Source organism: Paraflavitalea pollutisoli (assembly GCF_029360705.1).
Lineage (GTDB): Bacteria > Bacteroidota > Bacteroidia > Chitinophagales > Chitinophagaceae > Paraflavitalea > Paraflavitalea pollutisoli.
Genome location: NZ_JARKMX010000001.1, coordinates 980418 through 1038088, shown reverse-complemented (window position 1 = coordinate 1038088; position 57671 = coordinate 980418). Strand labels below are relative to the sequence as shown.

Annotated in this window: 37 protein-coding genes (2 of these 37 cut by a window edge); 11 read left to right on the top strand and 26 right to left on the bottom strand. The window is 51.1% G+C overall.

The window, feature by feature from the left end:
* The 4 genes from P2W70_RS04330 to mddA all read right to left on the bottom strand — a co-directional run.
* Positions 1-617 carry the 5' end (the start) of a glycoside hydrolase family 88/105 protein gene (locus P2W70_RS04330; RefSeq protein ID WP_276480194.1) on the bottom strand. Its footprint begins 733 nt before the window's first position, so the window shows 617 of its 1350 coding nt (coding positions 1-617); its start codon is at positions 615-617; its stop codon lies off the left edge, out of view.
* A 117-nt stretch (positions 618-734) separates the two neighbouring features.
* Positions 735-2729 (bottom strand): RagB/SusD family nutrient uptake outer membrane protein, encoded by a 1995-nt coding sequence (locus P2W70_RS04325; RefSeq protein WP_276480193.1) that lies wholly within the window; start codon positions 2727-2729, stop codon positions 735-737.
* Between the two features lie 33 nt (positions 2730-2762).
* Positions 2763-6068 carry a SusC/RagA family TonB-linked outer membrane protein gene (locus P2W70_RS04320; RefSeq protein ID WP_276480192.1) on the bottom strand — a complete coding sequence of 1102 codons (3306 nt, stop codon included), beginning with the start codon at positions 6066-6068 and terminating at the stop codon, positions 2763-2765.
* 196 nt (positions 6069-6264) lie between these two features.
* Positions 6265-7008 carry a methanethiol S-methyltransferase gene (gene mddA / locus P2W70_RS04315; protein WP_276480191.1) on the bottom strand — a complete coding sequence of 248 codons (744 nt, stop codon included), beginning with the start codon at positions 7006-7008 and terminating at the stop codon, positions 6265-6267.
* A 319-nt stretch (positions 7009-7327) separates the two neighbouring features.
* On the opposite strand from mddA, the gene P2W70_RS04310 reads away from it, so the two are divergent.
* From P2W70_RS04310 to P2W70_RS04300, 3 genes are all read left to right on the top strand, one after another.
* A complete protein-coding gene (locus tag P2W70_RS04310) occupies positions 7328-10483 on the top strand; it encodes a ligand-binding sensor domain-containing protein (protein WP_276480190.1) in 3156 nt (1051 codons plus the stop codon).
* A 68-nt stretch (positions 10484-10551) separates the two neighbouring features.
* On the top strand, positions 10552-11301 hold the full coding sequence (locus tag P2W70_RS04305; protein WP_276480189.1) for a LytR/AlgR family response regulator transcription factor: 750 nt from the start codon (positions 10552-10554) through the stop codon (positions 11299-11301).
* Between the two features lie 124 nt (positions 11302-11425).
* Positions 11426-12262 (top strand): alpha/beta hydrolase family protein, encoded by an 837-nt coding sequence (locus P2W70_RS04300; RefSeq protein ID WP_276480188.1) that lies wholly within the window; start codon positions 11426-11428, stop codon positions 12260-12262.
* Here P2W70_RS04300 and P2W70_RS04295 read toward each other — a convergent pair.
* The 5 genes from P2W70_RS04295 to rhaT form a co-directional block, all read right to left on the bottom strand.
* Complete coding sequence (locus P2W70_RS04295; protein ID WP_276480187.1) at positions 12252-13643, bottom strand: FGGY-family carbohydrate kinase; 1392 nt, start codon at positions 13641-13643, stop codon at positions 12252-12254. The genes P2W70_RS04300 and P2W70_RS04295 overlap by 11 nt on opposite strands.
* Before the next feature lie 61 nt (positions 13644-13704).
* Positions 13705-14979: a sugar isomerase gene (locus P2W70_RS04290; RefSeq protein ID WP_276480186.1), complete on the bottom strand. Its 1275-nt coding sequence runs from the start codon at positions 14977-14979 to the stop codon at positions 13705-13707.
* 11 nt (positions 14980-14990) lie between these two features.
* The gene (gene rhaM / locus P2W70_RS04285; RefSeq protein WP_276480185.1) at positions 14991-15305 is read right to left on the bottom strand and encodes an L-rhamnose mutarotase; all 315 of its coding nucleotides are present in this window, start codon (positions 15303-15305) and stop codon (positions 14991-14993) included.
* A gap of 142 nt (positions 15306-15447) precedes the next feature.
* Positions 15448-17565 (bottom strand): bifunctional aldolase/short-chain dehydrogenase, encoded by a 2118-nt coding sequence (locus P2W70_RS04280; RefSeq protein ID WP_276480184.1) that lies wholly within the window; start codon positions 17563-17565, stop codon positions 15448-15450.
* Positions 17566-17575: 10 nt separating this feature from the next.
* Positions 17576-18700, bottom strand: coding sequence for an L-rhamnose/proton symporter RhaT (rhaT, locus tag P2W70_RS04275; protein WP_276480183.1), 1125 nt, complete (start codon positions 18698-18700; stop codon positions 17576-17578).
* A 287-nt stretch (positions 18701-18987) separates the two neighbouring features.
* Between rhaT and P2W70_RS04270 the strand changes: the two genes are divergently transcribed.
* Positions 18988-20019 carry a GntR family transcriptional regulator gene (locus P2W70_RS04270; RefSeq protein WP_276480182.1) on the top strand — a complete coding sequence of 344 codons (1032 nt, stop codon included), beginning with the start codon at positions 18988-18990 and terminating at the stop codon, positions 20017-20019.
* A 19-nt stretch (positions 20020-20038) separates the two neighbouring features.
* Here P2W70_RS04270 and P2W70_RS04265 read toward each other — a convergent pair whose 3' ends face one another.
* On the bottom strand, positions 20039-21250 hold the full coding sequence (locus P2W70_RS04265) for an ROK family protein (protein ID WP_276480181.1): 1212 nt from the start codon (positions 21248-21250) through the stop codon (positions 20039-20041).
* A gap of 325 nt (positions 21251-21575) precedes the next feature.
* Here P2W70_RS04265 and P2W70_RS04260 point away from each other — a divergent pair, with 325 nt between their 5' ends.
* The 3 genes from P2W70_RS04260 to P2W70_RS04250 all read left to right on the top strand — a co-directional run bounded on the left by P2W70_RS04260 (position 21576) and on the right by P2W70_RS04250 (position 27847).
* Entirely contained in the window at positions 21576-22790 is a 1215-nt protein-coding gene (locus tag P2W70_RS04260; protein WP_276480180.1) for an ROK family protein, read from the top strand.
* A 102-nt stretch (positions 22791-22892) separates the two neighbouring features.
* Positions 22893-26225 (top strand): SusC/RagA family TonB-linked outer membrane protein, encoded by a 3333-nt coding sequence (locus P2W70_RS04255; protein WP_276480179.1) that lies wholly within the window; start codon positions 22893-22895, stop codon positions 26223-26225.
* A 35-nt stretch (positions 26226-26260) separates the two neighbouring features.
* Positions 26261-27847, top strand: coding sequence for a SusD/RagB family nutrient-binding outer membrane lipoprotein (locus tag P2W70_RS04250; RefSeq protein ID WP_276480178.1), 1587 nt, complete (start codon positions 26261-26263; stop codon positions 27845-27847).
* Between the two features lie 58 nt (positions 27848-27905).
* On the opposite strand, the gene P2W70_RS04245 is transcribed toward P2W70_RS04250, so the two are convergent.
* The 6 genes from P2W70_RS04245 to P2W70_RS04220 form a co-directional block, all read right to left on the bottom strand.
* Positions 27906-28916, bottom strand: a complete 1011-nt coding sequence (locus P2W70_RS04245; RefSeq protein WP_276480177.1) for a hypothetical protein — start codon at positions 28914-28916, stop codon at positions 27906-27908.
* 142 nt (positions 28917-29058) lie between these two features.
* A complete protein-coding gene (locus P2W70_RS04240; protein ID WP_276480176.1) occupies positions 29059-29592 on the bottom strand; it encodes a hypothetical protein in 534 nt (177 codons plus the stop codon).
* A 422-nt stretch (positions 29593-30014) separates the two neighbouring features.
* The gene (locus P2W70_RS04235; RefSeq protein WP_276480175.1) at positions 30015-30692 is read right to left on the bottom strand and encodes a DUF2306 domain-containing protein; all 678 of its coding nucleotides are present in this window, start codon (positions 30690-30692) and stop codon (positions 30015-30017) included.
* 149 nt (positions 30693-30841) lie between these two features.
* Positions 30842-31417, bottom strand: a complete 576-nt coding sequence (locus tag P2W70_RS04230; RefSeq protein WP_276480174.1) for a porin family protein — start codon at positions 31415-31417, stop codon at positions 30842-30844.
* A 318-nt stretch (positions 31418-31735) separates the two neighbouring features.
* Complete coding sequence (locus P2W70_RS04225; protein WP_276480173.1) at positions 31736-33133, bottom strand: putative oxidoreductase C-terminal domain-containing protein; 1398 nt, start codon at positions 33131-33133, stop codon at positions 31736-31738.
* Between the two features lie 95 nt (positions 33134-33228).
* Positions 33229-34947, bottom strand: coding sequence for a S41 family peptidase (locus P2W70_RS04220; RefSeq protein ID WP_276480172.1), 1719 nt, complete (start codon positions 34945-34947; stop codon positions 33229-33231).
* A gap of 180 nt (positions 34948-35127) precedes the next feature.
* Here P2W70_RS04220 and P2W70_RS04215 point away from each other — a divergent pair, with 180 nt between their 5' ends.
* Complete coding sequence (locus tag P2W70_RS04215; protein ID WP_276480171.1) at positions 35128-35811, top strand: ABC transporter permease; 684 nt, start codon at positions 35128-35130, stop codon at positions 35809-35811.
* Between the two features lie 15 nt (positions 35812-35826).
* Positions 35827-36135, top strand: a complete 309-nt coding sequence (locus P2W70_RS04210) for an ABC transporter permease (RefSeq protein WP_338119805.1) — start codon at positions 35827-35829, stop codon at positions 36133-36135.
* Between the two features lie 173 nt (positions 36136-36308).
* Here P2W70_RS04210 and P2W70_RS04205 read toward each other — a convergent pair whose 3' ends face one another.
* From P2W70_RS04205 to P2W70_RS04190, 4 genes are all read right to left on the bottom strand, one after another.
* Positions 36309-38711 carry a glycoside hydrolase family 127 protein gene (locus tag P2W70_RS04205; RefSeq protein ID WP_276480170.1) on the bottom strand — a complete coding sequence of 801 codons (2403 nt, stop codon included), beginning with the start codon at positions 38709-38711 and terminating at the stop codon, positions 36309-36311.
* 103 nt (positions 38712-38814) lie between these two features.
* Entirely contained in the window at positions 38815-41469 is a 2655-nt protein-coding gene (locus tag P2W70_RS04200; protein ID WP_276480169.1) for a DUF6055 domain-containing protein, read from the bottom strand.
* Between the two features lie 244 nt (positions 41470-41713).
* Positions 41714-42544: a helix-turn-helix domain-containing protein gene (locus P2W70_RS04195; RefSeq protein ID WP_276480168.1), complete on the bottom strand. Its 831-nt coding sequence runs from the start codon at positions 42542-42544 to the stop codon at positions 41714-41716.
* A 180-nt stretch (positions 42545-42724) separates the two neighbouring features.
* Complete coding sequence (locus tag P2W70_RS04190; RefSeq protein ID WP_276480167.1) at positions 42725-43063, bottom strand: cupin domain-containing protein; 339 nt, start codon at positions 43061-43063, stop codon at positions 42725-42727.
* A gap of 616 nt (positions 43064-43679) precedes the next feature.
* On the opposite strand from P2W70_RS04190, the gene P2W70_RS04185 reads away from it, so the two are divergent.
* Both P2W70_RS04185 and P2W70_RS04180 read left to right on the top strand, forming a co-directional pair.
* On the top strand, positions 43680-43943 hold the full coding sequence (locus P2W70_RS04185) for a hypothetical protein (RefSeq protein WP_276480166.1): 264 nt from the start codon (positions 43680-43682) through the stop codon (positions 43941-43943).
* A 91-nt stretch (positions 43944-44034) separates the two neighbouring features.
* Positions 44035-44754 (top strand): ATP-grasp domain-containing protein, encoded by a 720-nt coding sequence (locus P2W70_RS04180; RefSeq protein ID WP_276480165.1) that lies wholly within the window; start codon positions 44035-44037, stop codon positions 44752-44754.
* 231 nt (positions 44755-44985) lie between these two features.
* Here P2W70_RS04180 and P2W70_RS04175 read toward each other — a convergent pair whose 3' ends face one another.
* The 6 genes from P2W70_RS04175 to P2W70_RS04150 form a co-directional block, all read right to left on the bottom strand.
* Positions 44986-47145, bottom strand: coding sequence for a glycoside hydrolase family 97 protein (locus P2W70_RS04175; RefSeq protein ID WP_276480164.1), 2160 nt, complete (start codon positions 47143-47145; stop codon positions 44986-44988).
* Positions 47146-47169: 24 nt separating this feature from the next.
* On the bottom strand, positions 47170-48759 hold the full coding sequence (locus P2W70_RS04170) for an endo-1,3-alpha-glucanase family glycosylhydrolase (protein WP_276480163.1): 1590 nt from the start codon (positions 48757-48759) through the stop codon (positions 47170-47172).
* A gap of 93 nt (positions 48760-48852) precedes the next feature.
* Positions 48853-50679 carry a RagB/SusD family nutrient uptake outer membrane protein gene (locus tag P2W70_RS04165; RefSeq protein WP_276480162.1) on the bottom strand — a complete coding sequence of 609 codons (1827 nt, stop codon included), beginning with the start codon at positions 50677-50679 and terminating at the stop codon, positions 48853-48855.
* A gap of 20 nt (positions 50680-50699) precedes the next feature.
* Positions 50700-53837 carry a SusC/RagA family TonB-linked outer membrane protein gene (locus P2W70_RS04160; RefSeq protein WP_276480161.1) on the bottom strand — a complete coding sequence of 1046 codons (3138 nt, stop codon included), beginning with the start codon at positions 53835-53837 and terminating at the stop codon, positions 50700-50702.
* Positions 53838-54383: 546 nt separating this feature from the next.
* Positions 54384-55988, bottom strand: coding sequence for a DUF6377 domain-containing protein (locus P2W70_RS04155; protein WP_276480160.1), 1605 nt, complete (start codon positions 55986-55988; stop codon positions 54384-54386).
* Positions 55989-56098: 110 nt separating this feature from the next.
* On the bottom strand, positions 56099-57671 hold the 3' portion of the coding sequence (locus P2W70_RS04150) for a CehA/McbA family metallohydrolase domain-containing protein (protein WP_276480159.1). Its footprint extends 503 nt past the window's final position; 1573 of the gene's 2076 nt are visible here — the last part of the coding sequence; its start codon lies off the right edge, out of view — the gene reads right to left on this strand; its stop codon occupies positions 56099-56101.

Here is a 57671-nt window from a genome sequence, read left to right as displayed (position 1 = left end):
TCCGGCAACCTGAACTCTTTGGTGGAGATGTATTGAATAAAATTATCGATCAGCGGACGAAGGTTTTTCACCTGTCCGGTTCGCTCCGACTTGATCATGGCCGCACACATGGCACCGGCATCATCGAGCGCATGGGGCTCTATGACCGACCGCAATGGGTTACCGCGGTTATGGTATTGCTGCAGCATGGGTTTAAATATAGGATAGGCATCGGCCAGCAGCTGCATGCGTTTGGTTGCATAGTCAGCATATTGCTTATCACCCGTTGCAGCCGCCACCTGCAGCATGCCTGCATAGGTTATTCCCCATTCGTAGCTCGTTAACCGGAAATCGCCGGGTTTAAAGATCACGGTAGTATCTGCTAACTTCAGGTCTGTCAAGTCTGCACCGCTCCCTTTATGGATAAAGCTGGCCGGCGTTGCTCCATCGAGGTAATGGTATATCCGGTCGAGTACCTGCTTTACAGTAGCGGTAGACGGCGGATCGTAGGGTACGGGATAATCTACCTTGAGGGCATGGAGGGGTGCCGTCACATCATTGGCCTTTTGTGCCAGGGCTGGAAAAGCTGTTGCAGACAGGGCAGCAAACAGCACGGGTTTCATCGAACGTGTCATCATATGGTCAAATAAATAGTTTCGATTGTTTACAAGATACGCGATCAGTAAAAGAAAAGGACGGTCAATAAAAATTGACACGTCCGTGCTTGCTATTCTACTAACTAAGACTGCTTGACATTATTGATAGCCAGGGTTCTGATACGCTGCCACTTCATTATCACTCAACGGCTGTCCGTTTACCCTCAGCGCTATGATCTGCGGTAAAGGAATTGGCCGCAACTTATGGTACGGCGACAGGTTGGTCGCATCGGCATTGTACAGTTTGGTTCTATCATACAGCGCCTCTACACGTACCAGGTCTTCCCAACGATATAGCTCACCACACAACTCGCGGGTCCTTTCGTTGAGCATGAAATGAATGAACCTGCTTTCGGTCGAGGCAACAGTAGGCGGATACAATTCACTGGCGGCATTCGTGGTAAACAAGGTTTCTGTGGCCAGCATAGCGGCTTCTGTACTGCTGAGGTCCGATTCTGAACCGCCATAGAATAACCAGTTGTGCGGGTTCTTGACCTCGCCAGCCTTATAGGCCGCACGCCTGCGCACAATGTTTACATACTCCAGTGCCTTGGCATAGTCGCCTTTACGGCCATAGGCCTCCGCGACGATCAGGTAAGTCTCCGCCACCCTGGCGTAGGTACCATTTCGGATACCCCGCTCCTCCTGCAGATCGGCAGTCAGGCGAACGCCATCGAGAAATTTGATCAGTGTCAGGTATTTGTTGTCCGAAAAGTCGGAAGTGATGGGATCAGTCGGGCTGGCCCTTCTATAGCGCGCATAGACCTTCGCGCGGAACTTACCAATATCTGCCGGTAACAAAGGCTTGTCGGCCCGATTCACGACAAACAATCCCGCAGTATCACCCAGGCCCACCACCTTTTTGCCCACCAGGTCAGGACTAGGCGCATTGGCCGCCGTGAATACGGGGATGGCGGAAGAGTTACTATGACTGGTCGGCGCATTGCGATAGTATGCCGTTTGAAAGCTTTTGAAGAAGCGGGAATCATTGGCCCGGTCAAAGATATCCATGGTATAGTCGGTTGGCCGCAGACGGCGGAAGGGACGACCGTTGAAAGCATCACGGATCATGCCGGGAATAGGAATACCCGCATCGTATTGCGTACCGAAATACAAGTGCACCCGGTTACCATTACCGGCCAGGGCCAGGCTGTTACTATACTGCGCAGCAAAGATGACCTCCGTGCTAGCGTTGTTGGCAGCAATCTTGGATGCATCGCCCAATGGCAAGGCACCATCGAAGCCTGGCTTGGGAGGTGTTGTATTGGCATAGCTGGCACTGAACAGGTTGGCATAGTTGGCCTCGAGCGTATGTACACCCGACTTGATCACCGAATCGCCATACACAATAGCACTATCGAGATCGGTTGCTTTCTTGCCCCTGTTTTCCGTCACGGCACTCGCCCGCGTGAGGTAGGCTTTGGCCAGGAAGTGGTAAGCTACGGATTTTGAAATACGCCCGCGCTCGGAAGGGATGGCATAGGATAATACCGGACCGGCATTACGCAGGTCACCGATGATCTGGTCATAGATCGCTGCCACCGGCGTGCGGGGAAAATCGGAACGCAGGGTATCGGACGATTTGTTGACCAATGGGATCGCACCGAACTGCTGTACCAGCTGGAAGTAATAGAATGCCCGCAGGCCCATCAATTCTGCGATGCGCTGGTTGCGCTGCGCAGCGGTGCCCAGCAGTCGGGAGTTCACATCGTTGAAAGCCCCAATCATTTCAATACCCATATTACAACGGTTGATGCCCGCATAATTGTTGGTCCAAAAACCGTTCACAAATCCATCGGAGCCATTGGGGTTAAGCAGGTTGTTGTATTTATTCCAATGCTCGTTGTTGAACTGATCGCCCAGCCGGAATTCATCGGTCCCAAAATTCCACATGGCGTATGATTGCTCATTCTCGAATTTCCAACGCAGGGCCGAATAGGCTGATTTAACCAGATCTTCCAGGCCCTGGTCGGTTTTATAGTAATCCTGGGTGAGTGTGGTCACCAATTCTTCTTTGATAAATTTCTTACAGGAGGGCAGGCCAAATACCGCGATCAGGCAAGCTGCTACTGTTAATTTATAGATTGTTTTCATTGTCGTTCTTTTTAAGGCAATCATTTGGTTTACTTACAACCCCAGGCGTACGCCCACTACAAAACTTCGGAAGCTGTAGGAGTTGGGACCCGGGTTGTTGGTAGTGGAGGCAAACTGCTCTGTGTACTGAATCATCTCAGGATCATAGTCCGACTTGTTGTGAAACAGGAAGGGGTTGACCGCATTGACATAAACAGACATCGCATTGGCCTTGATCTTCGACAGGAACGACTGCGGAAGCCGGTAAGTCAGGGATATATTTCTGACGCGCACGAAGCTGCCATCCCGATAGCCCAACGCTTCCCAATAAGTGGGCACATCGGAAGTACGGGTAGGCTGCTGGTACTCATTGGAGGGATTGGTGGGCGTCCAGTAGTTGACACTGTTCGATTGGAACCTGCCTACCAGGCCCGGCCTTGGCACCCGGTACATACCCCCTTTGCGGATATAAATGAGGCAGCTCAACTCGAAGTTTTTGTAAGCGATGGTGTTGGTGATGCTGCCCGTCCAATCGGCATTGTCGTACCCCAGCACCGTTTTATCGTTGCCATCGATCAGACTATCGCCGTTGATATCCCGCACGCGGATCTTACCAGGTCGGAACAATGCATTGGCACCATTGGTCCCCTTCGGCCACAGGTAATCTGCCAGGTAACCACCACCTTTTACCGTATCACTGTATTGGTAAATGCCATCGGAGATATAGTTGTAATACACCCGGATCGGCTGACCCACCATCCAGAGGTTGAGCAGGTTATTGTTCTTCGAACCATCAATCGTCACGATGGCTTCTTTGTTCCGGCTGAACACAACATCGGTCGTCCACATGAAACCACCGCTGTTGACATTGACAGAACTGAGGGAGATATCGAAGCCCTTGTTGCTGACCTTACCCAGGTTGATGTACATGGTACTGACGCCATTGGCAGACGGGATTCGCATTTCCTGGAGTTGATCGGTCGTTGTGCTCTTGTATACATCGATGCTACCGGTGATGCGGTTGCCCAACAGTCCGAAGTCGAGACCCGCGTTGATCGTAGCCGTTTTCTCCCAGGTAAGACCCGGTGTCTTGAACGTGGTAGGTGCCAGCCCTACGGCGGCAGCTCCATTGGTCCAGTTATAGTTGGTGAAGTCGAGCGGGCCATTGGTACGATAGGGAGGAATGGAAGAGTTACCCACCAGGCCATACCCAACGCGCAGCTTGGCAGCGCTGGCCACATTTTGTTCTACAAAGAAAGGCTCATTGTCCAGGCGCCAGGCGACTGCTGCGGAGGGAAACCATTGCCCTTTGCTGCCTTCGGCCAGTACCGACGAGTTATCGTACCGGTTACTGAGCGTGAGGTAGTACTTACTTTTGTAGTTGTAATCGACCCGGCCCATATAAGAAAGCAACTGCAAGGCGCTGTAGCTACCGCTACCGGTGGTTACCCCCAACGTGTTGCGGTTGAGTGAATACCATTTTTGCTCTTCGAAGATCAGGTTGTTGGCGGTGAGCGCCAGCACATCTGTTTTATTGGGATTCTGCATTTCGTGCAGCAGGGTCACGTTGAAAGAGTGATCCTTTTTGATCTTGAAATCGTAGTACAGCAGGTTGTCGTATACCCAGGAAATACTGTTGGTAATGGTATGGGTCGCGTTGGCCACCCCACCCTGCCGTACGGAAGACAGTGCGCCATTAAACTGTCCCTGACGCGTATTGCGCGAATCGAGGCCAAAGACGGTTTTGTACCGTAGCCCTTTGAATAAGGTGAACTCGGCATATACGTTACCAAATACCCGGCTTACTTTCATTTCATTGATCACGGTATTCTTGTCGTTCATGGGGTTTACGATATTCTGGTCACCCCCTGCATACAGGATGAACTTCCCGGCGCTATCATAGGGTTGCGCAAAGGGGAGCTGCCCCGAAGCACCACCATACATACTGGGTCCTATGTTCTGTACACTATTTGAATAGGTGATCGTATTGCCCATCGTCAGCCATTTGACCGGCTTGAACTCGGTATTGTTACCAATGGTGTAGCGGGTATAGTCCTGGCCATACTCGATGCCCTTCTGGTTGAAATACCCGGCATTGAAACTGGCCCTGATCTTATCACTACCAGCACTGATCGAGATGTTTTGTGAATTGGTGATGCCCTGCCTGATCGCAGCACCCTGCCAGTCGTACCCCTGCACTTTGGAGGGATCAAAAATATCGAGACTATCCAGAACGGGTATCTTCAGGCTGCCCATGACTGCTTTTTCTTCCGCAGTAGAAGGGCGCTTATAAGCAATATAGGTATTGGTAGCCCGGTCAAATACACGCCATTGGTAGGCAGACTTGATCACGTTGAGTGTATACTGGTCGCCATCAAACAGGTTGATATCGGCGGCAGCGTTGGGATAGTAATTGTTGGGCTGGGTGGTATTCTGCGCAAAATTGTACACCTTATCGGCGGAGAAAGCTTGTCGCCAGGCGTCCATGAGCTGAACCGCATTGAATACCGGAATATCCTTCAGCAGGTTATCGAATGATACGCTGCCACTGTATTCGATGCTGACCTTCCCTGCGCGGCCTTTTTTGGTAGTGATCTGGATGACCCCGTTGGCACCCCGCACGCCATAAATGGCGGTAGCCGAGGCGTCCTTCAGCACATCGATGTTTTCGATATCGAGCGGGTTCATATCATCGATGGTATAACTAACAGGTACACCATCTACTACGTACAAGGGTTCATTGCTGGCAGACAGCGAGCGATTACCCCTGATCCTGATCCGGCTACCACTACCGGGCCGGAAGGAACTGGCCATGGCTTCTACCCCGGCCACCCTGCCCTGCAAGGCCTGGGTGACATTGGTAACAGGTATGGATCGGATCTTTTCGGCATTGATAGAGGCCGTAGAGCCGGTTACATCTCCTTTCTTACGCGTACCATACCCCACCACCACCACATCTTCCAACGACCTCGATACCGCATACAGCGTAACCGACAGGGAAGAACGGTTGTTGAGTTTCACTTCTTGTGACAGATAACCTATGTAACTGATCTCGAGCGTTGCGGTAGCGCTGGAAACGACCAGGCTAAAAAAACCTTTTTCATTGGTAGTAGCAGAAGCAGTAAGCCCTTTTTCGGTGACGGTGGCACCTGCCAGGGGTTCATTCTTTTCATTGACGATAGTTCCTGTAATCGTCGTTTCGTACACGGGACTAAAAGGCTCATGATAGCCCGGAGTGCCGGCAATGTCATTGGAATAATTCGGAGGATCGTGTGGAGAAGCTGACAAGGAGAGTGTAAAGCAACTCGCCAGCAGTACGGGCGCAGCAACCCGAAACGCATAGCTTTGGCATTTTTTCATACAGCAAGTATTTAAAGCAAGTTTTTGGTCAATCGTTACCAATTGTAAGGTAGCTATCACCCCACGAACAATCATCCTGATCTATCCTGATAGCACCATGATACCTGGTAATAAATAAAAAAAGCAAGCTCTTGTTACAGCTTGCTCCATGTGCTTCAAAGTGGCTCCTGCATGAAACCTGCTTATGATGGGTTCTTCAATAACGCTCGGTCAGTTGTTTCAGAAAAGGCATCAGTAACGGTACCCATCGTACATACCTACGATACTGTTCGCTGACCCCTGCCAGCAGATCACGGTCACCAAACTGAACCGATACAAGTATATACAGAGTGGTAAACAGTGCCAGCAACAGATGCGCAACCGTCATAGTAGGCGTTGCCCAACTGGCGATCATAAAACCGACATATAACGGATGGCGTACCAGCTTGTAAAATACCGGCATCCGGAACGGCAAAGGGGTATACGATTTACCCTGGTACAGCAGCCATACCTGCCGCATGCCAAACAGCTCGAAGTGATTGATGAGAAAGGTACTTGTAAATACGATCGACCAGCCGCCCACATAAGCAATGCACAATATCATTTTCAACACGGTATGCTCCACCTGCCACACCACGCCCCCCATGGGCTGCCAGCGCAACATCAGCAGTAACAGGCAGCAGCTGGCTGTCAGGATATAGGTACTACGTTCCAGTGGCTGGGGTAAATAGCGGGCGATCCATTTTCGGACCGTTGTTCCCGTCAGTAGCTGGTGCAGGATCAGGCACAACAACAACAGGGAGGCATTGATCAACGCAGCACTCAACAACGGCATTTGGGGGGTACTGTCCATCGACCTGCCGGCAAACAGGTTTCCTGCAAATCCAATAGCATACAAGGTCGCTCCAAGAAATACGCTGTAACAGGTGACCCCATACAGCAAAAACAATACTTTCTTCATGGCTAATAAGTGTTTACAACACCGGGCAATAGGCCCGGTAAGGTGAAAAGGAATAAAGATTATTTTGTAGCAGGGTAGTGCAAGGTTACCACATACCTACCTGCGGCGAAAGCGTACCTTAGCAGAAGGGTAGGTATCCTGCGTACGACCAATGGTTTTTTGAGAATGGCTGTGGCGGGCGGCGACAGGAATAGTTGACGCCAGCAACTCAAGGTTCGGCGTTAACTACACAGAAAATCAGGCTGTTCAATCAGGAGCCTTTCGGGGTACCGGGAAAAAGGGGGTACTTACACACTAGATAAGCCCAAGCCATCGATCCATGAAGGTTATGCCGAATATCAGCACGCTATTGCTGGCCGTTTATTACTGCCTGCTTTCTCCTGCCCTGCAGGCCCAATACCGGTTCGACAAGGCCATCTACCTCAACAAGGAACAGGGATTGTCTGCCAACCACATACGGGCTATCCAAAAGGGAACCGACGGATTCATTTGGATCGGCACCTCCGAAGGTCTTTGCCGGTTCGACGGTCAACAGTTTAAAATATTCAAGGAGGGTAGTGATCCGCGTTACGCCTTGTACGACAATACCGTCAACGCTATTCTGGCGGGCCGGAACGAGGTCTGGGCAGCGACCAACCAGGGACTGTCTGTGCTCGATATCCGGCAAGGGCAATTCCGGCATTACCAGATCGGGAAGACCGGTAAACGCGACAGCCTGAAAAAAGACCTGAACTATGCCGTCAACGCCCTCACCCGGGATGCATCCGGCACCATCTGGATCGGAACGGTTAACCACGGCCTCTGGCGGTATGACCGGGCTAAAGACAATTTTGTCAACTTCCCCTACCCTGCCGACGCGTATCCGTATACCGCCCCCCTGCTCGGTCCCAACAGTTCCATCCTCAGCATTGAACCCAGCCGTACCAATGACTCCATCATTTGGGCCGGAACCCTGAGTGGGCTACAGCAGGTAAATAAGTATACCGGTGCCGTACGCTGGTTTGTATATCCGCAGAAAGACAAGACCTACCAGGTGTCTGTCAACGTGTTCCGGCGGCTCTATCACCACACCGATGGCTTGCTGTATGTAGGCAGCTGGTCGGGCGGCGTACAAATCTTCGACCCGGAAACAGGTTCTTTACAACCCGTGCCCGCCGATGAACGTTGGCGCCCCGCCCTTAAAGGTGCGGTAGGCGGCATCTATCCCAAAAGCGACCACGAGATCTGGATCACCACAGTAGCAGGTTTGTTATTGTATGATACGCGGCTGAAAAATGTGACCAAAGAATGGGTCAACAATCCTCAGAAAAACCTTTACTACGGTATTCATTGTATCGATGAAAAGAACCGTGTATGGTATGGTAACATCAATGGCATCCAATACTTCGACCCTACCATGCAACAGTTCTCCAGCCACTCCTTTCACGAACTGTATGGCACCGACTGGGCGTACGCACAACATATATTACCTGACCCGGAAGGACGGATGATCACCATTTGCCCAATACAGGCCAATGGCATTTATATCTTCGATAAACATACGCAGACATGGACCAAACTGCCTTTCAAAGGGCCGGCTCCCTATGCAAAACTGGATGTATTCAGCGTGACCAGGTTGCCCGACGAAAAGCTGGTCATCTCTGCCAGTAAAGGTCTTTTCACGTACGATAAACGCACCCAGCAACTAAAGTCGATACAGCCACCTCCTACCCGCTTTAAGCAATACCGCGATGTGCTGGCGGATAAACGGGGCCGGTTGTGGTTGGCTGCGGGCGCCGATGGTCTTATCCGCTGGGACCTGGCCACCCAGGAATACAAAAGCTACCGGCACCTGATCTTCCCGATGGATACCGCAGCCGTAGCCGAAAGGGTCGTTAATCTCTACGAAGACAGCAAGGGCAATATCTGGTTTACCCGCAACAGCGGCATGAGTGTGTATGTGGCCGATCGCGACAGTGTGATCAACTTTACTTATACCGATCAATCCTCCAACAGCTTCCCCTTTGTACATCGCTATGCCGAAGACGGCAGCGGCAGAATTTGGGCCACCAGTAACGCTGGCTGGTTGGGCTATGCCCAGGTGAATGCCCCAGAAAAAGGCATCCTCGCCAAGTTTTACCTGCCAGCTAAAAAAGTAGAGGGGCGGGTATACGGACTAACCGCCGACAGGAATGGTAGCGTATGGGGATACAGCGACAAACAATTGTTCCGCATCCTGCCAGGCGATACCAACGTCACGACGTATAATTTTCAATACGGTATCAAAGATGTCGACTTCTACCATTTCTCCTTTCTGCCTTCCGGTGAACTGATCCTCGGCGGTAGAAACAATATCGTGCTGGCCGATCTCACTGCCTTTAAACGCAACGAGGAAATGCCGGCACCTTATATCAGCGAACTGCAGGTGCAGAACCAGCCGCAAACCATGCCGCCGCTGTTTGGCGATACGCTGCTGGAATTATCGCACCAGCGTAACTTCTTCACCATCGGCTTCTCTGCCCAGGCCTATACCCTTCCCCAGGAGGTTCGCTTTCGCTACCGGCTCAACGGATTCGACGAGTGGCAGGAAGTGACCGGCCGCAGCAGTGTGAACTATACCAATGTACCCCCTGGCCAATATACCTTTCAGTTACAGGCTGCCAATAACGAAGGCACCTGGAACCCGAAAGTTGTCAACCTGGCCGTACACATCGCTACCCCCTGGTGGCAGACCTGGTGGTTTTATGTGCTGTCATTTGTCGTAGCAACCGGCATCATCTACTGGGTATACCGGATGCGGATCACCCAGGTAAGAAAAAAGGAGCAACTGAAAACGCAATACGAAAAGAAACTGGCCAACGTGGAAATGAGTGCGTTGCTGGCGCAGATGAATCCGCACTTCCTGTTCAACTGCCTCAACTCGATCGACTCCTATATCATCAAGAACGAATCGCGTAAAGCGTCGGAATACCTGAACAGCTTTGCCCGGCTGATGCGGTTGATCCTACAGAACTCACGGTCCAACTATATTACCCTGAAAGATGAGGTGGAAACGCTGGAGTTGTACCTGCAGATGGAGGGTCTTCGTTTCCGCGACCAATTCAAGTATGATATACGGATCAACACCCAAACAGATACCGGCTCTATCGTGATCCCTCCTATGCTGATACAGCCTTATGTAGAAAACGCCATCTGGCACGGACTCATGAATAAACACGATGGATCACCCCGCATGGTGGACATCAGCATCGAGGAACGCAACAACAACCTGTATTGCATTATCCAGGACAACGGTATCGGGCGGGTGAAGGCGCAGGTATTGCGTGCCCAGAAAATATCCGGCAAGCGCCGCTCCATGGGCATGCAGATCACCCGTGACCGCATGGAGATCATTAATAAGTTATATGATGTGAATACCAGTGTAGCCATCACCGACCTCACCGACGATACCGGCAATGCCATGGGTACCCGGGTAGAGCTCGTGATTCCGCTGTAGCGACCGCAACGGCTTTGCCCGGGACCGCAAAGCTGCCGAGACAAAGGTTCCACCCTAAATGTTGTACTATGATCAAAGCAGTAATTATCGACGACGAGCACCATAGCATTGAAACGCTGAAATGGAAGCTGGAAAACTATTGTCCCGAGGTACAGGTGGTAGCCTCCTTCGATCGGCCTGCAGAAGGCGTTGCCTGGCTCAAGTTGAATGCCCCCGACCTGCTCTTCCTCGATATTGAAATGCCCATGCTCAATGGCTTCGATGTGCTGGAAGAACTAGGTAAGGAGATTTCATTCGATGTCATCTTCACGACGGCCTACGACAATTTCGGTATCCAGGCAGTGAAGTGCAGTGCGCTGGATTACCTGCTGAAACCCGTTCAGAACAAGGAACTGAAAGAAGCCATCGAAAAACACCAGCGCAAATCGAACCGCCGTATTCCGTCGGAACAAATAGACGCGCTGATGACGAATATACAAGCCGAACGCAAGGGTAAAATGGGCCGCATAGCCCTGGCGTCCAAAGAGAGCATCGAATTTGTTGACCCCGCTGTGATCATCTGTTGCGAGGCCAGCAGCAACTATACGACCGTTTACCTGACCGATAACCGGAAGAAAGTGATATCGAGGATACTGAAGGATTTTGAAGACATGCTGACACCGTATCATTTCTTTCGCGCACACAATTCCTTTCTCGTCAACCTCAAGCAGGTCCGTGAATTCATCCGTGGTGATGGAGGCTACCTGTTGATGGAAAACAAGATGAAGATCCCGGTGTCGAAAAACAGGCGCGAGGAACTGATGAGCCTGTTGCTCTAAGTCCGGCTTGCCGGCTATTTGTAGGCAGGTATCTGCACCACGTTCCACAACACTGTCCCTCTGAAAACTGGTTTCACCGAAAAAGCAGCAACACTGTTTTACCCCCAATACAGGAAGTACCACTATGCACGAAAACGGCACGATTAGAACTAAAGACGGCTGCGCGATCGGCATGAAGATCTATGCGCATGCACCAACACAGGGAAAGGTGATCCTCGTGGGGCCTTCTGTGCTGGCCTCTCAGCAACATTATCATGAACTGGCGATCTTTCTCGAATCGCAAGGCTATCCCGTGATCACCTTCGATTACCGGGGCGTTGGATTATCGGCTCCGCAAACCCTGAAAGGTTTCAAAGCCCGCCTGCTGCAATGGGCCGTGCAGGACCTCGATGCCGTAATACGGTATGCACGCACCCGGTTTCCCAATCAGGAGATCATTTACATTGGCCATGGCATCAGTGGTGAACTGATCGGTTTGTCGCCGGCCAACCAATACATCAACAAACTGGTATTGGTGAACAGCGCCCTCACCTGCCGTAAATTATGGCCCTGGCACGACCGGCTCCGGATGTTGTTCCTCAAAACCTTTGTGCGTTTATCCAGCACGATCATGGGCTATTTTCCCGGCAGAAGCAGCGGCATTTCCGACAACCTGCCCAAAGGGGTGATGTATGAATGGATAGACTGGTGCAGCAACAACAATGGCCTCTTCGATCATTTCCCCGATATCAATTACCGAAAGCTCGACATCCCGTTACTGGCCATCAGCTTTTCGGATGACTGGCGTTCTCCCCGGGAGGCTGTACAAGCCCTCCTGCACTATTTTTCCGGGTCACAGATCACCTGGCACCATTTCAAACCGGGCGATGTAGGCATGAAAAAGATCGGCCACCTCGGTCCCTTCGAGAAACGGAACCGGGAAGGCATTTGGAATCCGATGCTGGTATGGCTCAGGAATTGACAGACGTAGCGGGGGCCGTAAACTTTTTGAGATCGATCAGCTCTTCGGGCAAGGAACGCTTGTTCCAATAGGCGTGAACGGCCATGGCAGCCCCCACGGCAGACGCCTGGGCGATCGATGCTGCATACACTTCCAACTGCGGATAGGCCCGGGCTAATAAGTGCATATAAATAGTATTACGGCCAAAGCCCCCATCAACAAAGATCTTTTTCACTTCCCGGCTCATCACGAGATTGGTAGACGCTACCTGCTGCTGCATGATGTCTGCGATCAGCTGGTGGTACGCTTCTTCATACGTGGCAAAATCATGGAGATCGCGTTGTGCGAAGACCGACTGCTGCAGGCCATGAGAACCTGTGGCTTTATCTGCAAACGCGGGGCGTTGCTGTAACGCATCGATGATGCCAGGAGAAAAGTGGACCGTCTTGTAGTAATCCGCCGATTGCTCGAAATGAGCAGCCAGTCTTTTCACCTGTTGCTCGTGTTCATATCCGGCGAAGAGCCGCGATGCCTTGACGGGGCGGGCGCGGTACTCCATATAACACAAACAATCCTGTTTCAACTCATCGGCTAGCAGGCGCGACTGGTTGAAAGGATTGAGGGTAATACACCAGGTACCGGTTGAAATAAGCAGGAAAGGCTCGGTAAAATTGGCCAGGTAAGGAATGAGCGCGGCCGAACTATCGTGCAGGCCCACCCCACTCAGCACGGGCCTTCCATCGAGCGAGGCATTGATCAATTGGTTGGAGGGAAATATCGGTGCCAGCTTATCGATCACCCCTTCGCGGAAAATCCACTCATGGTAATGGTTTTGGGAGAAGTTCCACAAGGCAGTATGACAGCCTATGCTGGTAATGTCACTATATGTTTTGCCGGTGAGCAGATAACTCATGTACTGCGGCAGGTGCAGCGAATACCGGATCTTTTCGAATACCTGCGGCTTGTGTTTTTTGAGCCAGTACAACTGCAAACCCGAATTGAGGTTACCCAGGGCCGGCGAGGCGGTATGCATCGAGAACGTGATCTCGCCACCATATTGCTGATAGAACTCTTCCTGCAATCCGGCCGGGTATGGCTTCAGGTAATTGTACAGGGGCGTAACGGGCTTGCCTTCTGCATTGAGGTGCACGAAACTGGCGCCATAGGTCGAAAAGTTGACAGCCTTGAGGGTATACTCCCGCATGGTTTGAATATCGCGCAGAGAACGTTTCACCCATTGTGTCAGGGCTTCGATGTCTTCGCACGGATCGCCGTCTTCATCGGTGATCTCGGTAAAGGGACTGGATCGCTCCAGCAACATATTGTAGTCTTCATCGAAGAGGAAGAATTTCTTGTTGGTCTTACCGATATCGAAGATGGCAATGATGGGCAGGTTCGTCACGATTCAACATTTTGAGCCTTGGCTGCGGACGAGTGGTTCGCAGCCAAGGCTGTATACTTGCTTACAATCCTGTTGCTACAGTCTTTTGTCCGCGCTCTTTGATGAGCTGTTCCCGTACTTTATGGGTACGGAACAAACCCAGCGGATCGAGTGCCCCACCCGCCTGCAGGCGTGCTTCGGCTACCAGCGGACGTACATCGGTACGATAAGCCTGCTGCAGGATCTCCTGTGCACGGGCCACGTCGCTTTGGTCTTGTGCCTGTTGCAGCGCTTTGGTATCAACCAGCAAGGCCTGTGCATAGGCGATCTTAATAGCCTCTACCGATTGCAGCAGGTCTTCCAACGGATCTTTTACATTGTGCGAGGCATCGATCATCCAGCCCAGATCGGTGGCATGGTTCATCGACCTGGCGTCCATACCTTCTACCAGCTCATTGAAGATGAGGAAGAGCTGGTAAGGATTGATGCTGCCTACCGTGAGGTCATCATCGCCATATTTTGAATCGTTGAAATGGAAACCGCCGAGTTTGCCTTCACCCAGCAACAAGGCTACGATCTGCTCGATATTCGCATTGGGCAGGTGATGACCCAGATCAACCAGGGTATAAGCCTGCGGACCGAGTTTGTTGGCATACAACAATGACTGGCCCCAATCACCGACTGTCATGGAATAGAAATTGGGCTCGAAGGCTTTGTATTCGACAAACATTTTCCAGTTGGCCGGCAGGGCCGCATAAATTTCTTTCAGGCTATCGAGCGTGCGCTGGAAGGCCTTGCGAAAATTGAGCTGACCTGGAAAACAGGATCCATCGGAAAGCCATACGGTGATGGAATCGGAACCGAGCTCCACCCCATGCCTGATCACCTCGATGTTGTGGTCGATGGCCTGTTTGCGAACGGCTTTATCGACATGCTGCAGCGAGCCAAATTTGTAGCTGAGCTCCTGGTCTTTCTGATCCTGGAAAGTATTGGAATTGACCGCATCAAAGCGCAGGCCGTGTTGAACAGCCAGGCTTTTGATGGCAGTAGGATTCTGAGGAATATCCCAGGGAATATGCAGGGAAATGGCACCGCCAGACTGGTTGAGTTTGTGCAGCAGGCCTACATCTTCGATCTTTTCTTCTAGTGTGCGGGGTTCACCGCCACCGGAGAAACGGCCAAAGCGTGTACCGCCGGTACCCAGGGCCCAGCTGGGAATCGCCACCTGGAAGTCCTTCAGTTTTTGGACGATATCCTTCACCTGGCTTATATCGGAAGCGATGAATTCGAATTTCTTTATATGCTTTGCGAGCAGGTCACTGTTGTGGTTGTCGATCGCATACTTCTCCACTTGCATACTCAATCGTTTTATGGTAAGTAAAATACTTCTTTTAAGGGAATACTGACGGGCGAATTGTCTTCATTGCTAGCCATGATGTCTTTCATATAGGCCCACCATTTTTGCATCACCGGTTGTGCGGGCAGGTTGTCCAATGCCTTCGGGTCTTCGGCCTTCAACACACCAAACAGGCTGTTGGTGGTTTCATCGAGAAAGATGGAATAGTCGCTGATGCCCGTTTCTTTCAGCAAAGCTTGCAGGTCGGGCCAGATGGTATCATGTCTTTTGCGGTATTCTTCTTCAAAACCGGGGTGCAGGGTCATTTTGAATGCAATGCGGGCCATAGGAGCAATTCGTTTATTGTTAAAAACAGGCATCGAGGCAGCAAGGCACCGAGCCGTTCAAGCAGCCCGGACATCGAGATCGCGGATGCAGGCACTTTGCCAACGACTTTTCCCTCGATGCCTTGTTGCCTTCTTGCCTTCTTTATCTTACAAAAGCCATCGCCACACCTCCATCTACATTGAGCACGTTGCCGGTTGATTTGTTGAGCAAGCCGCCTACAAATACGAAGCAGGCATTGGCAATGTCTTCCGGCAAAATGATCTCGTTGAGCAAGGTGCGTTTGGCATAATAAGCGGGTAATTCTTCCACTGTAACGCCATAAGCTTTGGCGCGGCCTTCGGCCCAGGCGCCTTCCCAGATCTTACTATCGGAGATGACGGCATCGGGATTTACGACATTTACGCGAATATTGTCTTTACCCAGTTCAGCCGCATTCAGGCGGCTGAGGTGCAGCTGGGCTGCTTTCGCACTGCCATAACCAGCATTGTTGGGACCGGAAACCAGGCCGTTCTTGCTGACGATGTTGAGCACATCGCCACCCAGGGCCTGCTTGCGCATAATCTCTACGCCAGCCTGGGTGACAAAAAACTGTCCTTTCACGAGAACATCGTACAGGATATCCCAGTCTTTTTCGGTATGATCTTCAATAGGCTTGGAGATCGAAAGCCCCGCGCAGTTCACCACGATGTCTACACCACCAAAAGCCAGGGCCGCAACAGTTGTCGCATTTTTAATATCCTGCTCGCTGGTCACATCCAGTACTGCAGTCGCAAATACGTCTTTACCATATTTCTTCTGGAAGTCTTCTTTCGCACCTTCCAGTCGTTTGGCATCATTGTCATTGATGATCACGCAAGCGCCTTCATCGGCAAACTTTTGCGCAATAGCTTTTCCGATACCGCCAGCGCTACCGGTTACCAGGGCAACCCTTCCGGACAGCGCCTTGGGCTTCGGCATTCGTTGCAACTTGGCTTCTTCCAACAACCAGTATTCGATGTTGAATGCTTCCTGGTGTGGAAGTGAGGTATAAGAAGAGATGGCCTCCGCACCACGCATCACATTGATGGCGTTGGTATAGAACTCTGCCGCTACCCGGGCTGTTTGCTTGTCCTTGGCAAACGTGAACATACCTACGCCCGGATACAGGATCACCACGGGATTGGGGTCGCGCATGGCTGGACTGTTGGGGTGCTTACAGGTATTGTAATAGTCTGCATACAGCTTGCGGTACGCTTCGAATGGTGCAGCCAGTTGTTCCTTCAGCCCTTTTGCATCCGACAGGTCTGCATCGGGAGCGATGGCCAGTACCAGCGGACTGATCTTGGTACGCAGGAAGTGGTCGGGACAACTGGTGCCCATCGGCGCCAGGCGGTCGAGGTCTTTGGAATTGATGAACTGGAGTACACGGTCATCATCCGTAAAATGGCCTACCATGCGGGTATGGCTCGAGCAGAAACCACGCAACACCGGGGCCAGCAGGGCGGCCTGGCTCAGGCGGGTTTCTTTGGGCAGGGCCTGTATCCTCGCACCACCAAAAGTGGTTTCTTTTTTCGTCTTCGACTCGATGTACTCGGCACAGGCTTCAATCACTTCCAGCGTATTCACATACGACTCATACGCCGTATCGCCCCAGGTAAACAGGCCATGCGAACCGAGCATGATGCCGCGGATACCGGGATTTTCATCGAGACACTGTTTCAGCTTCAGTCCCAGGTCAAAACCGGGGCGTTGCCATTCTACCCAACCAATGGTTCCTTTAAAAAGTTCCTGGGTGATCTTTTTACCATCTTTCGCGGCCGCGATGGCAATAGCCGCATCGGGGTGCAGGTGATCGATGTGTTTGAAGGGCAGGAAGCCGTGTAGGGGGGTATCGATAGAAGGTGCTTTGGAAGCCAGGTCAAAAATGCAATGATTGAAAAGGTCCACCATTTCATCTTCATACTGAATACCACGGTACACATTGGTGAGGCTACGAAGTCTGTCGACATAAAGGGCAGCGAGGCCACTTTTTTTCAGTGTGCCGATATCGCCACCAGACCCTTTGATCCACATCACTTCCGTTTCTTTGCCGGTCAGCGGGTCTTTCGATGTCACCTTACAGGAGGTATTGCCACCGCCATAATTGGTGAGGCGCAGGTCGGCCCCCAGGAGATTGGAGCGATAGATCAACAAAGCCACTTCATCACCAGCCATAGAGGCGGCTGTAGCTTCATTCCACAGATAACTTACATGCTTAAATGTTGATGTAGTAACAGACATTGTATCGAATTTAAATAATATGAATTGCGGTTTGCTGTGCCTTGGCTTCTTTTTCCTTTTCCTTGAGGTGGTTACCGTAACCTACCACAAGCACCGAGAGCAGAATAACAGCGATACCGGCAATGATGGTGTTCTTTGTTTTTTTAGACACTCCTTTCCATTCATTCAAGGCAAGACCCCAGGCGTTAGCTATGAGTATAATAAATGCCATGTGCAGGATCCACGAGCTGGCGCCATTGCCCAATTTGCTTTCGCCCATGCCATAGAAAAAGAACTGCAGGAACCAGGTAGTACCCGCTATCGCAGAGAAAAGATAGTTTTTACTCAGCGGGGTTTGCTTGTTTGTGTAATCTTTAAAGGTCTTATTGCGGGCATTCAGGATCATGCACCAGATGAAGTTTGTGGTCAACCCACCCCATAACAGTACTACATAGGTAACATTGTTGGCGTAGAGAAACTCACCCTGACCGGGATTAACTGCCTTCCAGGCGCCGTTGGCCACTTCTGCCATGGGCTTACCGGCCTCGATACCGAAGCTGAAGCAGGCACTCAGTACGCCCGATACAATGGCTACGAAGAGCCCCAGGCCAATCTTGAATTCCTGGTTGGCCGTACCCTGCGTATGACCGGCCAGGTCTTTATCTTTCATCGCACCTGCCTTACCGCAAATGATGATACCGATCACGCAGATGAGCAGGCCAAGCAATACGAACTGGCCCCAGCGCTCTGATAGCAGTATAGAGATGGTATCTTTTCCGGCTGCCGGAAAAAAGTCATAATAGATGGAAGGAACCAGCGACCCAAACACCGAGCATAAGCCAAGGATGATGGAGCTGCCGAGTGATACGCCCAGGTAACGAACACCCAACCCATAGGTGAGACCGCCAATACCCCATAGCACACCCATGATATAGGTCCATTTGAGGACTGCAAAATCTGCTGAATGGATGATGGTACCGAAATCGGGAATGGTAAGCCAGGCTGCGAGCGGGGGAATGATCAGCCAGGAAAAGAGACCGCCAACGATCCAGTAGCTCTCCCAGGCCCAGCCTTTTACTTTTTTGTACGGTATGTAAAAACTTCCTGATGCGAACCCACCGATAAAGTGGAATATTACACCTAAAATAGATCCCATGAGTTTAGTATTTTTTCAATATGGCCTGGCAAGTAAGTGAATATAGGTGGTTAAAAGTAGACGGATTCAGTTAGTCGGCCATCATGTACCATCATGGTGGAGAACGCCCCCTAAAAGGCTTTGCAGGAAGGTAATACGCGAGCTACCAACCTTCCGGGAACGGCCTGTTGCCACACCATTTTCTGTGAGGGTTAATGCGGCCTGCAATCGTTGCCGGAGATAGGGATATCCCGGCTGACCTTTTTTTTGTAGGTTTGATCCTTCATGTGTTAACGAATGTTGCTGTAATGAAAAAACCTCCGATCTATCAACACCTGTACATCGACTATCATTCTGCTACCCCCAAGTACCTGCAGCTGGCCAATTCCATTGTTAAAGCGATTGCCGACGGCAAGATTGCGAAAGACGAGATCCTGCCCTCCATCAATGAGTTGAGCTTCGAATTCGAAATATCCCGCGATACCGCGGAGAAAGGATACAAGCACCTGAAGAAGATTGGGGTGTTGGGCTCGGTGCCCGGCAAGGGCTTTTTCGTCAAGACCACCGAAGTCAATCACCAACTGAAGGTCTTCCTGCTGTTCAACAAACTGAGTCCGCACAAAAAGATCGTGTACGATGCCTTTGTTGCCGCCCTGGGCGAAATGGCCAGTGTCGACTTTTATATTTACAATAACGACTTTGCTTTTTTCAAGAAACTACTCGAAAGCAAGAAAGATGATTATACCCACTATGTGATCATCCCGCATTTCATGGAAGGCGGCGAGAATGCCCACGAGATCATCAACATCATCGACAAAAGCAAATTGATCCTGCTCGACAAACTGGTGGCGGGCGTAAATGGCGAATACGGAGCCGTGTACGAGAACTTCGAGAAAGACCTCTACCAGGCATTGGAGCAGGCAGTGCCCCAATTGAGCAAGTACGATACCCTCAAGATCATTTTCCCCGAATACACTTATTTCCCGCAGGAGATCCTGAAAGGGTTCTACCGTTTTTGTAACCAGTACGCTTTTAACTATAAGGTGGTACACGATATCGAAGACGAGCCGATCCAGGAAGGCGAATGCTTCATCAACCTGATGGAGAATGACCTGGTGACGCTCATCGAGCGCATCCTTGCCTCCAAGCTTAAAGTAGGTAAACAGGTGGGGGTGATCTCGTACAACGAGACGCCACTCAAAAAGATCATACTGAACGGCATCACCACCATTTCCAGCGATTTCCAGATGATGGGAGAAAAAGCTGCGCAGCTGATCCTGGAACGCTCGACGGAGCACATTGCTATTCCCTTCTACCTTACCTTAAGGGCTTCGCTGTAGCCAACCAGCAGTCTGGCGCTTATACCAGCAACAGATCGGTCTTTTTGCGGTGCATGGGCAGTTCGTCGAAATGCTCCATGATGAGGGCAGCAGCCCCCAACCGCTCGGCATTGAAGCCCAGTGGGGAGATCATCAATTCTATCTGTTCTGCGATCTTGGGAATGCAATGTTCATTGATGGCCTGTTGTACTGGCGCCAGCCACAAACGGCCGGCCAGTGATCCCCTGCCACTCAGCACTACCAGTCCGGGATTCAAAATATGAACGAGAATGGCAATACCCCGCCCAATATGATAGGCCGCATCGGAGATCAATTCGATGGCATATTTATCGCCAGTGACGGCAGCTTCCATCACGATACGGCTTGTTTCTTCCAGGTGTGCGGTATCCAGCCCTTTCATCGCACTGGTGCGGCCAGATTGTAAGCCCTGTATCGCTTTTGCGGCAATGACCTGCAAGGAGGTCTCCGTTTCCAGGCAACCGGTCTTACCGCAATTGCAGATCTTATTGTTGGTGAACAGTGGTATATGACTGAACTCGCCGGCAAAACCGTTTTGCCCCCTGAATAAACTTCCATTAAGGATCATACCCAGTCCAATCCCCCACCCGATATTGACCACCATGGCGTTTTGCCGGTTTTGCGCAATACCCAGCTTCCACTCGGCCAGGGCAATAAGGCTCGAGTCGTTGTCGATGAGCACCGGAAGGCCTGTCTCCGATTCAATATAATCGATGATGTTACCGCCATTGCCATTGAAGAAGGAATAGTTGATCCCCTTTCTGCCATCCACAAACCCAGGCATACCAATACCAATGCCCGCAAATTTTTCGCGTGGTAGGCCAGAATGGGCAATGAACTGGCTGAGTATGCGTCCCAGTTCGTGTAACGCCTGCGGATCGGTCAGCAATGACAACTCTACCCGTTGCGCTTTCCCCACCAACTGATTCGCCATATCCAATATGGAGATATGGGTAATAAATTGATCCATGGCCACCGATACTACATATAGTATGTCCGGGCGGGCCGAATATACCTGCGGCCGACGACCACCCGTAGAGTGCGCCAGTCCGGATTCTACGATCACCCCCTCCTCCAGCAAATCACTCAGCGCCCTGGCCGTGTGGGGCAGGCTCTTATCCGTCAATACGCTCAATTCGGCGCACGACAACTTACCATTAAAGTAAAGATGCTTGATCAGTGATTTTCTGTAGAGGGCCTGTTTCTCGGACACTTCTTAAAATTTTAATAGAATGATGGGGCATATTCACAATGGCGGGCAGGTTTCCTACGCAAGGTAATAACTAAGCGTTACCCCTGCATAAAGCTTAGACGGTTAAATCTTGATAATGTTTCACCAGCTCAAAGGTTTTAGCAAGTGAATGCTTCAAAGATTTCTAATCGCAAGGTTATTTTGACGGAACTTCTTAAACTTATCATCAATCTTCACCCACTTTTGATAAAATATTAACATTTCTTATCTAGTTCTTATGATTTTTTAAGAAGTATCATTAACTTACTGTAAATTTTACAGAAGTCTTCCTGCAAACCATTACTAAATGCCCGACAAACAAACAACCAATAGGAAGCGGCTGATCAAGCACCTCTATTTCGAGGGATCGCTGTCCTGCGCCGATCTGAGTTTGTTACTAAAGCGCAGTATCCCGATGACCTCCCGTATGCTGAATGAGCTCATCGGGGAAGGCAGCGTCGTGGAAACGGGATTGGCCACCTCCACGGGTGGCAGGCGGCCCCAGATGTATTCACTACGCGGCGACCTGCTGTATGTGGTGTCTGTGGCCATGGACCAACTGGTAACCCGGATCGCCATGATGGACATGCACAACCACTATGCGTTCGGGCCGATTGAGGTACCTCTGAAACTGTCGAATAACCCACGCGGGCTGGAAGAATTACAGTTAGCCATCGAACATTTTATTCAGGGGTCGGGCATTGTTCGGGAAAAGATAGCCGGCATCGGGATCGGCATGCCGGGATTTGTAGACGTACGCAAAGGCATCAATCACTCCTTTTTAGCAGCCCGCGAAGGCAATATTGTAGGTTTCCTCGAAGCCGGATTGGGCATACCGGTTATGATCGATAACGACTCCAGCCTGATCGCCCTGGCGGAACAGCGTTTGGGCGTGGCACGGCGGCACCAGAATGCGATGGTCATCAACATCAGTTGGGGTATCGGCCTTGGCCTGGTGCTGAAGGGGGAGCTTTTCAGGGGTAATAATGGCTTTGCCGGCGAGTTTAGCCATATCCCTGTATTCACCAACAACAAGATGTGCAGTTGCGGCAAAAGCGGCTGCCTGGAAACCGAAGCCTCCCTGTTGACACTTACTGAGAAGGCTGCGAAAGGACTACAACAGGGTAAGATCTCCATGCTGCAACAGGTAACGCTCGAAGAGCAGGGGCCGGCTGTACAGGCCATCATCGATGCGGCTATACGTGGCGATAAGTTTGCCGTGGGCCTGTTTGCCGAAGCAGGTTACAATATCGGCCGGGGCATTGCTATCCTGATCCACTTGTTGAATCCCGAGTTGGTCGTATTAAGCGGCCGCGGCGCTGCCGCCGGCAAAGTGTGGCTACCGCCTATTCAGCAAGCCATCAATGAACATTGTATTCCCAAGATCGCAGAAAACACAGAAGTCGTGCTGTCCAGCCTATGCCTGGAGGCTGGCCTCACCGGGGCGGCTGCGCTGGTCATGGAGCATTATGAACGCAGCAACCATGATCACTTATTTAAACAACAGGAAAAAGTAGCATAACAGAAAAACCGGCACACCTCATCCTATAAACACAAATCCTACCCGCAGTACCTAATTATCATTCCACAGTAACAATCATTATTAACATCCAAAACAACTACGATGAGAATGCAATTCAGCAAATCCATTGTATTGCTCTGCATGATCCTGGTGGGTACAATATTGTATGCACAGGAGAAAAAGACCGTAACCGGTGTGGTGCAGGACAACAAAGGGGTTGCGCTCGCTAACGCAGCCATTAAAGAAAAAGGAACCAACAATGTCGTTTTATCCAATGAACGCGGATCATTCAGCATCCGCATAAGTCCCAACGCCGTTCTGGAAGTCAGTTACGTAGGACATGCCCCCACCGAGATCACCACCGGCCCTGGTGACCGGTACAATATTACCCTGCAGGAAAAGCAGGGAGAAATGCAGGAAGTGGTCGTTACTTCATTGGGTATCTCACGTCAACAAAAGGCCCTGGGTTACTCGGTCAGTACCATTCAGGCTGAACAACTGACACAGGCCGGCTCCCCCAACTTCGCCTCTGCCTTATATGGTAAAGCACCCGGTGTACGCATCGGTACTACACCCGGCGGAGCTACCAGCGCCGTCAATATTTCCATTCGCGGTATCAACTCCATCACGGGTAGAAACCAGCCATTGATCGTGCTGGATGGTGTTCCCATCCGCGATGGTGAAGCCAACAATACCAATTACTGGGGCGATCAGCGCCTGCGGGGCAATGGCCTGCTGGACATCAACCCGGAAGACATTGAAAACGTTACCATCTTGAAAGGAGCTTCCGCCGCAGCCCTCTACGGATCGGAAGCCGTGAATGGCGTTTTGCTCATTACTACCAAAAGCGGTAAAGGCAAAAAAGGATTCAGTGTAGATATCTCGGCCAATTACAGCCACGATGAAGTGGCCTACCTGCCCCGCTACCAGAACGTACGCGGTCCCGGTGCCCCCAAGCACGTCAGCAACGGCGGCCAGGATGATGCAGGTTTCGTATACCAGGACCTAGATGGTGATGGCGTGAAAGAAACCAGGGGTGTGGGTGGCTTTACCATTAATTTCGGACCCCTCTTCGACGGCAAACCTACCGTTGCCTGGGATGGCATCGTACGCCCGTATGAGGCACAAAAAGACAACTACAAAGGACTCTACCGCAGCGCCAACAACAGCAACCTCAGCGTATCGATGACGCAGGCCTCCGAGAATTCAAATATCCGCTTCTCCCTCACCCGGCAGGACAACCAGGGGGTAAGCCTCGGTGCCGAGAACAGTAAGAACATCGCCAACCTCAACAGTTCATTCCGCTTGAGTAAGAAGTTCTCGACCGACGTCATGATCAACTATATCAACCAGCACACCAAAAACCGCCCCTACTCCATCGATCGCATGATCAACAACTTCACCGGTATGATGGGCAGGTTTGAGAATGCCGATATGTACCTGGCCAAATACAAGACCAGCCGTGGCTATCGATTTGTGACGGGTACCAACCAAAGTCTTACCCCGAGTGAAAACATCACCCTGCCTGGCTTCAAAGGTGATATTGCCGATTATGTATGGCGTGTGAAAGAATACAATGAAGACGAATGGAGCAACCGGGTGATCGGTAGTGTAACAGCCAACTGGCAGATACTGAACGAACTCAAACTGCGCGGACGCCTCGCCACCGACTTCACCTCCGAAAGAGGAGAAAGCAGGAACTCCACAGAAGTACCGCTGGTGTTCGGCAATTCGGGGTCCTATGCCAACCGCACCACGCAAAACACCATTCTGTATGGTGACGTGTTGCTGACCTACACCAAAAAAGTGACCCCCGATATCGAACTCAGTGCTATGGGTGGCTATACCGCTACGGAAACCAAAGCCATCTCCGTACAACGGGAAACCAACACGGGCCTCAGCGTAGAGAATTGGTTCGACATCAAGGCATCGGTCAATACACCGGGCGCCAATGATCAATGGAACTACCGCAACCGCCTGGTACGCGACGCCTTCATCGGCACCCTAAACGGTAATTATAAGAACTACCTGTTCCTGGAAGGAACCGTTCGACGTGAACGCATCTCCACCATGCACCCCGACAACAACAGCAACACCTACTATTCCGTCAATTCAGGGTTCGTCTTTTCTGAAGCGTTCAAGCTGCCTGCTTTTGTCAGCTATGGTAAACTGCGCGGCTCGTATGGCACCGTGGGCAACTATCCCGACATGTATGCCGCCAATATCGCCTACTCGCAAAACACCCTGGGTGTACTGCAATCAGGTGGAGAGGCTGTACTGTATACTACCTTACCCATCAATTTTGGTAACGACGCTATCCGTCCTGAGTTGAAACGCGAACTGGAGTTTGGCCTGGAAGCCAAGTTCCTCAACAACCGGTTGGGCATCGATGTATCCTACTACAACGGTCAGATACGCGACCAGATCCTGCCCATCACTATTCCCGGCAGTACAGGCGCCACGTCGATCCTGACCAATGTAGGTACCCTGCGCAATAAAGGTTTGGAGATCGCACTGACCGGCGCCCCCATCCGTTCGAAGACCTTTAATTGGGATGCCGGTATCAACTTCGCCTTTAACAAGAATACCGTGGAAAAGCTGGCAGATGGCTCCGACCAACTGGTACACCAGGATTATGACGGTAATGCTGCCCAGCTGATCTCCAAAGTAGGACAGCCCATGGGCGACTTCTACATCCACCCCGTGGCCACTACCGGCAAGGGCGAAATGATCGTTGAACCCAATGGCTTGTACAAGCTCGACGACAAGCTGGTAAAAGTAGGTAACGCAATGCCGAAGGTCGTAGGTGGTATTTTCAGCAATTTCTCTTACAAGAACTTCTCGCTGGATGTACTCGCCGACTTCCGTTTTGGTGGCTATGTAATGCCTACCGGTATCAACTGGATGATCAGCCGTGGTCTGCTGGAAGAGAGTCTCAAGTATATGGATAAGGAAAGCGGTGGCCTCAGCTACTATGTCAACGCAGCCGGTAAGGGTGTGCAAACCACCGCAGCCGCCGGTCCCGCCGGAGAGAAAGTGTTTAACGACGGTATGCTGATGCCTGGTGTAACAGCCAACGGCGACGCCAACAACAACGTTATCTCTCAGGCCTATTATTACTGGAATACTTATAACTGGGGCGGCCCGCAGTACAGCTATTCCCGCTACGAACTGTATGTAAAGAAGAACTCTTACATCAAGATGCGTGAAATAGCCCTGTCGTATACGCTGCCCACACGGGTATCTGGCAAGGTTGGTTTCAAACGGGTGCAGCTGTCGGTATTCGGTCGCAACCTGTTCTATATCTACCGCACGTTGAAAGACCTGGATGCTGAACAAACAGTGGCCGGTTCCCGCTGGTTCCAGTCATTGACCAACGCCGGCACCAATCCGTCTACCAGAACCTTCGGCGTCATGCTGCGGGCTGGCCTCTAATGAATCATTCCGGTAATTCAATTAAAAATCATTACATGAAAAAGATATTCCTGATTTTCATAGCGGCTGCGACCGGGCTTACGTTCACAGCCTGCACAAAATCGGACTTCGCCGATAGTTACTCCGATCCTTCCAAGGTGCAAACATCCACGGTGGATAAGCAATACGCCGGTTTCATCTATTCGTACAACCGGTACAACCTGCCCACCTACTGGAATTATTTTGTGATACTCCGTACCACGCTGCAACACTATACGCAATCGGTGGGATGGGAAAACGGCGACAACCAATACGTACCGGGCGCAGCCAGTATCAACGACCGGTGGAATGACTACTTCTACACCCTGGCGCAGTACCGGGAGCTGGAAAACATCTACAACAAGCTCACCGACATAGAAAAGAAAGAGCTACGCATTTATATGGTCACCGCTACCATATTCCTGTATGACCAGACGCAAAAGGCGGTCGACCTGCACGGTGATATTCCATTCACCGAAGCTGGCAAGATCAGCGAGAACCGCGGTAACTACAGCGCTGCTTTCGCTAAATACGATGCCGCCAGCACCATCTATACAAAAATGCTGGATGACCTGAAGGCATTTGCGGATGAGCTGAACACGCTTACGATCCGGGAGGAATTGAAAAAGAAGTTCCAAACCCAGGACATGATCAACAGTGGCGATATACCTTCGTGGAAGCGCTATTGCAACTCCCTGCGTCTGCGCATGCTGACACGCGTATCTGGTGTGGCCAGTTTTCAGTCCAGGGTCACGGCAGAAATTGCTGCCATCGCTGGTGATCCCGTTAAGTATCCCGTCGTTGCGGCCAATGCCGATAACATCAGGATCGACGTATTCAACCTCACAGGAGATATCAACGGCAAAGGGTTCCAAACAGGTCTGGAAGACTGGAACGGGAATATAGCAGGCAAGGTCATGATCGACCACATGAAAACCAATGCGGATCCGCGGCTGCGGGCTATGTTTGAGCCAGGTGCGAATGCTGCCGGGGCCTACAATGGGCTGGACCCCACGCTTAACCGTGGTGTGCAAAACACGTTGATCGCCGGCGGTACGATGTCCATTTACAACCGCTCTACCATCAGCCGCAACCATTATTTCCCCGGCATGATGATCAATGCAGCAGAGGTCAGTTTTCTATTGGCAGAGTACTACCTGAAAGCCAACAACAACACAGCCGCCAAAACGGCTTACGACCGGGGCATCAAACAGTCTATAGAGTATTACTACTGGCTGCGCTCCCTGAGCCAGGACAATACGGCAGGTGCGCTCACACCGACCAACGACACAGAGATCAATGCTTATACCAATGCTACAGCGGTCAACTGGAACAATGCCACGACCAATGCCGATAAACTGAAATTAATCGCCCGGCAGAAATGGATCCACTTCAACGTGGTGCAACCCAATGAGAACTGGGCAGAGATCAGAAGACTGGACGCACCGACCTTCAGTTTTGAAACCGACAATGCCAACGCGCAAAAGCAGCCGCCGATGCGCTGGGTATATCCCGGTACGGAGATCACGTTCAATGCGGCCAACTATAAAGCAGTTCAAGCCAACGACAACCTGGGGTATAAACTATTCTGGGATGTACAATAGGAAGTAGAAGTGCACTTAAGAGCAAAAGGGAGGCTTCGTGCCTCCCTTTTTTATGCTATTAGTTGATGCGTTGAATATGCTGTTCATGTCCTTGCCCACTCATCAGGTAATTGATCTTTTTCCCCTCACCAGTTTTGAACTCGAGGCGCGCTTTGTAAGGCTTTTGATAGTTACCCGAGCCTACGAGCATAAAACGGTCATTTGATGACAAAGCGATGGGCATTGCGCCACGGGGTTGCCATTGCACATCCCCCTCCACTTTCTCTACCGCTACCAGTTCGCCTTCCAGTCCGGTGTTCTTCAATTCAGTTTTAATGACTTCCTGCGAGAAGCTCGTAAAACCTGCCTCGTCGATGATGGGGCCATCGAGGCGCACGATGCGCTCTACCCGGTATTTACTTTTCTCGCCGGGCAGGGTAATACCGTCAAACTGCAACCGATCCGCATAGTTTTTGCAGATCAGGTGTGCCGAATCGTTCCGGCTCACCGTAACCGTCTCGAGTTTTGTATCTGGTTTCAGAAACAAGGCGGCGATATCCGAAGGCGTGGAGGCATACACGCTGTTGGTGATGTAAGAAAGCTGAATATTGTTTTTGTCGAGCCCGGTCACCTTGGCAAATTTCTCACTGTATCCATCTACCGGGTCCAGCACATAATAATCGTCAATGGAAGGTTTACTGAATTTCGCTGCATTGTCGGTATACGCGGCACTGAACTGCCTGGCCTCATATTGATCGACCCGGTAGTCTTCCACCTTCCCGTTGACATAGAAATACAAACATATAGAGGCAGCCAACAAGGGGCCGGCATAGGTATACCAGGGCGTTTTAGCAGCCAGGTCTTTTCTTTCCTGTAATACAAATTTGTAAGGCTCGGGCATTTCATACAGCTGACCATCTTTACGCAGGGCCCATTTTTTTCCGAGCGAGAAACAGGGTATCCAAAAGAGGTGAAAGTAGCGCTGGCGTATTTCAATCTGGTAGCCAGGTTGCGCTTGCTGAGACAAGCCGACGGCGAAAGGATCAATCGTTTTGATCTTAAAGTGATTCCAACCAAATATGATTCTCATAATTGATTTTAGGGTTTGGATTAGGGTGTTGCCAAATCACTAACGAAAACGACGGAGGTAAATTACCCAAAGACAAGGACAATAAAAAGCCGCTAACAGGCAATAACCCCATTAGCGGCCAAATAAGTATTAATTAGTATATCTATTCGACTTTCCTTCCTTTCATTTCGCGTTTTTCGACCTTCAGGGTGTTCAACGCATTTTTCTTGATCATCAGCCTGGCTTCACCGCCAGCAGGCAGAATATAATAGGTTTTTCCATCATACCTGATCTCTCCCAGGTTCCTGTTCCAGCTGTCGGCATACAAGGTATAAGGCGCCTGGCTGTCGCGTTTCAGTTTGCCAAAGGTCAGGTAGCGGCCATCCCCCATTTCGAAGGATATGTCCATTTTATCTTCATATACCCGGGTACAAACACCCGGTGTGTTTTTCCTCAACGTAACGATGTTGACATATTTGCCGTTCTCAAATTTGACGACACCAGCGCTCACCTGGGTAGTACCCGACGATACTTCGCGGCGTAACTCCACATCCCGGTCTACATAATATTGCAACTTGGTGACGGGTATGGTGTTCGACTCAACCTTTGTACGCACAGCCTGCGTAAAATAAGTTTTAGGCGTACTGCAGGAAGCCAGGATCAATAAAGGCAATGCCGTAAAAATGAATAACTTCATAATGATTCAATTAGCCGGGTTGTTTGTTTCTATAATGTGTTACAAATGTGCAACCTTATGACCATGCATAAAAGCCCGGGTTTAATAATAAAACGTTAATACCCTTTTTGTCATATGTGCACCATGCAATATTCCTACCGGCTTACGCCATGTTTTAACAACTCCATCCATGGTTGCTTGTCGGGAATTTAATAATATTATAGAACGACGCCAGCCGTCGTGTTGTCCCGTACCGCTATTTTATCATCAACCCTTAAACAGCTTGTATGATCTTAGCGATACTCTTGATAGTCTTCATTTGCTGTATACCCAGTGTAATCGTTTATTATGTCCTGAACAGGCATCTGGCCGCCAAAGGCAATCGCCACGGAGACCTCTTCAGTATTCTGGCCTTTATCGGCACCTTTTGCCTGGCGGTCATTTCACTCTACCTCATTGTGATTAACCTGGAGTGGGGACGTTAACCATTGCTTCTTACGACTGCGGTAGATGATGTATTCTGCCACGAGCATATTCGGAACATACCCGATCCAGGCCTGGATCATGTAGGCCAGTAGCGGATCGTAGTGTAAAGCGCCTACCAATACATTCTTCCACAAACGAAGGGTGATGGCCGAAAAGGTCAAGGCATAACTGCGTATCATGAATGCCCGGTGTAAAGTGATATCGCCCCGGATGGCAGCAGTAACACCTTTGTAAGTAAACCAGGCCCAGCAGATATCCAGGATCATAAAGGCTATCCGGGATGACCAGCCCCCATTGGCATGGATGGCCAGGATAAAACCCGCAGGTACATTGATCGCCAGAATATTCCACGCATAGATACGACCTCCCCACCGGTGCAAGGCGGGTTTCATGGTCAACAGGTCTTTTGAGAACTGGGTGAAGGCAGCCAACAGCGAGAGCACGGCGCTAAATACATGCACATAAAAAGCAATCTTCCAAACCCTGTTGTGCAGATACTCCTGTTTATAGGCCAGGAAAGCAACATCGTCCTGGAAAGAAGTATAGGAGATCACCAGTCGCAACATGAGCAAACTGGCAGCACAAAGTACTATATACACCATGAAGTTGCGGGCAATAAATGCCAGGGTATTCATAATGGCAGTTTGGCTGGTTAGGCACCTGCACACCAAAAGGCCTGCAGGATGCATACAAATATGCACCATGCAGGCCTTTGATCGGTACGGATCGATCTAATATTTGGTTAAAGTATAAGCAGGCTTTGCAGGCCTGTTATCATACTTTCTTATTGCTGCTTGATTGTACTCTTGATCTTGGAAGAGGGCAGGAAGATCTGGAAACCGATACCCAGCGTCAGGTTGCTGGAAGTAGGCTTACTACCGAAACCAACAATACCCTGGTATTTCAACAATGCTTCCAGTCCAATATTGGGAGAGATAAAGTAAGCCCAGCCTGGTCCGATGCCTAGCCCCAAACCATTGGTGTTATCGCCGGTGGCGGGATTGTCGCCTTCGATACCAACATTACCTTCAAAAAAGAACCTCGAGCGGCCAATGAGGTTATTGAGGTTTTCGTCATTGATATAGTAACGGGCCAGGCCACCCACACCATAAGAAAGATCGGAGCCGGCTCCTTTTGAAGTGCTTAACCCCACCGTCAGATAACCACCGATCGCCAGTCCATCGCGAATAAACCAGGCAGCTTTGGGATTGATCAGCATATTGAATGCACCACCGTCATCGAGGCTAAGATTGAAACGGGAAAGATCTGCACCCACCATAACATTGCCGGCCTGGATCTGGGCCCGGGCAGCCCCCATTGACGCAAGGACGATCACTAAACAGGTAAATAATTTTTTCATGACCTTCGAGTTTTGGTAACTACGCATATGAAAATTATGCCCAGTGACCGTATAGGAGTAGGCTGGGGAAAGAACTGAACTATTCGGGGAGGGGTCGCCGTTCGGGCTGTACATAAACATGCTCAAATGATCACAAGTGTAGTCTAATACCAATCAATGTTTAATGAAATAGCTATCCTACCATTCATATATCCAACAATCATTCACCAACCTAGTTAACACTTCAAAGGGCGCCCCACCCAAGCTGCATAAAAAAACGGGATACAACCACTTAGTTTGCACCAACCGGTTATATCCCGTTAGGAATTATGTTGTTGCTTATTTTTTCGCGGCTATTTCCAACGCTTTAGTAGCGGTATAATACTTCGCCAGCATACCGGGCACTTCCCAGGCAGGCAATTGACCCGCCTTGAGGTATTGCAGGTAACGCTGCATCACTTCACCGAAATGAGCTTCATGCCCTGTTTTGAACGATTGTGGTATCACAATCTTCCAACCCTTAGCAGTCTTTTCCTTCGTTACACCGGCATAGCGGCTTTGCAAGTCATCGATCGCCTGCTGTAGGCTTTTTTCGAAAGCAGTATCGTTCTTCACTGGGTTTACATACAGTGTTGGCTGGTATTTTTCTTCAGCGCCCTGGCGAATCTCCAGATTGGCGAGTGAACCGCGAAGCAACGAATAATGGGTATCGCCACCTTCAGCAGCCTTGTAATCCCAGCGGGCGATCATCTTTACATGAATGCCCTTCAGGGTGTATTTCACTTCTCCATTGGCGTGTGTTTGCAATATCGAGTCCTTTACTACGTAGCTACGCAGGAAATCCGGGAAACTATCCTTCTTCGTTACCGCTGTAAACTGCGACAAGGTGACGGATGTAGGCCAGGTACGCGCACTTTTTACGTCGATGTCTTTCTTATAATCCAACACCACTTCGGGGAAACACGCCCATTGTACCAGGTCGATCAGGTGGGTACCCACATCGGCAATCGCTTCTCCCTGTTGCGCAGGATCGAAGAACCAGGTAGGACGCGTAAGCGCTTTGCCCGAAACGAACTTGTAAAAATAGTGCACACTTTCAATCACCACACCGGGCTCTTTGTCGGTGCCGGTCTGTTGCTCACCAAAAACAGCAGGCAGATGAGCCAGTTCCTTTTGCAGCGTATTGGTGATCTCGGATCGCTCGGTCATGATATCGTACAACAATACCTTTTTCGCAGCAGCATCCGCAAAGGCCTGCTCCAGCAAACCGAAATTGGCAGCATTGATGGCCATGGGCTTATCACCCAGCACGTTCAAGCCGGCATCAACCGCCTTTTTGATATACATCGTCTTCTGTTGGTTATTACCAGCCAGTACCACTACATTTCCTTTCTTATCGGCGATCATTTTTTCGAGGTAGTCGGCGCCTGTATACACTTCTTCTTGCCAGTGGGTAGGATTTTCAGCCCGCTCATTGTATTGCTTGATCAGGGCAAGATGTGCCTCCAGCTCGGGGCCTGCGGGAGCATATACATGCACCACGGAGTCGATATCGGCGTTACTGGTCTTTTGCACAAGGGCTGCATGAAAGTGACCAGGGTCAAGGGTGATCAGCTTGACGGTTGTTGAATCGGCAGTCGCTTCACCCGAAGGAGCCGGTGATTGGCAGGCAGGCAGCATGACCGTCATCAGGGCTACAGCACCCCAGGCCATACGATGGAAGTTATTGTTTTGCATCCGCTAAAAATAAGGCGTTCATTGGGCATATCGGTAACTTTTAGCAGGATTTTAATACGCTGCCCCCATAGAACCGCTTAAACGTTTAAGCTACACTAATCACCACCAACATACCGAACAGCCCGCTCCAACAATTCATCGCGGTTATCACGCAAGGCCTGTATGCTTGTACGCACTACGATGTCCGGCTGTAGACCGACCCGTTGCGTTTCCCGGCCATCCGGATAATACACACCAAGACCTGAGATGTACGTATAAATATTTCCCGGCAGGTTGATGAGTGCCACATTGCCATCAGCACCGGCCGTGGGCGTGCCGATCAGTACAGCTCCCTGCGCTTTCCGGAACAACATGGCCTGAAACTCTGTGGAGCTTTGCGTTTCTTCATTGACGAGGATCGCGATCTTCCCGGGCACCCTGACTTCTGTACCAGCTGCGCCCATGTTCGTAGGCTTACTATACAGGAACCGGCCCGGACAATCGGGATCGGGGCTGGAGAACTTCACGAAAGGTGCTGCCGCTCTCGAAAAGATACAAGCTGCAATCAGGTCACCTGCCGACATCGCTTTGGGATATTGCCGGTTGTCGATGATCAAGCTGTGCACACTGCTTACTAATGCCCGTAGTCGCGTACTATCCTTACGTTGAAAATTACCTAGATTCACATAGCCGATGCTGTCATTGATGCGGCACAAAACAGAATCCCGTTCATACTCAAACGTGCCGGGCCTCATGTTGGGCGAAGTACGGGTGTACTGGTTATAGGTTGTCAGAGACAGCTGCGTTCCACCTCTTTCTACCACCAGCACCGATCGATCCTGCCGGCTCCTGATGAGGGAGTATCGCAATAAATTAAGATAGCTTGCGTCGTTGGATGCCGAAATCAAAGGCCGGTTCCGCGCTACCAGCTGTGTCACCGACACCCCATCGATGCTGTCAATTATATCTCCTCTGCGTATACCGGACAGGCTGGCCAACGAATCCAGTGTTCTGTCGATCACTACTGCCTTGCCCTCGATGAACTTCAGCCAAATGGGCATCACATAACTCCCCTGCTCTTCTGTGATGATCCTGGCCTGCACCACTGCATGACTATCGTGTATGGTGGCGATCAACTGACGGACCACCGCAGCATACTCGTTGGCATTCCTGGCAGCTACAAACTGCGGTATGAATTGCTTCAATACGGTATCCCAGGATTGGCCCAGGTCATACTTGTACGGGTAATAGTATTCAATAATATTCCAGTACCGAAAAAGCGCCAGCAGGCGGTAGGCCACCGATGGATAGCTCATGCTACCGTAGGCGTTTTCATGATCGAAAGCTGCTACATGTATATCGTCTTCAGTGATGAATCGTACATAGTGTTGGTTGCCCCGCACCCGTTGTTGCCGGATGGCGATCAGTTGTTGCCTCAGCGCTTTCGGAAAACCTGATCGGCCGATCCATGACACCTCCCCCTGCAAGGCTACATTGCCGGGCCTGTGATCCATGCAGGTATCGCATGCCTCTATAGGGCCCAACCTGTTGACCCAGGCCAGCAACGAATCATGACTACTGCGCTTGCCTGTTGGCCGGTAGCCGGGTAAGAAACCGATCAATTCCTTGTCCCAATCATATTTATCGCGCGTAATGGCGGGATGATGGTATTTGAGCAATCCCCAGACCTTGCCCAACAAGTATAGGCGATCGACCTCCTGGTGGTTGATCGATGTATCAGGTTGTACCTGCGCTGTACCCGCGCCAGCGCCACCAGTTTGGGCTACAACGCTGGTTATTCCCAAAACGAACAGGGTAGTGAGTAAACGAACCATAGGTGGAAGTTTGATGGTGTAAAAAGTATTGCTGGCGTAAACGTAACTCCTGCGGGGGAGTACCGGAAAAACGTTATACCAAGCTGGCTTTGCCCGTGACGAACACCATCGAATCGCCAGTCGGCCGGACATGCGGCAAGCGTCACTTGCAGCAGCTGTCACGAGCAAACCAATAAACGGGTGAAGGTTAGGTGGAGGCGGACTTGCCGAATACCCTCTCGACTACCCACTGATGACGAAGCACAACGCAACCTGGAATCTTTTGTAACATCCCTTCGCCAGCAATCGGCCGTGCAGCAATACTCGGTAGGTTCCAGCGTCAATGTAGATGACCTCACAGCCGGTACCACATTTGCCTACAGCGGCAATAAGAAGCGGGAGTTGATGTGCAATTACTTTTACATCGACAAGAACTTCGTGCCCATGCTGCACATTCCATTGGTAGAAGGACGTAATTTGTCCGACAGCCTCGTCACAGACCGGCAGTCGGGCTTCATCGTCAACGAAGCTTTTGTACGATCGATGGGGTGGAAGCAGGGCCTGGGACAAACCATTGAAGGCTTCGACCGGAAAGGTCCCATCCTGGGCGTCGTGCGCGACTTTCATTATAAATCCATGCACAATGCCGTAGAACCGTTGGTGCTGATCTATTACCGGCAACCGGTACAAACGGTGATCGTTAAAGTGAAACCAAAGGATATACCGGCTGTAGCCGGCCTCTGGAAGCAGCATTATCCCGATACTATTTTTGACTACGCGTTCCTGGATGAGAACTACCGTGAGCAATACGGCAGGGACCGGGGCACTATGCAGTTGTTCAGCTTCTTCACCCTGCTGGCGATTGCTATCTCCTGCCTGGGCTAGTACGGCCTCGTTTCCCTGATCGCCATTCAGCGTACCAAAGAGATCGGTATTCGAAAGGTGCTAGGTGCCACACTGCAGCAATTACTCTCGCTATTGACACAAGACTCTATACGGCTTATCCTGATCGCCTCCCTCATTGGGTTGCCACTGGCAGGCATCGCCATGCAAGAATGGCTGAACAATTACGCCTATCACATCAGCCTCAGCTGGTGGATATTCCTGTTGCCGGTCTTGTTTGTATTGATCACTGCGTTACTGGTGATTGCGCAACAGGTGATCCGCGCAGCATTGGCCAACCCGGTCGTTGCCTTGCGCAACGAATGAGTGCCAGCAGGCAATGCCCGAGCTCTAAACTTTCAATACGCTACGCTCCTCATTCAAGCTTCATCGCATGGATATATAAACGCCCGGCTGTTGAAAATCCGGTAACACATAAAAGCAAAACCCCATGGCGTGCCATGGGGTTTTGCTTTTATAGCGATAAATTAAACAACCTGTTATTTCACCATCCATTCATGAATGCCGGTAGCATGTTCTACGGGCAACTGCACTTCTATTTTAAGGGCAGTCGTTTTTACCGGTTCAAAACGAACGGTATTGTATTTGTCCTTGGCCGTTTCGTAATTGCCGGTTACTGTTACCGGCACCCATTCTGTGCCTTTCTTATAATACAGTTTCCAGGAAGCAGGTATGCGGCAACCACCCCAGGGACCGTCATCAAACCAATATACTTTCGACTCGGATACGGTGTATTCCTGGTCAAAATCGTACTGTACCCACTCCTGGGTATTTTTCTTGGGCCACCAATGCAGGTAAGGTGCATTGTGATCCTGCGAATCTTCCGGATCGTATTGATCGTTCAGCGCTTTGTACATGCGGGCATTGGCAATGGAAGCTGTCACCTTGCTCTTAGATGCAATCGTCGGTGCGGGCTTAGGCTTGGCAGCGGAGGCCTCGTAGGGAATCCATACCACCATATCTGACGGTCCGCGGTTGGCCCAGGTGTAATAAGGGATCGCAGTGACGGTTTGCTCGGCCTTGATCAGCTCGTCGGAATTCAGTTGCCGTTTGGTAGAAGATCCCTGCATCTGCAGCACGGTAACACCATTCAGCAGCGTAGGCTTTTCAACAGCTTGTATGGCAGCGTTCTTATCAACCACAATATTCTGTACTGCACTGTCTTTGTTGTCGGGGCCTTCGAGGCAATATAGCATGGGGCCACGTTGCAAAGCAAAACGGTTGCGGTCATCTTTCACGGAATCTTTGGCATAGATACGCTGAATATCCATCGGCAACTCAAAAGCAATAGCATCCCCTTTCTTCCAGGTACGGTTGATCACCGCATAACCTTTCACCAATTCGTATTTCAACGGCTTGCCGTTCAACGTCATCGCCAATGGCTTTGCTGCGGCCGGTGTACTGTACAGCTCCCCTGGTACGATATCTGCCTGCGACCAGCCAGGTATCCGTACCTGCAGCGCAAACGCGGCCGCTTTCTCCGGGCTTACCACCAGCTTCACTTTCCCCTCCCAGGGATACTCCGTTTGCTGCTCCAGCTTTACCCGTGTGGCTGGCAACGTCACGTCTACCGTACCGCCGGCAAATAAGTTTACATACAGGTTGTTCTTGTTTTGTGCATACATATAACCGGGCATGGAAGGCAGGAAACGCGTCATGTTGGAGATACAACAGGCACAACCAAACCAGGCACTGCGCTGGTGCTGCCCCATCGAAGCCAACGGGTTGGGATAAAAGAACCGGTCGCCGCTGATCGATACGCCCGACAATACGCCATTGTACAGGATACGCTCGAGTACATCGATGTATTTGGCATCGCCGTGCAGCATGAACATCCGGTTGTTCCAATATACATTGGCAATCGCCGCACAGGTTTCCGCATAGGCCGACATATTGGGCAATTGGTAAGGAGCGCCAAACGCTTCACCAGCACCCGTTGCACCTATACCCCCGGTGATGTACAGCTTTCTTTCTACCACATCGTGCCAGATGGCATCAATAGCCCTAAGGTAAGGTTCGTTGCCGGTAAGTGCAGCAATATCTGCCATACCCGTGTACATGTAAGTAGCGCGTACGGCATGACCAACGGCCTCTTTTTGATCCACTACTTTTTTATTGGCCTGACTGTATTCGGTGCCCTTGGGTCCACGGATATCCAGGAAGAACTTGGCCAGGTCGAGGTATTCTTTTTTGCCGGTAACGCGGTACAGTTTGGCAAGGCCAATCTCAACCACCTGGTGGCCGGGTGATTTCTCTTCTTTGCCATATCCAAAATCCTTTACCAGCAGGTCGGCATTTTTGGTGGCGATATTCAGCAGGTTCTTTTTTCCGGTAGCTACGTAGTGGGCCACTGCTGCTTCGTACAGGTGACCGGCATTGTACAACTCGTGGCTAAGGTCTTCCTCTTTTTCATATCGTTTACTACCCAGCCATTCGTGCGGTTTGGCAGCCTTCATGGTGCGGAAGGTATAGAGGTAGCCATCCGGTTCCTGTGCTTCCGCAATGATCTGGATGAGGGTATCGAGGTACAATTCCATCTTAGGGTTCTTCTGCATCTGCAACCCGTAAGAGGCGCCTTCAATGACTTTATAGATATCCGTATCGTCGAAGGGATATTCGGTGTATTTATCGGCCGGCAACTTGCCCGCTGCTTTCAGGAAATTATCGATACGCCCGGTGCGCCGGCATTGCTCCAGCGTATAGGGAATCGTTACATCGGCGTTGACCTGTATCTTGGGCGCCCAGAAGTGATCGGTGAGGTGTACATGGGTAAAATCAACCGGCTGTATCGGATAGTCGGTGTGTTGTGCGGCCACTGGCAAAGCAAGTGCCAGCAGCGCTGCGGGAAGCAAGGTGCTATGGCTCGTTCTTTTCTTTATCATGTGCGTAAACTTATAAGTGGCAATTTAACAATTAATCAATAACAAAGGCTGCCGGTCACCCGACAGCCTGTATAGGTTAAAATCAGTAAATAGTGAGACATTATCAGTCAACTACGATCTTACGTGTCAACGTCTGCTGATCACCTGTCACTTTCAACACATACGTACCGGCTGGCAAATGCAGGGTACGCGCATCCAAGGTCACCAGCTTCTTATTGGCCACCTGTTGCCGGTACAATTCACGGCCCAGGGATACATCGAATATCGACAGGGTCAGCGAGCGGTCATTGTCAAACCCATCCAGCTTGACTGTAAAGGCAGTTCGTACGGGATTGGGATAAACCAGGAGAGAAGGCCGTTGCGCGGAGGCGATATCGCCGGTAATGGTAGCCGTACTGGTGCCGTCGCCTGTCAGCATCAAGGTACCAGTCACCTGCTCGAAAGTGAAGTGCTGGTTCTGCGCGCTCGTGTTGCAGGTGTACTGCTTCAACTCGGCATCATCGGACACACTGCTGCCATCTACCCCCATACACTTACCACTCGACCTGGACTGTATCTGGAAATAGCCACCGCCGACATCTACAAAACTCCATTGCTGGTTATTGGCACCCGACCAGGCATATTGAATGATATTGGCACCGTCGGCCGTCGAGTTGCTGTTGACGTCGAGCGCCTTGGTGGTCACATGCATCGGTGTAAGACGATAATAGGTACCGGAAGCCTCTACTTTAAACTGCTGGTGCGTGCCGCTCTGGTAAGTATATTGTATCAACCTTGCCGCATCTGCCGTGGAGATATTCCGGATACAGAAGCTCTTGCTACTGTGCCGTGCTATGATGCGATAGGTATTGCCGGCAATGGGTGGCGTAGACCCCGTACCACCCGAACAGGTAACAGTGCCGGTAAAGGCCATCTGTACATCCGTAAATTGAGTATAGGCGGTATTGACATCTACGTTCGAAGCGTCGCTGGCACCTTTGCCATCGCAGGCAGCCCGCCCATTGTTGCCATGTGGCACCTGCAGGTATACGCCCGCCGTACTACAGCTGCCCATCTCTACATCACCGCCCACGATCACATTGTTGCCAAAGGTGGCATTCCAGTTGAGCGCATTGCCTTTGGCTTGTGCATTGCCCGACATGCTGCAGGAATTTAATACTGCGTTATCAGTCACCTGCACGGTACCGGAGTAAGTACCGCCGAAGATGTTGGCGTTACCGCTCACCACCACACTGTTTTGCAGGGTGGCATTTTGCACCCAGGCCGTGCCTTCCACGCGGGCAGTACCCGAGATATTCGAGCTTCCCAGCACAATCGCCTGCGGACCTACATAAGCCGTGGAGGCTACTGTGGCCGTGCTGGCTACCCAGCCACCACCGTTGCTGTGCGGGGCACCGCTGGTTTTGTACTGCGACCTGAAATTGGCCTGGTATCCTTCGGGCACTGCATTGGCGATTCGCAGTTCGTAGGGATAGCGTTTAATCTTGGGCCAGCCAGGTTCCCATACGTAGGACGTATGGGTGGTGGGTGCGCCCAGCACGACGAAATACAGCTCCGTTTCATCGGTGTTCAGCTGAAAGCTGACCTGGCTTTCGTTGGCGTTACTGACCGTGCTGTAACGGGATACGGTACCGTCTGCTTTCACGGCAACGAAACCATAGCGCCATCCGGCGGTGGCATTCACTTCGGGATGTCCTTTGAACTTCACCGTCACATTGCGGGTGCTGCAGGAGGTATGCAGCGGAATGATATTGTATCCGTAATCCTGCGGCGCAAAGGCATCCGGCACCACATACCGGCCGTTGGCGGCATTGATTTGCTTCAGGATGGTGAAGCGGCGCCAGAGGTACCGGGGTTCCTGTGCTTTCACCCGGTTGTACTCGGTCCGCATGATGGCCCCTACCCCATTGCTGGTATAATCGTAGGTGACCTCCCGCTTCGCATAATCGAACATGAAATCGTTCAGCTGCGTCTGCGTCCAACCCTTGAGGCGCCTGTACGTGATCACGGGATGCTCGTTGGCCACCGATTCTTTCCAGAGGCGGGATATCATGTTGAAGCCATCGGTATCCTGGATGCGGTACAGCCATTTGAAGGTACCATAGTGGTGACGGGTAGAGCTCAGGTGGAAATGCTGGGTAGCCCACCAGCGGGGCAGGTCATCGCCTGCAAAACGGGTATACATCTGCGTACGCATGTAATTGGCATGTGCTTCCCAGAAAAAACCAGCCGGCTCCCAGCCCTGGTAGCCACCACCTACGGTGTTTTCCTGGATGCTGATCATGCCCTGCAGGGAATGGGTGAGTTCATGACTGATCACCGAACCGTCGCGGGTTGCATTGGGATGTACCCACATGGCGCCGATGGTGTTGCCATAGGAGCCGCCAAAGGCCCAGCCAGAAGGGCCGCCACTGCCCCAGGTATCGTTCATCACCACAATGAGTTTATATTGTCCCAGCTTCTTGGTGGCCGCATCGGAACAAAACTGCAGTTGGGTCACAAATTTGGTGTAGATCTTCTCCAGGGTATCGGCCACTGATTGTGGGGTGAATCGCAGGTTGGCATCGGAATAGGTAGCAGGATTGGTACCCACCACATTGCCCCAGAAAATAATGAAATTGGCCGACTGATAGGATTTGCTGTAAGACCAGGTGTTGAGCGGTGCGCTGCTGAACTCGGAGGGAATAAAAATTGCTTTCTGTGCGAGCAATACAATAGTACTCAACACACAGCAGGCTGTGAGTAAGGCTTTTCTCATACGAACAAGTATTTAAGGTTAATCGATGTGATCAGTTGCCACAGGGAGGATAGCGGGGGCGGATTACATAATTGTCAACAATACACTTAAATGTAGTACGTCAATCTTGTACAGCGTTTACCCATTTTAGCTTGTTTTAATAGCATATTGGCAAGATCGAACCAGCTTCGATTGACCGTGCACTATACCTACGGGTTATCACTTATGCAGGAACACAATAATGGCGGGAAACTGCATCAGCCAGCTACCGTGGCGGCCATTGGCCTTCAATGGACTTGTAATGGGTTACCAATTCGTCTTCACTGTCGAAGTGCAGGTCGGCCGCAATCGATGCCAGTGGTATTTTGGTGTAGCGCAGCCGGGTATCGGCCAGCCGTATCTTGTAGCGGAGTATGTATTGATCGAGCGGTACGGAATACTGTTGCCGGAAATAATCGGGAAACGCAGCGACCTCTATATTGAACTCACCTGCCAGGTGCTGCACCGACAAGCGCCAGGGTTCATAAATATGGTAGTTGATGTAGTGCAGCACATCGTGGGTGATGGCCAGCGGGTGCATGGCCTGCACATAGCTGCTTTCGAGAATATTACGTGCCGCCATGTTGAGCAGGGCCAATACGCAGAGGGTAATATTGCTGTCTGCGTAAGAACGGCGATGAGTGGCTTCGGTAAGCAGTACATTGAACAAGGCAAAGACGGACACTTTATCGCTCTGCAGGTGGATGAGTGAGGGTTGATGTTCCTGCCCGCTGTAAAGGATAAATTCCAGTTTACGGAATTGTTCCTCGGTAAAAGACAATACATGCGGATGATTGCCTGCTTCGGTCAATAACTGGCGAAACTTGATCACATGCAGCCGGCTGCCGGGCTCCGGAACGATGCAGTTGTTGGCATCTGGATGGTGCATGAACAGATCGCCGGTTTGGAAAGCAATGGTTTCATTATTCCAGGTGCGCGCTCCCTGTCCGGCCTCCACAAAGACCAGTCCGACATAATCCTTGTCAAGGTCTGCGGTACCGGGCTGGTCCGTTTCATACGTCACAATATCCAACGGTTGAAAAATAGTTCCGGCCATAGTATCCCAGGTTGTTGCCATTGATTGGTACACACTCAATGTACCATTTTTTCTACCAGGCATCCTACCGGGAAACGAAAATTCTGCACTATTTGCGGTGATTAGTGGCTTTTGTTGATTACTAGGGTAAGATAGCTTACTGCGTTTTGAGCATTCCGGGATAAACGGGACAGCCTTCGATCATTTTAAAAAATCCTCACGCAGTGGACTGAAGGCATCGATGAGCATACCAGGCTCCAGGCACACACAGCCGTGTATTACATGTGGGGGGACGTAATAGCCATCACCTTTACGGATGATCTTTTTTTCATCGCCAATGGTCATTTCAAACACGCCACTGTCCACATAAGTCACTTGTACATGGTGGTGCTCATGCAGGGAGCCAATGGCGCCTTTTTCAAATTTCGCTTTCACCAGCATGATTGAATCGTCGTACCCAAAAACCTGTCGCTGGATGCCATTGCCGAGATCTTCCCAGGGTACTTCCTGCTCAAACTGAAACTCCTTGCTTTGCGCCATAATGGTGTTGATTGAATGGATCGAAACCCAATATTGCACCAATTAACTGGTTGTGCAAAATAGAATTCCGCCTAAACTACCGGGAACAAATCAGCTTCTGCCGCTTAAACAATTGATTATCAGCCTTTCACTACTACTATGGGCTTAGGCTTTTCCTGATTGCCCGTTCTACTCCTAATGTATTGATAATGTATGTGTTTATGGGGATACAGCACAGATACAGCGTCCCTATATAGAGGTGCTGTATCCGCGCTTGTGCGTTGGTGTGTCGCCCCTGCTTACCAGGAACCTATCCAGAGCTGGCGGGAATGGACTAGCGCTCCCTGGTGCTCTTTTCTTCCGCCGGTATAGGTAGTCGATGAAACCTCCCTTCCCAGGGTCTGGTGTGGGTATTACCAGGGTGTTCTCAGGGTCATCTCAGGGTTAAGACCCAAGGAATACCCTAGGACAACCCTAGGATAACCCTAGGATGACCCTAGGATGGGAGGTGCTATAGAGGAGCTAAAGACCGCTTACAGGCATTAAAAACACGCCAGTGACTGGCCTGATTAGGGCAGAATGGCTCTTTGAAGAAGCCTTAGCCCCCAGATACGGAGTGTATTTAACCGGAAAACAGTTGGACAATGATCTGGCGATCTGGCGGGAAAAATTCATGCAGCTTGTAGGATGGCACTGGGGTATGCCTTATATTGAGTACCCGGATCATTTCCCTAAACCCACCTTGCATGACAATCATCAAGACCAGGCCCCAGCAGAGTATGTAAGCATCAATAACACCAACTGGCTGACCAATGAGCCCGAAGGCGCCTTCTGGATCGATGAGCAACCCGACCTGCTGGCCATGCTCAGCGATTCCATCCGCAATGGTTTGGTGGGATAGGAGATCACGATCGGGGGCTTGTCGATACGACTCGTAAAGGGCATATGGGGTATTACCTCGCTACTATTAAACATATCTATTACTGGAAATAATGAACACCAATAGAATACTTGTCATCCCGGAGAAAACGGATATCGAATTTGAAGAAGTGCTAGCCGTCTGGACAGCTGCCGGTGGTGCCGTGAAAAGACTGGGCAAATACTGGATCAGAGACGAGGAACTGACCGGCAGATCGATTGCCCTATATGGTAACCAGACCTTTGCGTTGGTACTGGCGCAGATCTATGATGTCGACCTCCTCTCTCCCGACGACACGTTAATTGCCCGGCTCGACCAGGAATGGACCAAAAGAAAGATCACATTAACCCAAATCGCAGAGGCTGGTAATATTTCCTTTCCGGTATTTGCCAAGCCAGTCATTCCGAAATTATTCCTGGCCGGTGTTTTCGCAGACCACGCAGCATTCGCTGCCGCCACCAATGGATTGCAGTCGACAGAAGAAGTATTGGTGTCGGAAGTAGTCGATGATATTGTTGCGGAAGCCAGGAGCTATGTGCGGGAAGGAACCATCAAGGACCTGGCATTGTATGAAGGCGAGGCCGACCTTGCTGAAGCCAGTTTATTTCTTGCGGCGTTCCTGAAAAAGAACAGCCAACAGTTACCGGCGGTGGTCGTCATCGATCTGGCCTATTGTTCAACTCGCGGCTGGTTTGTATTGGAGTTCAACGCCTGCTGGGGCGCAGGACTCAATCACTGTAAAGCATCCAATGTGATCGACTGTATTATTGAGGCAACCGTTAATAAAGAGTAGACTACATGATTGATTTAATAACATTAGATTTTTGTCTCGACCTGGAGAAGGCCATCAACGAAACATTGCGTGAACATCCTACTGAAGATACGCGCGGCTTTTGGTGCGATGGGGTTGGAAAAAATTATGACCGCAGGACGTAGAACGCGCCCTGAGCAACGAGAACGTTCGGGCGGAAAAGCTTACACATTATTATTCCTATAGTTTTTCCACGTCCCTGCGGTCATGCAATTATTTTGACACATACTTTTTCAAGGTTTTCAATTCAGCGGCTGTCGCGGGCTTCAGCTGCACCGCTGCTCCCCCACCCGGCGCCTGCTTCAATTTCAGCACCGTGCTGCTGTTCACCAGCCACCGCTCGATCCGGTACGCTTCGGGATTGTTCTTCCAATCGGCATCGGGCGCATCCCCATAGATCACCGCTACATACATTTGCCCTTTGTCGAGAAAGTCAAGCGGTGTTACCGCTGTTCTAGCGTTCTCATCCGTGATCGCTCCCAAATACCAGTCGGCTTTGCCTTTTGCTTTGCGGGCAATCGTAATATAATCTCCCGGCTCCGCTTCGATGATCTTCGTATCGTCCCAATCGACCGCCACGTCTTTGATGAACTGAAAGGCATCGGGCTTGGCCTCGTAGTTTTCCGGCAAATCTGCTGCCATCTGCACAGGGCTATAAATGGTCACGTACAGGGCCAGCTGCTTCGCCAATGTGCTGTGCATCTGCCTGTCCGGCGCATAGGAAGCATACCCTTTCATCTTAAAGATGCCGGGCGTAAAATCCATCGGCCCACCCATCATACGGGTAAACGGCAGAATGGTCTCATGCTCGGGCGGACTGCCTATACTGAATGCATTGTATTCATTGCCCCGGCCTGCCTCGCTGGCCATCCAGTTGGGCCAGGTACGGTGCTGCCCGGTAGGGCGCATCGGCTCGTGTACATCGATGGACACCTGGTGATCGGCTGCCTTGCGGGCTACCCGCTCGTAATGGTATACCATCCACTGTCCATCGTGGTGCTCGCCACGTGGGATGATCTTGCCTACATAACCGGTCTTTACCGAAGGAAATCCAAACAGGTTCATGAACCGGTAGGCCGTATCCAGTTGACGCTCGTAGTCCGTTGCCGAACCGGAGGTTTCATTGTGCATGATCATAGACACCCCTTTGGAAGCCGCGTAACGGGTAATTTCGCGCACATCGTAATCCGGATAAGGGGTTGTGAAGGAGAACACGTTTTCTTTCCAGTTACCAAACCAATCTTCCCAACCGGTATTCCATCCTTCTACCAGTACCGCATCGATACCATGGGTGGCCGCAAAGTCTATGTACTTCTTGACGTTGGCCGTATTGGCGCCATGCGTGTTATTGGGGATCAGCTTCCCTTTTGCATCCGTGCTATCGGGGTAATTGCAGTAATTCCAGGTGGCTTTCCCTGTCTGCATCTCCCACCACACACCGACAAACTTCATCGGTTTGATCCAGGATGTATTCGTAAAAGCTGGGGGCTCGTTTAAATTGAGGATCATTTTGGAAGCCAGTACCTCGGTTGCTTTGTTGCTCACGATCACGGTACGCCAGGGCGTATGAGAAGGAGCATGGAGGTAGGCCTTATTCCCGGTTGCATCAGGTACCAGGCTGGAAGAAAGCGTGAGATTGGCTCTGTCTACATGCAGCTGCATGGCGGGATAGTTACTCAATGCTGCCTCGTGAATATTGATGTACACCCCTTCCTTGCTTTTGAGCATCAAAGGCGTTTGCACCGCATATTGATCGGGCACGGTCCTGACGGCAATATCCGTAGACGTTCTCACCATGGCAGCATTATCGATCCCAGTTAGATTGGATGTTGTATAAATATACTCATTTGTATCGTAATCTCCCGGAATCCAGAAACTCTTATGATCGCCTGTCAGTCTGAATTGTGTTAATTCATTGGCTACCACGAAATATTTGAGGTTGGGCTGCCGCGGAAACTCGTACCGGAAGCCTACGCCGTCTTCAAAAACCCGGAAAACGATGTTGAGCAGTCGGCTTGGCGCTTTCCGCTGCCGGAGGGCTACCGTTAGTTCCTCGTGCCGGTCGCGAATCGTTTTCACCTCACCCCATACCGGCTGCCAGCTTTCGTCGACCGACCGGCGGCTGGTATTGACCAGCTCAAAGTCTTTGTAAAAAGTACTGTCATCCGTCAATGAAAAACCCATACGCGAAGGTGCAATAATGGGTTGCTGGTCATAGTGTACGGCATAAACGGGCGTTCCGGCTGCATCGATCGTAACCGTCAGTTTTACCTTATTGACCGTCACGTTTATCGGCTGAGTGGTCTGCGCACCGGCCCGGGGAATGAGCCCGGCGATGAGCAGCCAACAAGTGATCGTCTTGAAGCGTTTCATGTATTAGTATTGCTGTTTAATAGCTTATTCGATGGCGGCCGCAGCAGGTGCATCGCCAAGCATGGCGCGGCGGTACCGTTCCGTTTCCGTGCTCCAGGAGTAGGTGAGCCGGTCGGTCCGCAGGGGTTTGCCGGTGATGGGCTCGGGAGCGGTAAACTGCTTCACGATTTTACCATCGCGGCGGATGGCCACCTGCACGGCGCCCGCTTGTAGCGGAATACGGGTAACGGCCATTCCAGCCGGCACCTGCCTCGCGGTCTTGTTGATCGTCAGTTGAGCGGGCTGCTGCAGGATCGTGACCACTTCGATGGAGTCTTCCGCAGCCCGCGTCAGCGCATCTTCCTGAAAGCTCTCCAGTGGGATATTATAGGGTCTTGGCTTCACATCATGCCGGTACTTCTTGAAAAAGGCAATGGCCAGGTCCTGCCCTGCGAAGGGCGAAGCGGCTTTCTTCCAGGCACTTTTGTAATGCTGCAGCAAAAGGGCAAAACCATCATTGTGGTTGATCTCGGGAGCCAGGTGATGCCCTTCCGGATAATCATTCCAGGTGATGATGTTGATAATGGGTACATCCTGGCGGATGGAGAACTCGAGCATCTGCCGGAAGGTCCAGGAAAGGCCGGTGGTGATGTATTTACGTTCCACTTTCCCGATCCCTGCGGCTACGGCATCTTTGGCATAATGATACATATCCCAGGTGCCGCGCTTCAATAGTTTGGAGGTGTAAAAGTCATTGAAAGCAGAGCCCATGAAAGTACGGTTGCGCTGTTTGCAGGCCGCTGCCACCATCTCTCCCGGATAGTCTTTGAGGAAAGAGACCGTCCACATCCACACCGCCGGGAAATAATCGAGGTATTGGTCAAGCTTTTGCGCACCGGGCTTTTCGTTGATGGACAACATACAGGCAAATCGCTCGCCGGTAGCTGCTTCCAACCGCTTATAGGCGCGAGCCATATAATAAGCATCGGGCAAGCCTTGTTTATCGGCCGGTATATCGGCCAGCTGCTCTCCGTACCACATATACAAAATGAGTCGGCCATCGGGCGTACGCAGCCAGTGCGGATTGTTTCTTCCCACCGCTTCGAAAATGCCGTTGAGTCGTTGGGACAACTCCGCCAGCTTAGCGGCTTCCGTCGACCCGCCGGGATGTGAGATACACAAAGTAAGTTTGAAATTGAGTTGTTGCTGATCGGCCACGCGGAAATACGCCTTGATGATCTCGTCCCATTCGGGCAGGCCCAGTACATAATAAAACTGAAATCCATCGATGCCGCTCGCAATAGCCGTCCGCATTTCAAATGCCACCGCCTGATCGAGCGTTTTGTCCTGCAGCAAAGAGTCTGACATCGCTTTCACCTGGGTTAGTCCGCCAAGGGATGCCGTGATATTGCCGGTGGGTGCATAATACTCCGGATCGCAACTGTCTTCAAACTTGTGCCCCTTGTACCGGATGATGTTGGTCATGCAATGTGCAATGACCAGTTTCTTATCGGTGATGGGCAAACTGAGTTCGGGCAGGTTCTTCAGGTCATCCTGGGCCACCAGGTGGATGGAGGTGATCACCAGCATGCACCCAATGAATAGCCTCCGTAAATAGTGTTGTTGCTTCCTCATATGGCTGGGTAAATAAATGGGTAACCCATCAATCACTCCGGACCGTATCCATTACCTGAATACGGACGCCGGAGTGATCGTTGGTTGGTGGTATTAGTAGCCGGGATTTTGCTGACCGGCCATCTTGGGATTGGAGTTCAACTCTGTGATGGGAATGGGCCAGGAGTAAGACTTGTCGGTCCATTTGAAAGCAGCGCCATTCAGGGCCCGGGCCGTTACATAGAAGCTCGCTTCCGATGCACCGATGTGCCAACGGCACACATCAAACCACCACTGTGCTTCGTTGAAGAATTCGGCCCAGCGCTCATAATACAGGGGATTGTTGCCCAACACCGGATCACCTGCTTTCTTGGCCATGGTCTCTGCCGTCAGGCTACCATAGTCAACTGCAGACGCTGTGTTGACGGGCAGGCCATAGGCGCGTCTTTTCACCTTGTTCAGGTATTCCAGCGCGGTAGTTGGCTCGGCCGAATTGGCACAGGCTTCTGCGTACAGCAGGTATACATCGGCCAGGCGCAGGATATAAATATTGGCTGCATCGGCCGGACCGGTATTATCCATGTGGTTGAAGATGGGCGCAAACTTGCGGAAGCTCCAGCCATATTGCTGGCTGAGGTTGGCATCGCCCATGATATAGGAAGGGCGCGATACCGGCGACCAGTTGATACCATCCCGCTTTACGGAATCGAGCCAGGGCTGCAGGGTATTTACATACAGGCGTGGATCGGCTGTTTTGTTGGTACGCACGGCCAGCGCTTTCGCTTTGTAGGCCGGGTCCATGATCTGTTTGGGATTGGTAGGGCTGGGATCTTTGCTGCTGTTGAAAGCAGGGTTGTTGACCAGCGTATAGGTGCCTTCACCATACCCAAAACGCAATACGTTTTTATCGTGCAGGCCAATATTACCGCCATAGCCGAGTGGCAGTGAGGCACCCTCTGTACCATCGGTACCCAACGCGTAGGGCGGGAAGATGAGGCCGTTGATGGAAGTCGCATTGGCTGCTCCGCTGTACACGCCGTAGCCACCTTTGGAATCCTGGTCGATGTTGAGCTCGAACAGGGACTCTTCGTTGAATTCATTGGCACTGATGCCAACAAACGCATCTCGGTACTTGGCATAGGGCATCAGGCTCTTACCACTGTTGTCTATCACGTCTTTCAACGCCACCTTGGCCTTGGGCCAGTCTTTCCAGAACACATACGATTTGCCGAGCAATGCCTTGGCCGACCATTCGGTAGCACGGCCGACATCATTGCCTGTCCAGGTTTTGCCTTTCAGTAAGGTGGCTGCCTGTTGCAGATCGCTTTCGATGAGCCCCCATACGGCGTTGATATGCGCACGTGGTTGCTGGGTTGATTGGAAGTTGGCCGGCAGCCCGCTGAACAGAGGTACACCCAGTGTATCGGTAGCGCCTGGGTTTACTTTATAGTCTTGTCCGTAGAGATTTTCCAATTGGAAATAGTACCAGGCCCGCAGGAAGTAAGCCTGACCGCGGACATAATTGATACGATCTTTATCGGCGGCCTTGGCGTTGTTCTTCTCAAAGAAGTCAGCGCCTGCCAATGCTACATTCGCATTTTTTACCCCTGCATACAAGGCCTGCCATACGCCGCTCACAAAACCATTGTTGGGTTGCATATTGCTCACATCGATGAAGCCGAGCCAATCGGGATCCGAATGCGCGGAGCTGCCCGCATGGGTAGCGTTGGCCATCATCTTGGTCAGGTAATTGAAACCAAACAAATGCTGATCGCGCAGGTTGGAATAACACGGTGCCAGTACGCTCTCAAGGTCGGCAAGGCTGGCGGGATAGTTACCGGTTGAATACTGATCTTTAGGACCAACCAGTTCAGGGTCTTTCTTGCAGCCGGCCAGGATGAGGGTGGCGGCTGTTGCTATAGTGAATATCTTCTTGTACATGTTGTTAAGTTTTGGGATCATTAAAAGGTGAGGTCAAAGCCGAGTGAGAAGATCCTGTTTTGCGGATACTGTGGTACGGCATCTACGCCACGGGTAGTAACACCCACCGTAGTGCCCACAAAACCGGCAGCCGATTGAATGGAATAGCTGCTCGCGATCTCCGGGTCTTTGCCCGAATATTTAGTGATCACAAAGACGTTGTTGGCCATGCCGAATACACGGGCGCTTTGAATGCCGATCTTGCGGAGGGCATCATTGGTAAACGTATAACCAATCTGCAGGTTCTTCAACTTGAGGTAGCTGCCATTCTCTACAAAATAGCTGTTGACAGAATTGTAATTGCCATTGGGATCGAGCGTACCGTCGGGAGCCGTAATACGCGGCTGATCGGTAAGGCCATTGGCGCCGAAGAAGGATGCATTGATGATCTTCGTGGTCGTATTGCCATCGGAGAATCGGAATTGCTCATAAGCTTTTACACCGTTGAAAAGGTCAACACCGGCTACGCCGTTGAACAGCAAAGCCACATCGATGCCCTTCCAGCCGAGACGCGCATTGATGCCATATACCAGTTTGGGGTTGGGGTTACCGATCACCTGACGGTCTTCGGCATTGATATCGCCGTTCTTGTCGAGGTCCTCGAATTGGAGATCACCGGCATGGGCTGCTTTGCCGTTTACTTTTTGTCCGGCCGCTTCCTGGTCGTTCTTAAAGATGCCCAGCACCTTGTATCCATAGAAGGAACCGAAGGGCAGATTGGCCTTGGTGATCGTCAGTGGTGAAGTACCCATCAGGTTATAACCGCTCTGGTCGAGGTTATTGAAGTAGTTGCGACCATCGTACAGCGCGTCGTTCTTGATGCCGTTGAGGTCGAGCACTTTGTTTCTGTTGAAACCGGCACTCACACTGACATCGTAACTGAAATCACCTTTCTTGTCTTTGTAGCCGATCAACAGGTCAACCCCTTTACTGCTCACTTCTCCGATATTCACAAAATAAGGAGAGATGTAACCGGAGCTATTGGGCAGCGGCAGGGCATAGAGCATGTCTTTGGTGCGCTTGTTGTACCACTCCGCGGTCAAATATAGTTTGCCTTCCAGCAGTTCGGCATCGAGGCCTACGTTGGTTTCATACACCGTTTCCCAGTGCAGGTCTGGATTGGGAATGGCATTGATGGAGTTGGCAATTACGAGGGGAGCACCGGGCGCAAAGTTCTGTCCACCATTGGCAATACCACTGGTACCCTGAAACTGGGCGTAGGATGCCAGGTAATAATAAGGAGGAATATTGCTGTTGCCCAATGTTCCGTAACTACCGCGCAGTTTGAGTACATTGACCGCAGGCAGGGCCGCTTTAAAGAATTGCTCGTCGCTAACATTCCAGCCCGCAGACACGGCACCGAAGGTACCACGCTGCCTATTGGGGCCAAATACTGTGAAATTCGCATCTTCCCGCAGTGAGCCAGAGATATAATATTTACCGTCGTAGTTATAGTTGATCCGCCCAAAGAAGGATTTCACCAAACCATTGGGATCGTTCTTACCAAAAGTGCTGATGGCCGAGTTGGAGGTTTGCACAAAGGAGAAACCGGGCAGGCCTACCGCACTCATCGTGGTACTTAGGTTGTTCCATTTGGAAACGATCTGTTCGAAACCGGCAATGGCATTGATGTTATGATTGCCAAACGACTGATCGTAGGTCAGCAGGTAGTTGGTCAGCAACTGGCTGCTACGAATACTCATCTTGGTGAGTGAATTGTTGGTGGGGGTACCGGGACCAAAGTTGGGATTGTCCTGGAAGTAATCCTGCGACTCATCGTAATAGTTGTATCCGATATTGGTTCTGAAAGTAACGTGGAAAGGCAGTTTTACCTCTGCATAGACGTTAGCCTGTATATTGTTCTTGAAGTTCTGGATTTCGGCCGAGTTCACCACACCCAGCGGGTTGGGACCGCCGAAATTGATGCCATATCCCGGAGGCACGGAACCGATGCGACCATCCTTTTCGTAGAGCGGGATGATGGGCAGCGAACGGAAAGGTGCAATCTTGAGTTGCGACTCTACCTGACCCAGGGGCTGCGTTTTGCGCCTGGATACCGCCAACTGCTCGCCGATCTTCAGGTACTTGCCCAGTTTGTAATCAGTATTGATGCGGGCTCCGCCGATGTTGGAAGAGTTCCTGATATAGATACCGTCCTGCTTGTTGTAGAAACCAGAGAACAGGTAATTCATGGCCGGCGAAGAACCGGATACAGACAGGTTGTAGTTCTGCTCCGATCCATCGCGGTACAGGATGTCGGTCCAGTCATTATCTGCCAGGGTATCTGTTTGGGTGGCATTGGCAAAATAATTGGGATGCAGTACATTCTCCATCTTGATATAATCTGCCTTGTTGAGGAGTGTCACGACCTTGGGTTTGGTAACACCAAAGCGTGCATTGAAATTGATGGTAGGTTTAGCGCCACTTCCCTTTTTAGTAGTGATCACGATGACACCACCTGCAGCAGCCGATCCATAGATCGCGGTTGCACTGGCATCTTTCAGGATATCGATGGTGGCAATGTCCTGTACGTTGATGTTATCGGCCGGCACCCGTATCCCATCCACGATGTACAGCGGACCGGGCTGGTGCAACGATGACAGGCCACGAATAATGATGGTGGGTTGCGCATCGGGCTGTCCGGTATTCTTGATGACCTCTACGCCTGCCGCCCTACCCTGTAGCGCTTCGGTAACATTGGTCACGGGCAGGTTCTTGATCTGCGTGCCGGATACGGACGAAACCGATCCGGTCAGGTCTTTACGCCGTTGGGTACCATATCCCACGACTACGACGGCATCGATGGACCGGGGAGAAGGTTCGAGCGAAAGATCCACAACCGCTTTGTTGCTGATGGTAACTTCCGCGGAAAGATAGCCCACATAAGAGACGACCAGCGTGCTGGCCGATGCCGTTACCGTGATACGGAATCCACCGGAGGCATCGGTGCTGACGCCTTTCTTCGATCCTTTCACGGCAACGGAGGCACCGGATAGGGCGTTGCCTTTCTCATCGGTAATGGTTCCTGTAATGATTTTGTCCTGGGCCTGGACCACCTGGAGGGTCATCAGGCATAGCAAGCAACCCAATAGTTGCTTAAGCAATCGTTTTTTTTGCATGGCAGTAGTTTAATAGTTTGGGATGAAAAAGTGTGTGAGGCAAGAGCTGGTGCAGCATTGCTGACCACGGGTTGAGGCGGGCTGCATACCTGGCAGTAGGCGGGCAACCAACTATGTAACATTGGATCATATACAAGCGCATTATTAGATGAAATCGTTAGGTAACCGGCCAAAGTGAGGGGAGCTTTGGCCCTTCGGGATACCAAAGAAAGAGTTGTGTGCAAGGGGCGCCAACTTATATTGGGAAAGTATAAGAAATACTGGTCCTACAGGGAACTTTCGGATATCTTATGATATGGCCTACAAATAGTTACGATCTTATTAAACATTTTACTATATAATGAATTTGAGCGCGTTTTCAGCCTTATATCAGGTCGCATTCGAGGGGCGGGCGGCCATTTCTGGGCCTGTTGGCATGGGCTGTCGCCACCGTTGGGAGGCACCAACAAGGACCTGGTGCCCGCGTCGCTGCCAGCCCTTTTGGGGACCCACTGAACCGGACAGTCGAAGCGATTCGCAGGCAGTGGACAGGTGTCGATAGAAATTTTAAATGCTTCGGATCTCCATGATGCGGTGCTCAAAATCTTCGTTGGGAACGATGGATTTGTTCTTGATCCGCGTTTTGTAGGTGTTGATGGTGTTGACGGAATACTCGAGGATGCGGGCAATCTTTTCGCTGTCGTGGATACCCATGCGGATGAGGGCAAAGATGCGCAGGTCGGTATTGAGTAGCTCGTTTTCCTTCAATTGGATCTGGTCTTCGGGCGAAAACATCGTATTAAACTCCTCGATAAAGTGTGGGAAGAGTTTTAGAAAGATGCGATCGAAGTTGCCGAGCAGCTCTTCTTTTTCCTTCTTGATGTTGATGGTATTGGCCAACAGCCGTATTTCTTCCAGCTTGCGATCGGCTACCTTGGTTTCCAGGTTGCGCTTGAACTTCTCCATTTTGGCATAGAACTCCGAGTTACCATTAAAGAAATAGCCAATGTATTCATCTTTAAACTTGTTGGCCTCGGTAAGTTTATGGTTGATCTCCTGCTGTTTGATATTGGCCTCGGTAATGATCTGCTGGGCGATCTTCAGTTTGCGTAGCTGGCGGAAGATGACTACGATGAGTGCCACCAATGCCATCAGCAACAAGGTGACGATGGCGGCATAGGTGATCAGGGTACGCTTCTCACTTTCTACCCGGTTCACCTTTTCTGCTTCGATCAGGGGCAGGATGGCGCTCACCTGTATCTTCCGTTGGCGGGCGCCATAAGAAAACGCATCATTCAGTGCCTTTTCGATATAGGTAGAGGCGCTTTGCAGGTCACCCTGCCGGAACAGCAGCGATGCCAGGTTGAATATGGCGGCCGTTTCTTTGGTGGAAGACCGGATATCGGCGATGGCTGCCTGGATGAGCAACTGGATAGCCGTGTCGGTTTCGCCACTCCTTATATAGTTATCGCTTAACGTAGAGGCCGTGAGGGCCAACTCATGGTCGGTCAGCGTCGTATCGCGCATGAGGGTCTGGAAATACCTGTCCGCATCTTCGCGGTTACCGATACGAATATTGCGGAGGCCACTGTAATAGTTATAATTGAAGGAGGATGGCGGAAACAGGCGCAGGGCCGAATCGAGAAAGGCAGTACCGAGCACATTGTAGCCTGGCGTATGATACTGATCATTGTCATAATCGGCCAGGTCATAGTAATACCTGGCCATGAAACAATAATACTCGGCTTTGAGGCTATCGGGAAACCGGTCGACCCGTACCTGCTGCAGGGTATCGTACGACTCCCGGAACATGCCGGAAGAGAGCAGGATAAAACTCAGCTTCATACGTGCCACATCCGACCGCAGCGGATCGTTGAGGGAGGTAGCTGTTGCCTGCAGTTTACGGGCATAATTATAGGCTGAATCGTAGTTGAAGATCTTGTACTCTTCGTACAGCTGCTGGTATAGTGAAAATCGGGCCGTCAGGTCACCTGCCGGCAGCCGGTCGGTCAGTTGCTTCAGCTGCTGAATGGATTGAATTTTGGCCTGGTCGTAGCGGGCGGCGGTTTCTATAACATCGTTCAGTGCGGTCAGCAGGCTATCGGTCTTCTTTTGCCCAAAGGCAGCACCGTGCACGATAAGCAGTACAATACAAGCGATCCTAAACTTCATATAGGCCAAAAAGGTTACTGGTAAACTTCGGGTATTTTTCTGAAAGAATACCGTTTTGGCCAAAATATAGATGGCGGCCCTCGGGGCCGCCATCGCTCTTGTTCAGTCCGTTAGTCGATCCATACCATTTGTGTGAAGGCACCATTGGCGGCTTCGTCCCACACTTCGACCCGCACCCATTTGCTTCCGGTAAGGGTAACAGGTAGTACAAACTTCTTTTTGCCGAAAGCCTCGGTATCGGCCAGTTCGATCTTTTCCCGTTTAGTCGTGTTGCCATCGCCGGAAATAATCTCCAGGTATCGAAGGGGGAATGTCCAGTTTACGTCGAGTACGATCTCCGCCTTACCATTGGACAGGTGTACTGTTTCACCCGCACGTTTACCATTGACCGTGAAGGTGGGCAATAGAATTTCTCCCGTGGTCACAAAGAACTTTCCTTGCTGCATAGCATCCAGCACGGGTTGCCAGCCATCTTTGAAGGATGGTAATTTATCCAGTTGCAGGTAGTTGACATTCAGGTGGGCATACACTTCGAAATGTGGCTCTATCTTAAAGAGGTCAGCCTCTGCGATCACGTGTTTGCGGTGGCCCCAGTTGGCCATATCATCCATCAGGTCGAGTATGCGCCGGTTGCCCAGGTAGTGTTGCGAAAGATCTGCCGGCATCGCCTTCCAGGCAGCACCGAAAAAGCGGTCCGACTTAAAGAACGGCTCTTCTTTGTATTTATCCGGGTAACCGGTAGAACCTTTCGTACGAGCATGGGCTGTCCAGGCCAGCCCTTTTTCCTGCTGCAGCAACTGCAGCATTTCTTCTGCGTTGGCGATGCGGTATACTTTGCCGTATTTCGGGTCCTGCTCTACGTAAGGCTCTTCTGGCTTACGCGACATGATCCAGTATACCGGCCGGGGGAAGAACTGCATCCAGTGACCACCAAAGAAATTATTGGGCTCTTCACCAGGCAACAGGAGGAAACTGGAATCCGACAGGCGTTCGCATTCGTCAAACAGGGTTTTAAGCTCCGGCAGCCTATCGGTGGCTGGTCCTTTGGGATGTCCTGGTCCATGGAATTCGCCCAGGTGCACCACATCGACACCGGTTTGCTTGAATACTTTGATAAAGTTGGGGGTTTCCGGAATGGGTTTATTGCCCAATACATCCTGCACATGTTCTATGTGAAAATGGCTGCTCATGGTTTTGTACCCTGGCAACGCGGGATAGCGATCATTGTGGGTAAAGCGTTTTACCGAAGCGAGTGTATTGGTCGCGTCTTTGGTACCGATGAGACAGAAAAAGTTGAGTTGTTGCCTGGTGCCGGGTGGCGCATTTAACCAGGGCACGAAGCGGCGATCACCCTGCAAATCTTGCCGGATACCGATGCCATATCCATCTACCATATTCCGGTACTGGTTGCCATGCCAGGTGAATTTCAGGTTGAAGGCTTCATCCAACGGATAGAAATATTGGTGTGGTGCAGGAAACACGGCGAGGTTGCCCGCTTTGCCGGTACCGATGATCGTACGGTATTTTACTTCCTGGTTCTTTGCCAATGCTACGGCTGCAGGCTGAATGCTGCGCAGGTTGTTGTCAACATCCGACCAACTGACCTTTTGCCATAGGGGGCCTTTACTCACCAACCCTGCATCGTACAGAATAGCCGTAGAATCGACCGCCGTACTCATGGTG

Bases quoted from the DNA above. Each gene is read 5' to 3' on its own strand.
- P2W70_RS04180 (WP_276480165.1), top strand. From the start codon at position 44,035: ATGAACACCAATAGAATACTTGTCATCCCGGAGAAAACGGATATCGAA.
- P2W70_RS04175 (WP_276480164.1), bottom strand. From the start codon at position 47,145: ATGAAACGCTTCAAGACGATCACTTGTTGGCTGCTCATCGCCGGGCTC.
- P2W70_RS04300 (WP_276480188.1), top strand. From the start codon at position 11,426: ATGCACGAAAACGGCACGATTAGAACTAAAGACGGCTGCGCGATCGGC.
- P2W70_RS04235 (WP_276480175.1), bottom strand. From the start codon at position 30,692: ATGAATACCCTGGCATTTATTGCCCGCAACTTCATGGTGTATATAGTA.
- P2W70_RS04190 (WP_276480167.1), bottom strand. From the start codon at position 43,063: ATGGCGCAAAGCAAGGAGTTTCAGTTTGAGCAGGAAGTACCCTGGGAA.
- P2W70_RS04255 (WP_276480179.1), top strand. From the start codon at position 22,893: ATGAGAATGCAATTCAGCAAATCCATTGTATTGCTCTGCATGATCCTG.
- P2W70_RS04325 (WP_276480193.1), bottom strand. From the start codon at position 2,729: ATGAAAACAATCTATAAATTAACAGTAGCAGCTTGCCTGATCGCGGTA.
- P2W70_RS04260 (WP_276480180.1), top strand. From the start codon at position 21,576: ATGCCCGACAAACAAACAACCAATAGGAAGCGGCTGATCAAGCACCTC.
- P2W70_RS04240 (WP_276480176.1), bottom strand. From the start codon at position 29,592: ATGAAGTTATTCATTTTTACGGCATTGCCTTTATTGATCCTGGCTTCC.
- rhaT (WP_276480183.1), bottom strand. From the start codon at position 18,700: ATGGGATCTATTTTAGGTGTAATATTCCACTTTATCGGTGGGTTCGCA.
- P2W70_RS04205 (WP_276480170.1), bottom strand. From the start codon at position 38,711: ATGATAAAGAAAAGAACGAGCCATAGCACCTTGCTTCCCGCAGCGCTG.
- rhaM (WP_276480185.1), bottom strand. From the start codon at position 15,305: ATGGCCCGCATTGCATTCAAAATGACCCTGCACCCCGGTTTTGAAGAA.
- P2W70_RS04250 (WP_276480178.1), top strand. From the start codon at position 26,261: ATGAAAAAGATATTCCTGATTTTCATAGCGGCTGCGACCGGGCTTACG.
- P2W70_RS04270 (WP_276480182.1), top strand. From the start codon at position 18,988: ATGAAAAAACCTCCGATCTATCAACACCTGTACATCGACTATCATTCT.
- P2W70_RS04165 (WP_276480162.1), bottom strand. From the start codon at position 50,679: ATGTACAAGAAGATATTCACTATAGCAACAGCCGCCACCCTCATCCTG.
- P2W70_RS04230 (WP_276480174.1), bottom strand. From the start codon at position 31,417: ATGAAAAAATTATTTACCTGTTTAGTGATCGTCCTTGCGTCAATGGGG.
- P2W70_RS04305 (WP_276480189.1), top strand. From the start codon at position 10,552: ATGATCAAAGCAGTAATTATCGACGACGAGCACCATAGCATTGAAACG.
- P2W70_RS04245 (WP_276480177.1), bottom strand. From the start codon at position 28,916: ATGAGAATCATATTTGGTTGGAATCACTTTAAGATCAAAACGATTGAT.
- P2W70_RS04290 (WP_276480186.1), bottom strand. From the start codon at position 14,979: ATGCAAGTGGAGAAGTATGCGATCGACAACCACAACAGTGACCTGCTC.
- P2W70_RS04280 (WP_276480184.1), bottom strand. From the start codon at position 17,565: ATGTCTGTTACTACATCAACATTTAAGCATGTAAGTTATCTGTGGAAT.
- P2W70_RS04170 (WP_276480163.1), bottom strand. From the start codon at position 48,759: ATGAGGAAGCAACAACACTATTTACGGAGGCTATTCATTGGGTGCATG.
- P2W70_RS04200 (WP_276480169.1), bottom strand. From the start codon at position 41,469: ATGAGAAAAGCCTTACTCACAGCCTGCTGTGTGTTGAGTACTATTGTA.
- P2W70_RS04320 (WP_276480192.1), bottom strand. From the start codon at position 6,068: ATGAAAAAATGCCAAAGCTATGCGTTTCGGGTTGCTGCGCCCGTACTG.
- P2W70_RS04160 (WP_276480161.1), bottom strand. From the start codon at position 53,837: ATGCAAAAAAAACGATTGCTTAAGCAACTATTGGGTTGCTTGCTATGC.
- mddA (WP_276480191.1), bottom strand. From the start codon at position 7,008: ATGAAGAAAGTATTGTTTTTGCTGTATGGGGTCACCTGTTACAGCGTA.
- P2W70_RS04155 (WP_276480160.1), bottom strand. From the start codon at position 55,988: ATGAAGTTTAGGATCGCTTGTATTGTACTGCTTATCGTGCACGGTGCT.
- P2W70_RS04225 (WP_276480173.1), bottom strand. From the start codon at position 33,133: ATGCAAAACAATAACTTCCATCGTATGGCCTGGGGTGCTGTAGCCCTG.
- P2W70_RS04310 (WP_276480190.1), top strand. From the start codon at position 7,328: ATGAAGGTTATGCCGAATATCAGCACGCTATTGCTGGCCGTTTATTAC.
- P2W70_RS04195 (WP_276480168.1), bottom strand. From the start codon at position 42,544: ATGGCCGGAACTATTTTTCAACCGTTGGATATTGTGACGTATGAAACG.
- P2W70_RS04220 (WP_276480172.1), bottom strand. From the start codon at position 34,947: ATGGTTCGTTTACTCACTACCCTGTTCGTTTTGGGAATAACCAGCGTT.